This window comes from Achromobacter piechaudii NBRC 102461 (assembly GCF_001571245.1).
Classification (GTDB): Bacteria; Pseudomonadota; Gammaproteobacteria; order Burkholderiales; family Burkholderiaceae_B; genus Achromobacter; species Achromobacter piechaudii.
Map to the genome: position 1 here is coordinate 1 of NZ_BCTK01000008.1, position 57,671 is coordinate 57,671.

Annotated in this window: 41 protein-coding genes and 1 pseudogene (1 of these 42 running past the window's edge); 18 read left to right on the forward strand and 24 right to left on the reverse strand. The window is 66.7% G+C overall.

From position 1 onward, the window contains the following. From API01S_RS19840 to API01S_RS19905, 14 genes and pseudogenes are all read right to left on the reverse strand, one after another. The coding region (locus tag API01S_RS19840; RefSeq protein WP_255221305.1) for a hypothetical protein at positions 1 to 6,300 on the reverse strand (6,300 nt) is incomplete at its 3' end. 27 nt (positions 6,301 to 6,327) lie between these two features. Continuing rightward, positions 6,328 to 6,465: pseudogene (locus API01S_RS29660) on the reverse strand (ESPR domain-containing protein); the annotation flags it as partial. Between the two features lie 498 nt (positions 6,466 to 6,963). Beyond that, complete coding sequence (locus API01S_RS19850) at positions 6,964 to 7,629, reverse strand: response regulator (RefSeq protein ID WP_006219303.1); 666 nt, start codon at positions 7,627 to 7,629, stop codon at positions 6,964 to 6,966. Between the two features lie 11 nt (positions 7,630 to 7,640). Further along, positions 7,641 to 9,578: a type IV pili methyl-accepting chemotaxis transducer N-terminal domain-containing protein gene (locus API01S_RS19855; protein WP_061305893.1), complete on the reverse strand. Its 1,938-nt coding sequence runs from the start codon at positions 9,576 to 9,578 to the stop codon at positions 7,641 to 7,643. A gap of 46 nt (positions 9,579 to 9,624) precedes the next feature. Next, complete coding sequence (gene mobB, locus API01S_RS19860) at positions 9,625 to 10,122, reverse strand: molybdopterin-guanine dinucleotide biosynthesis protein B (protein WP_061305895.1); 498 nt, start codon at positions 10,120 to 10,122, stop codon at positions 9,625 to 9,627. After that, positions 10,119 to 10,778: a carbonic anhydrase gene (locus API01S_RS19865; protein WP_061305897.1), complete on the reverse strand. Its 660-nt coding sequence runs from the start codon at positions 10,776 to 10,778 to the stop codon at positions 10,119 to 10,121. Before API01S_RS19865 ends, mobB begins: the two co-directional genes overlap by 4 nt. A gap of 14 nt (positions 10,779 to 10,792) precedes the next feature. Continuing rightward, complete coding sequence (moaA, locus tag API01S_RS19870; RefSeq protein ID WP_061305899.1) at positions 10,793 to 11,827, reverse strand: GTP 3',8-cyclase MoaA; 1,035 nt, start codon at positions 11,825 to 11,827, stop codon at positions 10,793 to 10,795. Continuing rightward, positions 11,827 to 12,627 carry a peptidylprolyl isomerase gene (locus API01S_RS19875; protein ID WP_061305901.1) on the reverse strand — a complete coding sequence of 267 codons (801 nt, stop codon included), beginning with the start codon at positions 12,625 to 12,627 and terminating at the stop codon, positions 11,827 to 11,829. The genes moaA and API01S_RS19875 overlap by 1 nt, the downstream gene beginning before the upstream one ends. A 24-nt stretch (positions 12,628 to 12,651) precedes the next feature. After that, positions 12,652 to 13,335, reverse strand: coding sequence for a respiratory nitrate reductase subunit gamma (gene narI / locus API01S_RS19880; RefSeq protein ID WP_061305903.1), 684 nt, complete (start codon positions 13,333 to 13,335; stop codon positions 12,652 to 12,654). 18 nt (positions 13,336 to 13,353) lie between these two features. After that, complete coding sequence (narJ, locus tag API01S_RS19885; RefSeq protein WP_061305905.1) at positions 13,354 to 14,013, reverse strand: nitrate reductase molybdenum cofactor assembly chaperone; 660 nt, start codon at positions 14,011 to 14,013, stop codon at positions 13,354 to 13,356. Between the two features lie 16 nt (positions 14,014 to 14,029). After that, on the reverse strand, positions 14,030 to 15,598 hold the full coding sequence (gene narH, locus API01S_RS19890) for a nitrate reductase subunit beta (protein ID WP_061305907.1): 1,569 nt from the start codon (positions 15,596 to 15,598) through the stop codon (positions 14,030 to 14,032). Continuing rightward, a complete protein-coding gene (locus tag API01S_RS19895; protein WP_061305909.1) occupies positions 15,595 to 19,341 on the reverse strand; it encodes a nitrate reductase subunit alpha in 3,747 nt (1,248 codons plus the stop codon). Before API01S_RS19895 ends, narH begins: the two co-directional genes overlap by 4 nt. 149 nt (positions 19,342 to 19,490) lie before the next feature. Further along, positions 19,491 to 20,876: a NarK family nitrate/nitrite MFS transporter gene (locus tag API01S_RS19900; protein ID WP_061305911.1), complete on the reverse strand. Its 1,386-nt coding sequence runs from the start codon at positions 20,874 to 20,876 to the stop codon at positions 19,491 to 19,493. A gap of 37 nt (positions 20,877 to 20,913) precedes the next feature. After that, positions 20,914 to 22,161, reverse strand: a complete 1,248-nt coding sequence (locus tag API01S_RS19905; protein WP_061305913.1) for an MFS transporter — start codon at positions 22,159 to 22,161, stop codon at positions 20,914 to 20,916. Positions 22,162 to 22,411: 250 nt separating this feature from the next. On the opposite strand from API01S_RS19905, the gene API01S_RS19910 reads away from it, so the two are divergent. Beyond that, positions 22,412 to 23,659, forward strand: coding sequence for an NnrS family protein (locus API01S_RS19910; RefSeq protein ID WP_061305915.1), 1,248 nt, complete (start codon positions 22,412 to 22,414; stop codon positions 23,657 to 23,659). A 41-nt stretch (positions 23,660 to 23,700) separates the two neighbouring features. Here API01S_RS19910 and API01S_RS19915 read toward each other — a convergent pair whose 3' ends face one another. Then, positions 23,701 to 24,642, reverse strand: a complete 942-nt coding sequence (locus API01S_RS19915) for a hypothetical protein (protein ID WP_061305916.1) — start codon at positions 24,640 to 24,642, stop codon at positions 23,701 to 23,703. 151 nt (positions 24,643 to 24,793) lie between these two features. Here API01S_RS19915 and API01S_RS19920 point away from each other — a divergent pair, with 151 nt between their 5' ends. The 3 genes from API01S_RS19920 to API01S_RS19930 are packed head-to-tail and all read left to right on the forward strand — an operon-like array spanning position 24,794 to position 32,142. Next, a complete protein-coding gene (locus tag API01S_RS19920) occupies positions 24,794 to 25,963 on the forward strand; it encodes an efflux RND transporter periplasmic adaptor subunit (RefSeq protein ID WP_050728908.1) in 1,170 nt (389 codons plus the stop codon). Positions 25,964 to 25,984: 21 nt separating this feature from the next. Further along, positions 25,985 to 29,065, forward strand: a complete 3,081-nt coding sequence (locus API01S_RS19925) for a multidrug efflux RND transporter permease subunit (protein WP_061305918.1) — start codon at positions 25,985 to 25,987, stop codon at positions 29,063 to 29,065. Beyond that, positions 29,062 to 32,142, forward strand: a complete 3,081-nt coding sequence (locus API01S_RS19930; protein ID WP_061305921.1) for an efflux RND transporter permease subunit — start codon at positions 29,062 to 29,064, stop codon at positions 32,140 to 32,142. The genes API01S_RS19925 and API01S_RS19930 overlap by 4 nt, the downstream gene beginning before the upstream one ends. A gap of 55 nt (positions 32,143 to 32,197) precedes the next feature. Here the strand turns inward: API01S_RS19930 and API01S_RS19935 are convergent, their stop codons facing one another. Continuing rightward, a complete protein-coding gene (locus API01S_RS19935; RefSeq protein ID WP_006219286.1) occupies positions 32,198 to 33,109 on the reverse strand; it encodes a LysR family transcriptional regulator in 912 nt (303 codons plus the stop codon). Between the two features lie 111 nt (positions 33,110 to 33,220). Between API01S_RS19935 and API01S_RS19940 the strand changes: the two genes are divergently transcribed. After that, positions 33,221 to 34,603 (forward strand): M20 family metallopeptidase, encoded by a 1,383-nt coding sequence (locus tag API01S_RS19940; RefSeq protein WP_061305923.1) that lies wholly within the window; start codon positions 33,221 to 33,223, stop codon positions 34,601 to 34,603. 34 nt (positions 34,604 to 34,637) lie between these two features. Then, a complete protein-coding gene (locus API01S_RS19945; RefSeq protein ID WP_061305924.1) occupies positions 34,638 to 35,618 on the forward strand; it encodes a Bug family tripartite tricarboxylate transporter substrate binding protein in 981 nt (326 codons plus the stop codon). A gap of 77 nt (positions 35,619 to 35,695) precedes the next feature. Here the strand turns inward: API01S_RS19945 and API01S_RS19950 are convergent, their stop codons facing one another. Continuing rightward, complete coding sequence (locus API01S_RS19950) at positions 35,696 to 38,083, reverse strand: catalase (protein ID WP_061305927.1); 2,388 nt, start codon at positions 38,081 to 38,083, stop codon at positions 35,696 to 35,698. A gap of 10 nt (positions 38,084 to 38,093) precedes the next feature. Further along, on the reverse strand, positions 38,094 to 38,708 hold the full coding sequence (locus API01S_RS19955; RefSeq protein ID WP_039883197.1) for a hypothetical protein: 615 nt from the start codon (positions 38,706 to 38,708) through the stop codon (positions 38,094 to 38,096). Between the two features lie 245 nt (positions 38,709 to 38,953). Here API01S_RS19955 and API01S_RS19960 point away from each other — a divergent pair, with 245 nt between their 5' ends. The 5 genes from API01S_RS19960 to API01S_RS19980 all read left to right on the forward strand — a co-directional run bounded on the left by API01S_RS19960 (position 38,954) and on the right by API01S_RS19980 (position 43,831). Beyond that, positions 38,954 to 40,564, forward strand: coding sequence for a PepSY-associated TM helix domain-containing protein (locus API01S_RS19960; RefSeq protein WP_061305929.1), 1,611 nt, complete (start codon positions 38,954 to 38,956; stop codon positions 40,562 to 40,564). Continuing rightward, positions 40,561 to 40,911: a DUF3325 domain-containing protein gene (locus tag API01S_RS19965; RefSeq protein ID WP_006219280.1), complete on the forward strand. Its 351-nt coding sequence runs from the start codon at positions 40,561 to 40,563 to the stop codon at positions 40,909 to 40,911. The genes API01S_RS19960 and API01S_RS19965 overlap by 4 nt, the downstream gene beginning before the upstream one ends. A 145-nt stretch (positions 40,912 to 41,056) precedes the next feature. Continuing rightward, positions 41,057 to 42,817, forward strand: a complete 1,761-nt coding sequence (locus API01S_RS19970) for a ribonucleoside triphosphate reductase (RefSeq protein WP_254598571.1) — start codon at positions 41,057 to 41,059, stop codon at positions 42,815 to 42,817. Positions 42,818 to 42,888: 71 nt separating this feature from the next. After that, positions 42,889 to 43,071: an anaerobic ribonucleoside-triphosphate reductase gene (gene nrdD, locus API01S_RS19975; protein WP_050728916.1), complete on the forward strand. Its 183-nt coding sequence runs from the start codon at positions 42,889 to 42,891 to the stop codon at positions 43,069 to 43,071. Then, on the forward strand, positions 43,037 to 43,831 hold the full coding sequence (locus API01S_RS19980) for an anaerobic ribonucleoside-triphosphate reductase activating protein (RefSeq protein ID WP_174544685.1): 795 nt from the start codon (positions 43,037 to 43,039) through the stop codon (positions 43,829 to 43,831). The genes nrdD and API01S_RS19980 overlap by 35 nt, the downstream gene beginning before the upstream one ends. A gap of 8 nt (positions 43,832 to 43,839) precedes the next feature. Here API01S_RS19980 and API01S_RS19985 read toward each other — a convergent pair whose 3' ends face one another. Continuing rightward, entirely contained in the window at positions 43,840 to 45,261 is a 1,422-nt protein-coding gene (locus API01S_RS19985) for an aminotransferase-like domain-containing protein (protein ID WP_061306090.1), read from the reverse strand. 132 nt (positions 45,262 to 45,393) lie between these two features. Here API01S_RS19985 and API01S_RS19990 point away from each other — a divergent pair, with 132 nt between their 5' ends. From API01S_RS19990 to API01S_RS20000, 3 genes are all read left to right on the forward strand, one after another. After that, entirely contained in the window at positions 45,394 to 46,680 is a 1,287-nt protein-coding gene (locus API01S_RS19990; RefSeq protein WP_039884115.1) for a hydroxymethylglutaryl-CoA reductase, degradative, read from the forward strand. Between the two features lie 84 nt (positions 46,681 to 46,764). After that, positions 46,765 to 47,253, forward strand: coding sequence for a hypothetical protein (locus API01S_RS19995; protein WP_061305933.1), 489 nt, complete (start codon positions 46,765 to 46,767; stop codon positions 47,251 to 47,253). Continuing rightward, positions 47,250 to 48,638 carry a tripartite tricarboxylate transporter permease gene (locus API01S_RS20000; protein WP_006219273.1) on the forward strand — a complete coding sequence of 463 codons (1,389 nt, stop codon included), beginning with the start codon at positions 47,250 to 47,252 and terminating at the stop codon, positions 48,636 to 48,638. The genes API01S_RS19995 and API01S_RS20000 overlap by 4 nt, the downstream gene beginning before the upstream one ends. Positions 48,639 to 48,781: 143 nt before the next feature. Here the strand turns inward: API01S_RS20000 and API01S_RS20005 are convergent, their stop codons facing one another. From API01S_RS20005 to API01S_RS20015, 3 genes are read right to left on the reverse strand one after another with little or no spacing between them, the layout of a single operon-like run. Then, positions 48,782 to 49,768, reverse strand: coding sequence for a Bug family tripartite tricarboxylate transporter substrate binding protein (locus API01S_RS20005; RefSeq protein WP_061305935.1), 987 nt, complete (start codon positions 49,766 to 49,768; stop codon positions 48,782 to 48,784). Beyond that, on the reverse strand, positions 49,765 to 50,970 hold the full coding sequence (locus API01S_RS20010) for a CaiB/BaiF CoA transferase family protein (protein WP_061305937.1): 1,206 nt from the start codon (positions 50,968 to 50,970) through the stop codon (positions 49,765 to 49,767). Before API01S_RS20010 ends, API01S_RS20005 begins: the two co-directional genes overlap by 4 nt. Positions 50,971 to 51,011: 41 nt before the next feature. Further along, positions 51,012 to 51,950, reverse strand: a complete 939-nt coding sequence (locus API01S_RS20015; protein WP_050728920.1) for a hydroxymethylglutaryl-CoA lyase — start codon at positions 51,948 to 51,950, stop codon at positions 51,012 to 51,014. A gap of 170 nt (positions 51,951 to 52,120) precedes the next feature. Here API01S_RS20015 and API01S_RS20020 point away from each other — a divergent pair, with 170 nt between their 5' ends. Together API01S_RS20020 and API01S_RS20025 are read left to right on the forward strand one after the other, a co-directional pair. Then, positions 52,121 to 52,849 carry an IclR family transcriptional regulator gene (locus API01S_RS20020; RefSeq protein WP_061305939.1) on the forward strand — a complete coding sequence of 243 codons (729 nt, stop codon included), beginning with the start codon at positions 52,121 to 52,123 and terminating at the stop codon, positions 52,847 to 52,849. Positions 52,850 to 52,964: 115 nt separating this feature from the next. Then, positions 52,965 to 54,122 carry an NAD(P)H-dependent flavin oxidoreductase gene (locus API01S_RS20025; protein WP_061305940.1) on the forward strand — a complete coding sequence of 386 codons (1,158 nt, stop codon included), beginning with the start codon at positions 52,965 to 52,967 and terminating at the stop codon, positions 54,120 to 54,122. 30 nt (positions 54,123 to 54,152) lie between these two features. On the opposite strand, the gene API01S_RS20030 is transcribed toward API01S_RS20025, so the two are convergent. Both API01S_RS20030 and API01S_RS20035 read right to left on the reverse strand, forming a co-directional pair. Then, the gene (locus tag API01S_RS20030; protein ID WP_061305943.1) at positions 54,153 to 55,625 is read right to left on the reverse strand and encodes a sensor histidine kinase; all 1,473 of its coding nucleotides are present in this window, start codon (positions 55,623 to 55,625) and stop codon (positions 54,153 to 54,155) included. After that, positions 55,622 to 56,350: a response regulator transcription factor gene (locus API01S_RS20035; RefSeq protein WP_039884114.1), complete on the reverse strand. Its 729-nt coding sequence runs from the start codon at positions 56,348 to 56,350 to the stop codon at positions 55,622 to 55,624. The genes API01S_RS20030 and API01S_RS20035 overlap by 4 nt, the downstream gene beginning before the upstream one ends. 149 nt (positions 56,351 to 56,499) lie before the next feature. Between API01S_RS20035 and API01S_RS20040 the strand changes: the two genes are divergently transcribed. Beyond that, entirely contained in the window at positions 56,500 to 57,132 is a 633-nt protein-coding gene (locus API01S_RS20040; protein ID WP_006219264.1) for a cytochrome b/b6 domain-containing protein, read from the forward strand. A 10-nt stretch (positions 57,133 to 57,142) separates the two neighbouring features. Further along, positions 57,143 to 57,671, forward strand: partial view of a molybdopterin-binding protein gene (locus tag API01S_RS20045; RefSeq protein ID WP_006219263.1) — the 5' portion only. It continues 263 nt past the right edge of the window; only the first 529 of its 792 coding nucleotides appear in the window; its start codon is at positions 57,143 to 57,145; the stop codon falls past the right edge of the window.

A 57,671-nucleotide genomic window follows, 5' to 3' on the forward strand; every position in this document is an offset into this window, starting at 1 on the left:
CTTGCCGCTGGCAAGGCCGGTCACTGCCGAGTCCAGACCGCCGATGGCGCTGCCCACGTTCGCGTAGGAACTTCCTTGCACGCCGAAGCTGGGCGCAGTGACTGTGCCCGTCACCGGATCGAAGGCCGATCCGCCGCCCAGGTTCGTCGCCACGCTCGCGCCCAATGTGCCCACGCTTGCAGTGGCGGCATTGGATACGCCGGTCAGTTGCGCGACGTTCACCGCATCAGTGGCCGCGCTGCCTGCGGCAAGATTGGTGAGCTTGCGTTCCGCACCCGATGCGCCAATCGACACTTCGCCGCTGGAGTCCTGCGCGGCGCTCAGGCCAATCGCCGAGTAACCCGTCTGCGCGCCGACCGTCGCCACCGAACCTTGGCCCAACGCCACGTTCGAACCCGTCAGGCCCGCCGTGATCGTTGCGCCCTGGCCGACCAACGTCGAGTTATCGACCCCGTTGTCGCTGGCCTGGTTACCCAGCGCCGTGGACGCCGCGCCAGTCGCCGATGCACCGAAGCCGCCCGCCGATGCATTCGCGCCCGAGGCAACGGCTTGCGTCGTAACAACGCTGCTGTCCGCGACGTACGCGCCGGACTTGCCGCTGGCAAGACTGGTCACTGCCGAGTCGAGGCCGTCAATGGCGCTGCCCAGGTTCGAGTACGTGCTGCCTTGCACGCCGTAGGCCGGCGCGGTGACGGTGCCGGTTGCTGGATCAAACGCCGATCCCCCTCCCAGATTGCTCGCCACGCTTGCGCCCAACGCACCGACGCTTGCCGTCGCCGCATTCGACACCCCCGTCAGTTGCGCAACGTTGACCGCGTCGGTCGCCGCGCTACCTGCCGCAAGGTTGGTGATCTTGCGTTCCGCGCCCGTTGCGCCCACAGACACTTCGCCGCTGGAATCCTGGGTCGCCGCCAAGCCGATCGCGGAGTAACCCGTCTGCGCGCCGACCGTCGCCACCGAGCCCTGGCCCAGCGCGACGTTCGCGCCGCTCAGGCCCGCCGTGATCGTGGCGCCCTGGCCGATAGCGGTCGAATGATCAACGCCACTGTCCGACGCGCCATTGCCGACCACGGTCGAACCGTCTCCGCTCGCCACCGCGCCAAAGCCACCCGCCGACGCATCGGCGCCGGAGGCAACCGCCTGGGCCGTCCTCACGCTGTCATCCGATACGAAAGCGCCCGTCTTGCCGCTGGCGAGGCTGGCCACGGCCGAGTCCAGGCCGCCGATGGCGCCGCCCAGATTCGAAAAACTGGTTCCCTGCACATCGTAAGTCGGCGTGGTGACCGTGCCGGTCGCCATGTCGAAGCCCGCTCCCCCGCCCAGGTTCGCCGCGATGCTGGAACCCAGGCTGGACAGGCCCGCCGACGCGGCGTTGGACACGCCCGTCAGCTGGCTCACGTTGACCGCATCGGTCGCCGCGCTGCCCGGCGCCAGGTGCGTGATCTTGCGTTCCGCGCCCGAGGTGCCCAGCGACACTTCGCCGATTGAGCTTTGCGCGCCGCTCACGCCGATCGCCGCATAGCCCGCCTGCGCACCCACGTCCGCGACCGAGCCCTGGCCCAGCGCGACGTTGGCGCCAGTCAGGCCGGCTGTGATCGACGCGCCCTGGCCAAGCACCGTCGACTCATGAACGCCATTGTCCGAGGCTTCGTTGCCCACGACCGTCGATGCATCTCCCGTCGCCGACGCGCCAAAGCCGCCCGCGCTGGCGTTGGCGCCCGAGGCCACCGACTGCACCGAACTGACGCTGTTGTCCGACGTGAACGGACCGATATCACCCTGCACCAGTCCGGTGATCGCGGTATCGGCGCCTCCCAGCGCTGCGCCCACGTTCGAATAGGTCGTGCCCTGGATCGTGTAGGCCGGCGCACTGACCGTGCCCGCCCCCACGCTGTATGCCGCGCCGCCGCCCAGGCGGGTGGCGATGGTCGTACCCAGGTTGGAGGCGGCGCCGCTCAGTTGCGCCACGTTCACGGCGTCGGACAGCGCGCTGCCGGCGGCCAGGTTGGTGATCTTGCGGCGGCTGCCCGGCGTGCCCACCGACACCTCGCCCGCCGAGGACTGCGCAGGCGTGATGCCAAAGGAAAGGTAGCCCGACTGCGAGCCGATGGATGCCGTCGAGCCCTGGCCCAGGACCACGTTGGAGCCGGCAAGCCCCGTGTCCACCGACGCGTTCTGGCCCAGCACGGTCGAGCTGGCGACCGCATTGTCCGTGGCCAGGTTGCCGATGACCGTGGACGTGGCTCCCAGCGCCGACGCCCCGAAACCGCCCGCGATGCTGTTGACGCCGGAGGCGACCGACTGCGTGGTGTTGACGCTGTTGTCGGAGGTGAACGGTCCGATGTCGCCCGAGATCAGGCTTGAAAGGGTGCTGTTGGCGCCGCCCAGCGCCGCGCCGACGTTGGAATAGGTGGTGCCCTGGATCGAATAGGCCGGCGCGCTGACGGTGCCCAGGCCGGGGCTGTACGCCGCCCCGCCTCCCAGGCCGCTGGCGAGGCTGCTGCCCACGTTGGACGCCGCCCCGCGCAACTGCGCGACGTTCACGGCGTCGGTGAGCGCGCTGCCCGCCGCCAGGTTGGTGATCTTGCGGCGCGCGCCGCCCGAGCCCACGGACACTTCGCCCGTCGAAGTCTGGGACGCTGCGATGCCGAACGCGATATAGCCCGATTGCGAGCCGATGGAGGCGGAAGATCCTTGGCCCAGGACCACGTTCGAGCCGGCCAGCCCGGTGTCCACCGACGCCCCCTGCCCCAGCACGGTTGAGTCGGCGACCGCGTTGTCAGTGGCCTGGTTGCCGATGACCGTGGACGCCGCGCCCGTGGCCGACGCGCCGAAGCCGCCCGCGCTGGCGTCCGCGCCGGAGGCTACGGACTGCGTCGTAACGATGCTGCTGTTGGAGGTGAACGGACCGATGCGGCCGGCCACCAGATTGGTGATGGCGGTATCGGCGCCACCGAGCGCCGCGCCGACGTTCGAATAGCTCGCGCCCTGCACGCTGTAGCTGGGTGCGCTGACTGTGCCAGTGCCGCCGCTGTAGGCCGCCCCGCCGCCCAGGTAGGACGCCATGCCCGTGCCAAGGTTGGACGCCGCGCCCGTCAACTGCGCCATGGCGACGGCATCGCTGGGCGCGCTGCCCGCCGCCAGGTTGGTGATCTTGCGGCGGTTGGACGAGGTGCCCACCGAGACTTCGCCCGTCGAGTTCTGCGGCGCCGCCAGGCCAAAGCCGGTGTAGCCTGCCTGCGACCCCAGCACCGCGCTGGAGCCCGTTCCCAGCGCGACGTTGCTGCCCGCCAGCCCGGCGCTGATCGATGCGCCCTGACCTAGGACCGTGGAGTTGGCCACCGCGTTGTCGGTGGACTGGTTGCCCACGATGGTGGATGCCGTGCCCGTGGCCGACGCGCCGAAGCCGCCCGCCGTCGCGCTGGCTCCCGAGGCGACCGCCTGCACGGTTGTCACGCTGTTGTCCGACACGAAGGGACCGATCTTGCCCGTCACCAGCTTGGTCACGGCGGTATTCAAACCGCCCAGGGCCGTGCCCACGTTGGTGTAGGACGTGCCTTGCACGCTGTAGGTGGGCGTGGTGATGGTGCCCGAGCCGGCCGTGTACGCCGCGCCGCCTCCCAGGTTGCTGGCCACGCTGGTGCCCAGGTTGTTCATGCCCGTGTTCGCGGCGCTGGCCACCGCCGACATCTGCTGCACGGTGACCGCATCGTTCGAGTCCGAACCGTCGGCCACGTTCTTGATCTGGCGCTTGCCGGTCGGCGTACCCACCGAGACCGCGCCTGCCGCCATGTTGGCGGTGTTGTTGAAGCCGATACCGGCAATCGGCCCCGCCGTACTGGGCGAGACGATCCCGCTGGTCACGACGTTGGCCGTGCCCTGTGCGCCGGCCCCCAGCGCAATCGCGCCCGCCACGCCAGAGGTCGCGCCGGTGCCCAGCGCAATCGCGTTGGCCGCGCTGGCCTGCGTGGTCGCGCCCAATGCCATGGAACCGCCGCCCGAGGCCTGCGCCGTCTTGCCGAGCGCCGTATCGTTGGCGGCCGATGCCGAGGCGCTGCCGCCGATAGCGATGGCGTCGGTGCCGGTGGCGCCAGAGTTGGCGCGGGTGTTGCTGCCCACGCCCGTCGTGGACGAGTTGGCGTTGAAATAGTTGGTCGGCGCGGGCGCCGACGAGGACACTTGTTGCGCCACCGCGTATAGCTGGGCCCCGTTGACGGCGTCGGTGCTGGTCGCACTGAGCATGCCGGTGGCCACGTTCTGGATGCGTCGGGTGACGTTGCCGTCCACGCCCACGCTCACCACGCCCACGGGCATCAACTGTCCGCCCAGGAACAGATACGTGTTGCCGGCAATCGTGGTGGTGGCGTAAGGATTCATACCGGCGGTGAACGCGGTAGCCGAGGCCGTGGTCAGCGTGTTGCTGCCCAGCGCAACCGAGTTGATGACGGTCGGGGTGGCCAGGTAGCCCAACGCCACGGTTCCGCTCGTGCTGACGTTGTTGCCTGCCTGCAACCCGAGCGCCGTGTTCAGGTTGCCGCTGACGACCTGCCCGGCGCTCGCCCCGACCGCGGTGTTGAACTGCCCCGAGGGCACCGTGCCGGCCTGCGCGCCGATCGCGGTGTTGCTGCCCCCGCTCGTGTTCGTGCCGGCCCCCGCGAAATACCCGATGAACGTGTCTTGCGCGTTCTTGGCCACGGACTGGTTGCCGATCGCTACCGCCGAGTTGCCCGCCGCGCTCGATTGCGGGCCTATCGACACCGCGCTCGGTCCGGCCGCGTTACTCAGATAACCCATGGCCACGGCGTTGCCGCCCGCCGTGTTGCTTTGGTAGCCGATCGCGATGGCTTGCCCGTTCGTTGCAGACGCCTGATAACCCAGCGCGATCGTGCTGCCCGCCGTCGCCTTCGAGCCGGAACCCATCGCAATGGACGCTACGCCGGCGCCCGTGTTCTGGTCGCCGATGGCGACCGCGCCCTGCCCGTTTGCCGAGTTGGCGTTGCCCACCGCCACCGCGCCCTGGCCGGCCGCCACGGAAGTCTGGCCTGCGCCAAACGCCCCCACGCCGCCGCCCGCCTGCGACGATGCGCCCAGAGCGACCGCGCCGTTGGTGGACGCCGTATTGGTCGTCCCGATCGCCAGCGCGCCCGAGCCGCCCGCGTTGTTGGCCGCGCCGATGGCGACAGCACCCGTGCCGGACGCCGCGTTGGGATCGCCGATTGCCACTGCGCCGTCGCCGGCCGCCACCTGCTGGCGTCCGATGGCCACCGCGCCGCCTGCCGCCGTGGCGCTATTGGCCACGGTGCCGCCCGAACCGATCGCGACGTTCTGGCCGGTACTGTTCGACGCCGTGCTGTCGCCAATCGCGATGCCGAACACGCCCGACACCTGGGCGTTGCGGCCTATCGCGATGGAAGAGGTCGCCGAGCCGCCGACTGCGGCCTGCCCGCCGATGGCAATCGAGTTGACGCCGGCCGCGTTCGCGCCGCCTGACGCGTTGCCACCCAGCGCGACCGCACCCGCCGCCGAGGCCCGCGTACCCGTGCCGACAGCCAGCGAACTGCCCCCCGTCGCCTGCGAGTTATTACCCAAGGCGGTGTCGTTCATGAGCACCCCTGACGCCACGCCCGCCACCGCACCCGTCCCCACCGCCAACGCGTTCATGCCCAGCGCCTGCGCGTTGACGCCACCCGCAAAGGCGGACACGCTCAACGCGTCCGCCGACGCGCCCAAAGCCACGGCCCCCGCTGCCGAGGCGACGGTTTGCACGCCTATGGCCACGGCATTTCCGGCGGAAGAATTGGCCGTTTGGCCAACGGCGACTGAGCTATTGCCGGCGGATGAAGCGCCCTGCCCCACCGCCACGGAACTGTTGCCCGCCGCCGTGGCGCTCAACCCGACCGCCAAAGAGTTGCTACCGGAGGCCGACGATCCCTGGCCCACCGCCGTGGCGCCGCTGTTGGTCGCCATCGCGGACCCCCCCACGGCCAGGGTCGAGGCAGCGCTCGCCGTTGCTCCGCCCCCCAGGGCGGTCGCGGCCGCGCCGCTGGCCGTGGCCCCCGTGCCGACCCCAGTCGCGTTGGTGCCCGTGACATTTGCCGCACGCCCCACCGCCACGGAGTTCGAGCCCGTGGCAATAGAAGCGTCGCCGACCGCGACGCTGATGTTGGTGGCGGTCGCGCCCGAGCCGCCGCCTATCGCAATCGAGTTGGCGTCCACGGTGGCCGGGGTGGCCCCGCCCGTGGTCGCCGTACTGATTACCGAGCCCTGTATGGCCGTGCCCGCCCACGCGGTGCTCGCCATCGTCGCCGCAAGAATCAATGGAGCCGCCAGGCCACCGGCCCGGCGCAACGCTTGGCGCCGCGCGCCTCGATTGGATTTTCCGCGGGCTTTGGCCAACTCAGAAACGACCACCCACGCACCGGCACTCTGGCTCCACACGAGGCTATATATCTTATTCACGGCCACTCTCCATTGACGGACTTGGAAATCCGCAATCAGTCATACAACGCTGATTTCCAATCAGAGAAATCAGAAGGATTTTTCCTAGCAAATTGAGACATTTCTGTCAGGAATCCTAGTGACAGTGATTATTCGCACTTGTGTTTTGTAGCAATCGCATGAAACCACTTCTGAATATCGTTTTATTAATCAGATAACGGTTGTGAATCGACGCGACAAAACCGCAGGCGCAGGCAGCCGTATGCGGGCTGCGGCCCGCAGCGCGAAAACAGATAACCAAATGGAAAGGGTGTTGTGGCCGCTGGCGATGCGCGGACCCGGCGAGCGGCCTAGATGAATATCTGGCCGCGAATAACGACTAATACCAAAAAGAATTCGGTATGCCGATTTACGAAAATAGGATTTATAAGAAAATGCAAGAACCGAGCGATTCTTGTCGTACTAATATTGAAAACAGTCAGGAATCCGAGATGTCAGCGGCGTCAGGGAATCATGACCCCGCCGTCATTCTTCGTCAGAATGCAGGCCGTGTTCCACCGCATATACCGCCACCTGCACGCGGCTTGTCAGATTCAACTTCTTCAAGACGTTCTGGACGTGGATCTTGACGGTGCTTTCGCTGACATCCAGCTCACGAGCAATCACCTTGTTGCTAGCGCCACGAGCCAGGCATTGGACGATCTGTGTTTCGCGCGCCGTCAGGCGATGGCGTTCGGCGGGACTCTTGCCCTGCGCCGCCAGCGACGCCTGCCCCCGGAATTGGTCGACCAGCTTGGCGGTCATGCTTTCGGCAATGACGGATTCGCCTGCGGCCGCGCGGCGGATGGCCGAGGTCAGCACCTCGGCGTCGATATTCTTCACCAGATAACCGCGCGCGCCGTCGCGCAGCGCCTGGCCCAGCTCGTCGGCCTCTTCGGACACGGTCAGGATGATGACGGCGCAGGATGGCAAATCCTGCGTCAGCAATTGCAGCGTTTCCAGGCCCGACAGGCCGGGCAGGTTCAAGTCCAGCAGCACCACATCGGGGCGCAGCTCCTTGGCGCGCTTGACGGCTTCCACGCCGTCGCCCGCTTCAGCCACGATCTCGAAATCGGCTTGGCGTTGCAGCAGCAGGCGCACGCCCGAACGGAACAGGGTGTGGTCGTCAACGAGCAGGATACGGATAGGCATGGTCGATAAGGTCAGGCGGCCTGGCGTTCGCTGCCAGGCAAGGTCAAAGCGACGCGCGTGCCGGCGCCCGGCCGCGAGTCGAGTTTTATTACAGCGCGCATGCGGGCCGCGCGCTCTTGCATGATGTGCAGGCCCACGTGCGCCTCGCCGCGCGCGGCGACGTCGGCCGGGTCGTAACCCTGGCCGTTGTCGGCGATCAGCAAGGTGAAATCGCGGTCATTGCCCACCGCGACTTCGACGCGGCTGGCTTCCGAATGCTTGCGCACGTTGGACAGCGCTTCTTGCAGGATGAACAGCACCTGCAATTGCTGGTCGGGCGGCAGCGGCGCGCCCTCGCCCGCCTCCATGCGCAGCGCGATGTCGATACCCGTCTGCCGGCGGAAGCGCTCGACGGTGCTTTCGATGGCGGCTTGCAGGTCGCCCTGCCCCAGCTTGCTGCGAAAATTGTTCAGCAGCTCGCGCACGTCCTGATAGCTTTCGTCCACGCCTGTGCGCAGCAGCGGCAGTATTTCGGCGACCTCGTCCTCATCGCCGCGCTTCACGGCGGCATCGAGCATCTGCAATTGCAGATTCAGGAAGTTCAGGCCCTGCGCCAGGCTGTCATGCAGCCCTTGCGCGACCAGCCCGCGTTCCTGCACCACGGCCAGCTGTCGCGCCTGCGCGCTCAGGCGGCGGTTGTCCAGCGCCACGCCCAGATGCTGGCCCAGCGTTTCCAGAAGCTGCGAATCGGACGGGGCCAGCCGGCGCTGCTGGCGAAAGTGCAGCGAATATGAACCCAGCACTTCGTCGCGCGTCACGATGCGAAACACCGCCACGCTGGCGAACCCGTCGCGCACACAGTTCAAATCCATGTCGGGCGGCGAATGGCGGAAGTCCTGGATGACGACCACGCCGGCCTGGCGCGTTGCCACGCCGCAATAGCAATCGTCCACTTTCATGCAGTGCTCGGATTCGACCAGCGCGTCGGACAGGCCGACCGACACCACCAGATTGAGCTTTTCGTTTTGCGGATCCAGCGCGCGGATGCTGCCGCCGTCCGCGTCGAACTGCAACATGACCCGGCGCAGAAAGCCATCGCACATCGCTTCGATTTCGTTGGGCTGGTTCAGGAACGCGGCCATGTCGTAGAGCGCGCCAATCTCGCGGTTCTGCGCGGCCAGCTGTGCGGTTTTCTGTTCGACGCGCGTTTCCAGTCCGGTATACAGATCCTGCAATTCATCGGCCATGCGGTTGTAGCCCCGTGCCAGCGCGCCGAATTCATCTTCGCTTTCCACCGGCAGGCGCGTGCTGAAATCGCGGTCGGCCATGCGTTGCAGGCCGTCACGCAGGCGCAGCACGGGCGCGATGATCCACAGATAAAGCAGGTAGATCATCGCCAGCGTGCCGGCGCAGGCAATCGCAGCCAGCACGCCTTGCGACAGCCGCAGCGCCGTGGTCTTGCCGGCGTTGTCCTGTTCGATCATCCGCACCAGCGTGTCCGCGCGCGCGACGAATTCCGGCAGTGTCTGCAAATACGTGGCGGCATCGGGCTGCGCCAGCGCCGCCTGCGCGGCCGGCTTCATGATGTCCTGCCAGTAGTTAGCCACGTCGTGCCATTGCGCGCGGATCGCTTCGTCATTGGGGATGAACAGCGGACGCGCCGGGTTGCCGCGCGCCAGCCGCGAGATGGTCTCGTCCATCTCGGCAATCTGTTCGTTGCTGCGCACCTCGCGGCCCGACTGCGGCCGCATCAGTTCCACCGCGACGCGGTTGGCCCGCATGCGCAGGCTGCCGGTGTCGTTGATGGCCGCGCCCGCGCCTTCCAGTTGCCAAGACAGCCACAGCGTCCAGCTGATCATGGACAGCACCACCACCAGCGCCGCCAACGAACTGGCGATGATGCGCGTGGACAGCCGATGCCGGGGCGGCGGCAGGCCGTCGGGGGGGTCGAGGGGGGAAGCTGGCGTCATGGGGGTCGGTGCGGGCAAGGCGTTGCGGCAATCAGTGTATTCGCCTTCAGCTCAGGCCCAGCCGCGCGCAGATGAAATCGACCACCCGCGCCGGCTCGTTCAGGGGCAGGCAGGGTAATTCGGTATCCAGCGCGGTGTCGGTGACGACGGCCAAGAAGCTGCCGTCTTCGGCATGCAGCGGCGGCTTGCCCACTGCGGGCCGATAGACTTCGATCCGCGCAATCGCGGCCTGCTTGAAGCCTTCCACCAGCACCAGGTCAGCGGGCGACAGCCGCGCCAGTTGCTCATCCAGCGTCGGCTCCGGCGCGTCGCGCAGCTCATGCACGATGGCATAGCGGTACGGCGAGGCCACCATCACTTCCTGCGCGCCCGCCAGCCGAAAACGCGCGCTGTCCTTGCCGGGAGGCTCCATCTGGAAATCGTGATGGCTGTGCTTGATGACATTCACCCGCAGGCCGCGCGCAGCGAACAAGGGCAACATCGCCTCGATCAAGGTCGTCTTGCCGCTGCCGGACCGGCCGGTGATACCGAAAACTGGGCTCATGCATGCTCCGTAAACAAGGGACAGACTATGGGTAGAAACGCGTCCGCCCGCGGCGAGTATGCCAGCAAAGCCCCCGCCACCAGATCGAAATACCAGCCATGCAGCGTCAGCGCGCCCGCCGCCACGGCGCGCCGCACGAAAGGCAGGTCGTCAAGATTGCGCAGCGAGATCAGGATGGACGCCTGCTCGCAGGCGCGCCGCCGTTCGGCGTCGCTGGCGGCGGGCATCTGCCGCCGCACGCGGTCGCGCGCCGGTTCGGCAATGTCCATCCAGCGTTCCAGGTAATCGGTTTCGCCATCGCTGCGGGTGCGCCGTTCCATCAGCGCGCGGATGCCGCCGCAATGCGCATGGCCCAGCACGATGATGCGGCTGACGCGCAATTGTTCGACCGCAAATTGAATGGCGGCCAGCACGCCTTGCAGGCCGCGATCGGCGCTGGCCGGAGGCACCAGATTGGCCACGTTGCGCACCGCGAAGATATCGCCGGGGTCGCAACCGAGCAGCATGGCCGGGTCCACCCGCGAATCGCAACAACCGATCAGCAAGGTGCTGGGATGCTGGCCATCGCGCAGGTGGCGGTACAGCGCGGGCGCGTCTTCGTAGTACTGCTGTTGAAAGCGTTGGAAGCCGTCGATGAAACGTTCGATGTCACGCATGTCGGCTGGGCTCCCTATCCGCCTGTCTGCGCCATGAAGCGCACGATGCGTTCAGGCTGGCCCAGGAAGTCGTGCCGTTCGGGCTTGGCGGCGATGCCGTCCAGGATGGCGCGAGTCAGGTCTACGTCGGTGGCGCCGGCGCGCAGCATCCGGCCCAGCGGCACCTGGTCTTCCTGCCCCAGGCACAGGTACAGCGTGCCGTCCACGCCCAGGCGGACCCGGTTGCAGCTGGCGCAGAAGTGGCGCGACATGGGGGTGATGACGCCCAGCACCGGCGCGCCGTGTCCCAGGGTCCAGTAGCGCGCCGGACCCGCGCCGGGCGACGTCCCCGCACCCGGCATGGCCGGCACCAGCCCCGCTTCGGCGGCCAGCACCGCCCCCAGCGCGTTCAGGTCCGCGTGGCGCATGCCCTGGCCGCACGCGCCCATGGGCATCGGCTCTATCAGCCGCAAGACAAAGCCCTGCGCCACGGCGTAATCCAGCAAGCGCCGCACGTCCGCGTGTGGGGTCGCGGCGTGCACGACGCTATTGAGCTTGATGGGTGCAAAGCCCGCTTCGCGCGCGGCTTGCAGGCCGGCAAGCACATCGGCCAGGCAATCGCGCCCGGTGATCTGGCTGAACGCGTTGGCGTCCAGCGTGTCCAGGCTGATGTTCAAGCGCGTCACGCCGGCAGCGCGCAGTGCGAGCGCATGCCGCGCCAGCCGCGTGCCATTGGTGGAAACGGACAGGTCCGTCACGCCCGCCATCGCGCTGACCGCGCCGGCCAGGTCCGTCAGACTCCGGCGCAGCAGCGGTTCGCCACCGGTCAAGCGCAGCTTGGCGACGCCTAGCCCCACGAACAGGCCGATGACGCGCGCCATTTCGGCATGCGTGAGCCAGTTGGCGGGCGTTTCGAAACCCTTGAAGTCTTTGGGCAGGCAGTAGCTGCAACGCAGGTCGCAGCGGTCGGTGACGGAAACTCGCAGATAGTCGATGCGGCGGCCGAATCCGTCGACCAAGGCGCGTGCGGCCGGATCCCGCCCATGCGAGCTTGCAGCGGGCGAGTCCATCACACGGTCCTCCCGGCCACCACGCGATCCGCCTCGCTGCTCTCCAGATCGATGCCCTGCACGTCCGCCTGCTCGACCAGCAGCTTGGTGTATTGCCGCCACGCGGTGTCCTGGCTCATGCTCGATAAGGCCGCCGCGATCTGCTGGGCCACGTGTTCGTAAGGCAGCATGCGCCCTTCTATCCGGCGCGTGACGCGCACGATGTGCAGGCCGTGCCGCGTTTGCAGCAGTTGCGGCAGCAGTCCGCCCGAGGGCAGCGCGAACACGGCGCGTTCGAATTCCGGCACGGTGTCGCCCCGGCCCAGCTGCCCCAGGTTGCCGCCCACCGCCGCCGACGGGCAGTTCGATTGCGCGCGCGCCACCTCGGCAAAGCGCGAGGGGTCGGCCAGCAGATCCTGCAATACCGTATTGGCGTGGGCGCGCAGCATGTCCAGGTTGACGTCGGGCGTCACCTGGAAAAGGATGTGGTCCGCTTCGATCAGCTCGCCCACCATGAAGCGCTGCGGGTTGGCGTGGTAGAAGCGGCGGCAGGCGGCGTCGTCCGCCACGGGCGCGGCGGCCTGCCGGGCAAGCAAGGCGGTGATGATGGCGTCTTCGCTGTCGCCCTCCTCTTGCGCCTTGCCCGGCTCGGTGGCGGTGGGCGGCGGCACGCCCAGCCGGCGCGCCTCGTCCAGCAGCACCCGGCGCAGCACCAGCGCGGTGATGGCGTGACGCATGGGGTTGCTGGCGTCGGCATGTAGCGGCAGTTCACGTTCCAGATCGGCGTCGCTCAGTTCGACGCCATTGACGATGACAGGCATGTTGGGCTCCTGATGTGCGCGGTTTCAGCGTGGGCGGACAAGCTGCCAGGCGCGGCCCAGGTAGCCCAGCGAGGCAAAGCCGCTCCAGACGTGAACCAGCCGGGTGAACGGAAAGATCACGAACAGGGTCAGCCCCATGAACAGGTGCGCCTTGAACAGCAGCGGCACGCCGGCGATATGGCTGGCGGCGTCGCCCTGGAAGGTCACGATGTGCTGCGCCCAGGTCATCAGGCGCACCATCATTTCACCGTCCATGTGGCCGGCCGACAGTACGATGGTGGACAGGCCCAGCAGCAGGGTCACAAGAATCCACAGCAAGAGCAGCTTGTCGCCCGGGCGCGTGGTGCGCGCGATGCGCGGGTCGGTCAGGCGGCGGTGGATCAGGATCAAAAGGCCGATCAGGCACAGCCCGCCCATCACGCCGCCAGCCACCATGGCCACCGTCTGCTTGAGCGTGTGCGTCACGCCCAGCGTGTCCCATACCACCACCGGCGTCAGCAGGCCGGCCAGATGGCCGAAGAACAGCCCCAGGATGCCGACGTGGAAAAGAATGTTGCCCAGCCGCAGCTGGCCGCGATGCAGCAGCTGCGAGCTATCGGTCTTCCAGGTGTATTGCTCGCGCTCGAAGCGCGCTAGGCTACCCAACAGGAAGATGGTCAGCGCGATATAGGGATAGATGCCGAACAGAAATTGATTCAGGGAGTTCATGATGCGTCGTCCTGAGCATTAATGGGTGGCAGGCGGGGTGGCCTGCGCACGCGGGTAGAAGCGCACGGCTTGCGCGCCATCGCCCGCGAACGGCCGCAACAGCGGCTCCACGCCGTCCGCGCTGACGCCGAAAGTCTCCATCGCCTCGTCCATGTCGCGCACAGGCGCGTCCGTCTGTTCGCGCGGCGTCACGCGCGACTGCGCGCGCAGCACGGCGAAGATGCCGGCATAGGGGCTCTCGCCACGCGCCAGGCGCGCGCCGATGGCGGCCAGCACGTGGATGGCTTCGTCCAGCAGGTCCTGCGCTTCGGCCGGATCGATCACGCCGAGGAATTCCAGGAACAGCGGCACGTGATCGGGCAGCTCGGCCGCGACCGGCTCGAAGCCGTGCTGGCGATAGGTCTCCAGCAGGTCGACCATCGCCTGGCCGCGATCGCGGCTTTCGCCATGCACGTGTTCGAACAGGTGCAGCGAGTGCGAGCGATTACGATCGAAGGTGGCCACGTAGTTTTCCTGCACGGCGATCAGATCGTTGGTGGCCAGGTAGGCGATCAGCGGTTGCAAGGCTTCTTCGGCGTCCGGGTAAACGGCCAGCGCGGCCTCGACGTCGCCCAGGGCGTCAAGCAATTCGGGCTCGGGGTAACTGAGCAAGGCTGAAAGCAAGCGGTACTGCGTCATGGTGTTCTCTCCTGTCCTAGCGCGCCTGGGCGGCCTTCTTGCGGGATTTGGGCATCTCGATGAAGATCTCGCTGCCCTGCGGCTTGCGGCCGAACAAGGTCGTCTCGGACACGCCGCCCGAGCAACCGTTGCCGAAGGTGAAGCCGCAACTGCCTTTTTCGTTGAAGCTGTCTTCGACGATTTCCTTGTGGCTGCTGGGCACGACAAAGCGGTCTTCGTAGTTGGCGATGGCCATGATCTGGTACATGTCCTGCACCATGGCTTCGGTCAGTCCCACCTGTTCCAGCAAGGCGGTGTCGCGTTCGCCGTGCACCGTTTCCGAGCGCTTGTAGGCGCGCATCGCCAGCATGCGTTCCAGCGCTTGCAGCACGGGCGCTTCTTCGCCGGCCGTCAGCAGGTTGGCCAGGTAGCGCACGGGAATGCGCAGGCTGGACACGTCGGGAATCATCGCGCTCTTGCCCAGCGTGCGCTGCGGCATCTGGCCGGCCTCGGCAGCCGTCTGGATGGGCGAGAGCGGCGGGATGTACCAGACCATCGGCAAGGTGCGGTATTCCGGGTGCAGCGGGAAGGCCACGCGCCATTGCACGGCCATCTTGTAGACGGGCGATTGGCGGGCCGCTTCCAGCCACGATTCCGGGATGCCCTGCTCGCGCGCGGCGGCGATCACCTCGGGCGAATGCGGATCCAGGAACAGCCTCAGCTGCGATTCGTACAGGTCCTGCTCGTTGGCGGTGGCGGCGGCGTTCTCGATCTGGTCGGCGTCATACAGCAGCACGCCCAGGTAACGGATGCGCCCCACGCAGGTTTCCGAACACACGGTGGGCTGGCCGGCCTCGATGCGCGGATAGCAGAACGTGCACTTCTCGGCCTTGCCGCTGCTCCAGTTGTAGTAGATCTTCTTGTACGGGCAGCCCGAGATGCACATGCGCCAGCCCCGGCACTTGTCCTGGTCCACCAGCACGATGCCGTCGTCTTCACGCTTGTAGATCGAACCGGACGGGCAGCTGGCGACACAGGCCGGGTTCAGGCAGTGTTCGCACAGGCGCGGCAGGTACATCATGAAGGTGTTCTCGAAGGTCGAGTACATCTCTTTCTGCACGCCTTCGAACAAGGCGTCACGGCTGCGCGCGCTGAATTCGCCGCCCAGGTCGTCTTCCCAGTTCGGGCCCCAATGGATCTTGTCCATCTTCTTGCCGGTCAACACCGATACCGGGCGCGCGGTGGGCGGCGTCTGCAACAGCGGCGCGTTCTGCAGATGCTCGTAGTCGAAGGTGAACGGTTCGTAGTAGTCGTCGATGGCGGGCAGGTTCGGGTTGGCGAACAGGTTGGCCAGGATGCGCAGCTTGCCGCCCTGGCGCGGTTCCAGCTTGCCAGCGGCGGTGCGCTTCCAGCCGCCCTTCCACTTGTCCTGGTTCTCCCATTCCTTGGGGTAACCGATGCCGGGCTTGGTTTCCACGTTGTTGAACCAGGCGTACTCCACGCCATCGCGGCTGGTCCAGACGTTCTTGCAGGTGACCGAACACGTGTGGCAGCCGATGCACTTGTCCAGGTTCAGCACCATGCCGATTTGGGCGCGTATCCTCATGATTGCTTCTCTTCTTGTTGCGGTTCTTCAACGAGCGGGCCTTCCAGCCAGTCCACCTTCTTCATCTTGCGCAGCACCACGAACTCGTCGCGATTGGCGCCAACCGTGCCGTAGTAGTTGAAGCCGTAGGCCTGCTGCGCGTAGCCGCCGATCATGTGCGTGGGCTTGAGCACCGTGCGCGTGACCGAGTTATGTATGCCGCCGCGCTTGCCGCTGGTTTCCGCGCCGGGCACGTTCACGATCTTTTCCTGCGCGTGGTACATCAGGCACATGCCCACCGGCACGCGCTGGCTGACGACGACGCGCGCGGTCAGGGTGCCGTTGACGTTGAACACTTCCACCCAGTCGTTATCGACCAGCCCGGCCTGTTTGGCTTCCGTTTCCGACACCCACACGTGCGGGCCGCCACGGCTCAGGGTCAGCATGCGCAGGTTGTCGGAATAGGTGCTGTGGATGCCCCACTTCTGGTGCGGAGTCAGCCAATTGAGCACCAGTTCCTTCTCGCCGTTGGGGTACTTGCCCAGCATCGGCGCGACGGTCTTGGTGTCGATGGCGGGCTTGTACACGCACGAGCCCTCGCCGAAGTCCAGCATCCAGCGATGGTCCTGATAGAACTGCTGGCGACCGGTCAGCGTGCGCCATGGAATCAGCTCGTGCACGTTGGTGTAGCCGGCGTTGTAGCTGACCTCTTCGCTTTCCAGGCCCGACCAGGTCGGAGCGGAAATGATCTTGCGCGGTTGCGCCTGGATGTCGCGAAAGCGGATCTTGTCGTGCTCGCGGCCCACGGCCAGATGCGTGTGGTCGCGCCCGGTGATCTTGCCCAGCGCTTCCCAGGCCTTGACCGACACGTGGCCGTTGGTTTCGGGCGCGAAGGTCAGGATCATCTCGGCGGCGTCAATCGCGGTGTCCAGGCGCGGGCGGCCTTGGCTGACGCCTTCGTCGCGCACGCTTTCATTGATGCCGGCCAGCTCGTGCACCTCGTGCTCGGTGTTCCAGTTGATGCCCTTGCCGCCGTTGCCCAGCTTGTCCAGCAAGGGCCCCACCGACGTGAACTTGCGATAGATGTCGTTGTAGTCGCGCTCGACCACCGTCATCGACGGCGCGGTCTTGCCGGGCACCAGATCGCATTCGCCCAGCTTCCAGTCGCGCGGCTCGAAGGCCTGGCCCAGCTCTCCGGGCGTGTCGTGCATCAGCGGCGTCAGCACCAGGTCGCGGCGCTTGCCCAGGTAGGGGCCGCCGATCTCACTGAACTTCTTGGCCAGCAGCTTGTAGATTTCCCAATCCGTCTTGCTTTCCCACAGCGGCTGCACGGCTTCACTCAGGGGATGGATGAAGGGGTGCATGTCGGACGTGTTCAGGTCGTCCTTCTCGTACCAGGTGGCCGTGGGCAACACGATGTCGCCGTACAGGCAGGTGGTGCTCATGCGGAAGTCCAGCACCGTCAACAGGTCCAGCTTGCCTTCGGCGGCATCTTCCTCGAACGTGACTTCCGTGGGCTTGATGGCGGCGTCTTCATCACCGAACACCGCGTTCTGCGTGCCCAGCAGATACTTCAGGAAGTACTCGTGACCCTTGCCGCTGGAGCCCAGGATGTTGGAGCGCCAGACGAACATGTTGCGCGGGAAGTTGGCGGGGTCGTCCGGGTTCTCGCACGACATTTTCAGCGCGCCCGACTTCAGTTGTTCGACGGCGTGGGCGATGGGGTCCTTGCCTGCGGCGTCGGCCTCGGCCACCAGGTCCAGCGGGTTGGTGCGCAGTTGCGGCGCGGAGGGCAGCCAGCCCATGCGTTCGGCGCGCGCGTTCAGGTCGATCATGGACAAGTCGCCGTACTTGGCGCGGTCGGCCGTGGGGCCAAGCACTTCCTGCACGTTCAGCTTTTCATGGCGCCATTGGCTCGTGTGCGCGTAGAAGAAGGACGTGCCGTTCATCTGGCGCGGCGGGCGCACCCAGTCGGAGGCGAACGCCAGCGGAGCCCAGCCGAATTGCGGGCGCAGCTTTTCCTGCCCCACGTAGTGCGCCCAGCCGCCGCCGCTCTTGCCCACGCAACCGCACATCATCAGCATGTTGATGATGCCGCGGTAGATCATGTCCATGTGGTACCAGTGGTTCAGCCCCGCGCCCACGATCACCATCGACTTGCCTTCGGTGTCGTGCGCGTTCTGCGCGAATTCGCGCGCCACCTGGATCACCTGCGCGCGCGGCACGCCGGTGTGCTTTTCCTGCCAGGCCGGTGTGTAGGCCACGTCATCGTCGTAGGATGTGGCGACGTTGCCGCCGCCCAGGCCACGATCCAGGCCGTAGTTGGCCATTTGCAGGTCGTGCACGGTGGCGACCAGCGCGTCGCTGCCATCGGCCAGGCGGATGCGGCGGGCCGGCACGTTGCGCACCAACACGTCGTCGTGTTCGCCGCCAAAGTAAGGAAAGCCGACGCTGACGGTTTCGGCGTTCTCGCCCAAGAGGCTCAAGGTCGGTTCGATGTCCGCGCCGTTGCCGCCGTTGCGCGATTCCAGGTTCCAGCGGCCCACTTTTTCGCCGTTGTTGACCGCGCCTTCGCCCCAGCGAAAGCCGATGCTGCCGTTAGGCGCGACCAGATCGCCGCTGTGTGCGTCCAGCACCAGCGTCTTCCAGTCCGGGTTGTTCTGTTCGCCCAGCGCGCCGTCCAGATGCGAGGCGCGCAGGAAATGGTCGGGTGCGTAAAAGCCGTCGCGTGGCTTCAACAACACCAGCATGGGCATGTCGGTGTAGCGGCGCACGTAGTCGCGGAAATACGGCGAGGGGGTGGCCGACAGATGGAATTCTTTCAGGATGACGTGGCCCATGGCCATGGCCAGCGCGGCGTCGGTGCCCTGCTTGGGCGCGAGCCAGATGTCGCCGAACTTGACCATTTCACCGAAGTCGCTGGACACGGCGACGGTCTTGGTGCCCTTGTAGCGGACTTCCGTGTAGAAGTGCGCGTCCGGTGTGCGGGTCTGCGGCACGTTCGAGCCCCACACCATCAGGTAGGTGGAGTTGTACCAGTCAGCCGATTCCGGCACGTCGGTCTGCTCGCCCCAGATCTGCGGGCTGGCGGGCGGCAGGTCGCAATACCAGTCGTAGAAGCTCAGGCAGGCGCCGCCCAGCAGGCTCAGGTAGCGCGCGCCGGCCGCGTAGCTGACCATCGACATCGCGGGAATCGGCGAAAAGCCGATGACGCGGTCGGGGCCGAACTTCTTGATGGTCAGCGCGTTGGCGGCGGCGATGATCTCCGTGGCCGTGTCCCAATCGGCGCGCACGAAGCCGCCCAGCCCACGCACCGACTTGTAGCGCTTGGCGCGCTCGGGATTCTGGCTGATCCATTCCCAGGCGGCGATGGGGTCCATCGTCTTGCGGGCCTCGCGCCACATCTGCATCAGGCGGCCACGGATCATCGGGTACTTCACGCGCTGCGCCGAATACACGTACCAGCTGTACGACGCGCCACGCGGACAGCCACGCGGTTCGTGGTTGGGCAGGTCGGGCCGGGTGCGGGGGTAGTCGGTCTGCTGCGTTTCCCAGGTGATCAGGCCGTTCTTGACGTAGACCTTCCACGAGCACGAGCCCGTGCAGTTCACGCCGTGGGTGGAGCGCACCACCTTGTCGTGCTGCCAGCGGCCGCGATAGGCGTTTTCCCACCTGCGGTCTTCATTGACCGTTTCGCCGTGACCATCGGCAAAGGTGGATTTGACCCGGGACATGAACTTCAACCGGTCCAGGAAGTGACTCATCGTGTTTCTCCAAAAGCGCCGCCGGGGCGGCGCGTACTGCGATCGTTGCTGTTGGATTGACTGTAGGGCGGGACCCGTCCCCCGACCATTCGCCGGAGGGCCAGGCGGGGCGCGGCAGAGTGACTAGTCACCGGGCCGCGCGCGCGCGTTCAGCACGGCACCGGCGCATTGCGGCGCGCATAGAACCACCACGTAATCACCATGCAGGTGGCGTAAAAGCCGATGAAGCAGAGCAGCGCCGCCTGCACGCCGCCCGTCATTTCCAGCGAGGTGCCGAAGCTGCGCGGAATGAAGAAGCCGCCATACGCGCCGATGGCTCCCGAAAAGCCCAGCACGGCAGCGGACTCCTTGGCGGCCTCGGCCAGCGCGCGCTTCTGCCCGGCCGGACCCTGGCCGGCCGCGGCCTGCGTGCGTTCGCGCAGGAAGATCACGGGGATCATTCGGAACGTCGAGCCATTGCCCACGCCGGTCAGCGCGAACAGCACGATGAACATTGCAAGAAAGCCGTTGAAGTTGCCGCCCTGCCCCGCCACGGGCAGGAAGACCATCACGCCCAGCACCGCCGCGATCATGCCGGCGAAGGTGGCCAGCGTGACGCGCGCGCCGCCCAGCTTGTCCGACACCCAGCCGCCCACGGGCCGCGTCAGCGAACCCACCAGCGGTCCCAAAAAGGCATACGCCATGGGGTTGACCTGCGGGAACAGCGTCTTGGTCAGCATGGCGAAGCCCGCCGAGAACCCGATGAACGAGCCGAACGTGCCCACATACAGCCAGCACATCAGCCAGTTGTGCTTGCGCTTGAAGATGACCGCCTGGTCCGCGAAGGACGCGCGCGCGTCGGCGATGTCGTTCATGCCGAACCAGGCCGCAACCGCCGCGATGGCGATCGGCACCACCCAGATGAAGCCGGCGTTTTGCAGCCACAGGTTCTGCTGCGCGCCATTGACGGTGATCTCCTGCGGCGCGCCGCCAGCTACGCCGAAGACGCCCACCGAGATCACCACCGGCACGACGAACTGCACCAGCGACACGCCCAGGTTGCCGATGCCGGCGTTCAGCCCGGTCGCCAGGCCCTTCTTTTCCTTGGGGAAGAAGAAGCTGATGTTGGCCATGCTGGAACTGAAATTGCCGCCGCCCAGGCCGCACAGCAGCGCCAGGATCAGCAGGGTCGGAAACGAGGTGGTCGGGTCGCGCAGCGCAAAACCCATGCCCAGCGCGGGCACCAGCAAGGACGCCGTCGAGATCGCCGTCCACTTGCGCCCGCCGAACACCGGCACCAGGAACGAATAGAAAATGCGCAGCGTGGCGCCCGACAACGCAGGCAGCGCCGTCAACCAGAACAGCTGGTTCTTGGACAGCATGAAGCCGGCGCGGTCCAGGTTGACGACCACCACGCTCCACAGCATCCAGATGCTGAACGCCAGCATCAACGCGGGGATGGAGATCCAGAGATTGCGATTGGCGACGCGGGCGCCGGTCTGCTTCCAGAAGCCGGGGTTCTCCGGCTCCCAACGCGTCAGGACTTGAGTGGACATAGAAGGCTCTGCAAGGTAGGGGCTGGGGAATGGGGACTTACGCGGCTTGCTTGCCCGCGGTGGCGGCCTGGGCCTGGCCCAGTGCCGTGCTTTCGGGTCGGAAACTGAAGTGCATGAAGATCAGCGACACGCAGACCGTGCCGTACAGCAGCATGAACGCGCTGGAACGCACGCCGGTCAGGTCCAGCAGCACGCCGAACAGGATGGGCAAGATGAAGCCGCCCATGCCGCCCGCCAGGCCGACGATGCCGGACACCGCGCCGATGTTTTCGCCGAACTCATCCGAGATGAACTTGAAGACGGAGGCCTTGCCGATGGCCATCGCGATGCCGACGATGAACAGCAGCACGGTGAAGGTGACCGGGCCCAGCGCGATGCCGAATTGCCGCGCGCCGTTGGCCGTCATCACGGTGAACTGGGTTTGCGGATAACTGAGCAGGAAGAACGCGACCCAGCACACCCACATCACCCACCACGTGGTCTTGTAGGCGCCGTAGCGGTCCGAGATCCAGCCGCCTAGCGCGCGCAAGACGCCGCCCGGCAAGGAAAAGCAGGCGGCCAGCAGTGCGGCCAGCTTCATGTCGAAACCGTATTCGCCGATGTAGTACTTGGTCATCCACAACGCCAGCGCCACATAGCCGCCGAACACGACCGAGTAGTACTGGCAGTAGCGCCAGACGCGCGGGTCGCGCAGCATGGCGAACTGTGCCGACAGGCTGGCGCCGCGCGTGACGCGGTGCGCCGGGTCCGACGCCGAGAACATCCAGAACAGCACCGCCGTCACCAGCAGCGCCACCGCGTAGACCTGCGGCACGATCACCCACGCGCCGCCCGCCGCCGCGATCAACGCGGGCGCGACGAACTTGGTGATGGCCGAACCGGAGTTGCCCGCGCCGAACACGCCCATCGCCAGGCCCTGCTTGTTGCGCGGAAACCAGCGCGCCACATAGGGCGTGCCGACCGAGAACGAACCGCCGGTCAGGCCGACGAACAGGGCCAGCACCAGAAACTGCCAATACTCGGTGGCGTAGGACAGCAGCCAGATCGGCACCACCGCCAGCAGCATGAGGATGAAGAAAACGGGGCGGCCGCCGTAACGGTCGGTCCAGATGCCCAGCGGTACGCGCACCAGGGACCCGGTCAGCACCGGCATGGCGGCCAGCAGGCCGAACTGGGTTTCCGACAGGCCCAGTTGCGCCTTGATCGGAATGCCCAGCACCGCGAAGATCATCCATACCGCAAAGCAGATGGTGAAGGCGAACGTACTTGAAATCAGGACCCGCATCGGCCTGCCGGACGGGGTTGTTGCTGCTGTCATGGTTACTCTCGCTTAGGCTCACGAACACATGTCGTCAGCCTAGGCACGCGCCGCCCCCCCGACCATTCGCCGGCCGACCATTTGCCCCATGCCGATGTGCCTAGTCACTCGGGTTCGTGCCCCGCGTTTGCGCTGGATCAAGCCCGCCCCTTTTGGCCAGCGCGCACTCAGGCTTAATATGTATTCACAATACACCTTAAAAAACCGAGCGACCGCCATGCCCCCCTTGCTGACCATTGATGAACCGGCCGCAGCCCCTGCCCGCCCTCGCCCGCAATGGCGCGCGTTTACTGAAATGGGCTTTCGGCCGCTGTACCTGGCGGGCTGCTTCTGGGCACTGGTGTCCGTCTGGCTATGGGTCCACGCGCCGGCCCGCATCACCGGCTTGCTGGGCGGCGTGTTCTGGCACGCCCATGAAATGCTGTGGGGCTTTGTCGCCACCATCGCGGTGGGTTTCCTGCTGACGGCGGGGGCTAACTGGACCGGCAAGAATCCCTTGCGCGGCAATGCCTTGGCGGTGCTATGCGGCTTGTGGATCGTGGCGCGCATCGGGTATCTGATGCCCGGACGGCCCGCGTTCGTCGTCGCCATCGTGGCGGATCTGACGTTCTTCGTGTGGGGCGCGGCAGCCTTGGGCCGCGCCGTCTGGGTCACGCGCAACCAGCGCAACGCGGGCGTGCCGTTCCTGATGCTGGGGCTGGCCGCGACCAACGCGCTGTACTTGTGGGCGGCGGCGCAAGGCGACTATCCGGCGCTGATGCGCTACTTCAATGCCGGCCTGCTGTGCATGGCGGTGCTGACCCTGCTGATCGCGCGCCGAGTCATTCCGTTCTTCGCCAAGCGCGCGGTGACGGGCCTGGACATCCCGGCGCAGACCCGCAGCGGCCATTGGCAGTTGGCGACGGGCGTAGTCGCCATCGCGTGCCTGCTGGCCGGACAGCCAAACGCAGCGGCGCTGGCGCTGGCCGCCACCGGCCTGATCGCGCTATGGCAATGGCTGACCTGGAAACCCTGGGCGGTGCGGCGCGTGCCGCTGTTGTGGATTCTTTACGCCGGATACCTGGGGCTGGGCGCGGGCCTGGTGGTGGGCGCGGCGCAATTGGCCGGCATCGTCATCCGGCCCGCCTGGCCCGCGCACGTCATCGGCGTGGCGGGGTTTTCCGTATTGATCGTGGGCATGGTGACCCGCACCGCGCTGGGTCACCTGGGCCGGCCCTTGCAGACCGACCGGAGCATGGTCGCCAGTTTCGTGCTGATGATCGTGGCGGCGCTGCTGCGGCTGGCGGCCTTGTGGCCCAGCGTGGCCAGCATGGGCCTGCTGCATGCCGCCACCAGCGCCTGGGTGCTGGCGATGGGCCTGTATTTGTGGCGCTTTGTTCCGCTGATGGTCCGCCCGCGCGCCGACGCCGCCAAGCCGGCGGCGCCGATGATGCGGATGATGCCGGTTGCGCGTCCGCGCGGCTAGGGGCTGCGGCCGGGGTTTTGGCCCCGGCGCTGCCTAACGGATCAGTCGCGTCCTTCGCGGCGCTCGATGGCCGCCACTTCGCGGCGCATCGCCTTGAGCCACGCCTTCAACTGGCCCTCGTCCGAGAATTGCATGACCTCGTGTTCCAGTTCGCTGATGTACTCCTGGATGTCGACGATGTCGGCGTCCAGTTCTTCCAGCACCGTCTCCGGGTCGAACGAGGCGAAGGGGTCCAGGTCATAGCGCAGCTTGAAGCCCTCTTCCGCGTAGCTGGCCAGATGCAGCACTTCGTCCAGCTGCGCCTGTAGCGTGGCGTTCGCTTGCGGCAGGCCGGCATCCGGCACGTCCGCCAGCGGCGTCAGGTCCGGCGTGCCTTGCTTGCGCCGCGCCGCTTCCTCGTCCTGCATCGCCTGCCAGGCCACCGCATTGGGCGTGGTGTTGCGCAGGGCCGCGCGCGCCATGGCGAGCAGGTCTTCGGCTTCCTCGTCCTCGAATTGGTCCTGGATGATGCGAAGCAACTGCGTCGGCGTGAAGGTCGACAGATCGGTGTCCGGGTCCAGCTCCAGCGCCTCGATCAGTTCGGCCTTGGCGTCTTCGCTTTCATCGGCGGAGGCCTCGTCGTAGTCCAAACCGCTGTGCTTCTTGTAAAGCGTCTTGAGCCGCGCCGCGTCGCAGCCAGCCGGCAGCTCGCCCTTGGCGTCCAGCAACAGCAATTCGGCGGAAAACTCGGTCACCAGCTCGGACACGAATTCGCGTTCGGCCTTGGACAGGCCCATGTTCTTGTACGCGTGGTCAAAGCACAGCACGAGCTTCATGCGCAGCTCGTGCAGCTTGGTCTCAAGCGGCGCCAGCCCTTCGGTGTACTTGCGCTGGTACTCGGCCTCGATCGCTTGCCATTGATCCAGGCGGCCGCGTTCCGTTTCCAGCCTTGCCTGTAGACGTTCGAATAACTGACGCGGGGTTTCTAGTGAATGCTCGCCCATGACCTGCTCCTTGCAAACCGGCTGATGAAATTAGCCGCCACTCTAAACGATTCGCGCGCCGCGTTCCTGTCTTATTCAATCAATAACGCTAATCATTATTATTAATATAGAATCTCGGCTGTCCGCAACACCCCCAAGATTGGCAGCCCCGATGTCCCTGCCCCCTTCCACGGGCCCTGCCCCCCGCCGCCCCCGCCTGATCCTATGCGCCGCCGCCTTGCTGCTGGCCGTGCTGGTGGCCATCGCGTGGTGGATGACAGGCAGTCAGGGCCCGCCCGCCCCGCGCCCTCCCGACTACGGCCAGATTCCCGTTGCCGTCAGCGTCGCCGCCGCCCGCGTCGGCCCCTTGCAGCGCGAGCTGCATGCGCTGGGCACGATCACTTCGCTGAACCAGGTGGTGCTGCGCAGCCAGGTGGAAGGTGAACTGATGCGCCTCTATTACACCGAGGGTCAGCGCGTTGTGCGCGGCCAGTTGCTGGCCGAGATCGACCCGCGCCCCTACCAGACCGCGCTGGCGGCCGCCGAAGGCGAGCTGGCGCGTACCCAGGCCCTGCTCGACAACGCGCAGGCCGATCTGCAACGTTATCGCAAGCTGGCTCGTCAGGAATCGGTGGCCGGGCAGCAGCTGGACACGGCCCAGGCGCAGGTGCGCGCGTACAGCGCGCAGCGCGAACTGAACCGCGCCCAGGTGGCCGACGCGCAGCGGCTGCTGGACCTGACCCGCATCGTCGCGCCGCACGATGGCCGCATCGGGCTGCGCCGCGTCGACGCCGGCAACCATGTGCGCGCCAACGATGCCGACGGGCTGACCACGCTGGTGCAGACCGCGCCTATTTCAGCGCTGTTCAGCATTTCCGAAACGCGGCTGGACCTGCTGCGCCAGGCGCAGGCCGGCACGGCCGTGCTGCGCGTGCAGGCCTGGGATGCCGATGACCGCCGCCTGCTGGCCGAAGGCACGCTCGAAGCGCTGGACAACCGCATCCAGGCCACCAGCGGCACCGTGCGGCTGCGCGCCCGTTTCGAGAACGCCGACGAATCGTTGTTTCCCAACCAGTTCGTGAACATCCGGCTGGCCGTCGTCCAGCAGGACAGCGCGGTCACGATCCCGTCGGCCGCCGTGCAGTATGGCTCGGAAGGCGCGTTCGTCTTCGTGATCGGTGATGATGCCCGCGCCACGCGCCGCGTGTTGCAGCTGGGCGCGGCCAATGCGGGCCACGTCGTCGTGCAGGCCGGGCTGGCGCCCGCCGAGCGCGTCGTGGTCGAAGGCGTGGACCGCCTGCACGACGGCCGCAACGTCCAGATCGTCGAACCCCTGAGTTGAATCCCCTGACTTGAATCCTGCATGAGCCTGTCACGCCCCTTCATCCTGCGTCCGGTCGCCTCGTCCTTCCTGATGATCGCCCTGCTGCTCTCGGGCATCCTCGCCTGGCGCATGCTGCCCGTGGCCGCGCTGCCGCAGGTGGACTACCCCATCATCCAGGTCAGCACGCAGTATCCGGGGGCCAGCCCCAACGTGACGGCGCGCGCCGTGACCGCGCCGCTGGAGCGGCGCTTCGGGCAGATCCCGGGCGTCAAGCAGATGTCGTCCACCAGCGGCAGCGGCATCTCGGTGATCACCTTGCAGTTCTCGCTGGACGTGTCGCTGGGCGTGGCCGAACAGGAGGTGCAGGCGGCCATCAGCGCCAGCGCCTCGCTGCTGCCCAATGACCTGCCCACGCCGCCCGTGTACCGCAAGGTCAACCCGGCCGACGTGCCCATCCTGACGCTGGCCATCACCTCCGATTCCCTGCCCCTGCCCACCGTGTACGACCTGGTCGACACGCGCATGACGCAGCGCCTGTCGCAGTTGTCGGGCGTGGGCATGGTGAGCCTTGCCGGCGGCCAGCGGCCGGCCGTGCGCGTGCAGGTCAATCCGATGGCGCTGGCCGCGCGCGGCTTGCAGCTGTCCGACGTGCAAGAGGCCATCGCCAAGGCCAACTCGAACCAGCCCAAGGGCAGTTTCGACGGCCCCGTGCGTTCGGTCATCATGGACGCGAACGACCAGCTGCACAGCGCCGACGAATACCGCGAACTGATCGTCGCCTGGAAAAACGGCGCGCCGGTGCGGCTGGGCCAGGTCGCCACCATCGAGGACGGCGCCGAAGACCGCTACCTGGCAGCCTGGGTCGACCAGCAGCCCGCCGTGCTGGTCAATATCCAACGCCAGCCGGGCGCCAACGTGATCGCCGTGGCCGACCAGGTCAAGGCGCTGCTGCCGCAGCTGACCGCCAGCCTGCCCGCCGCCGCGCAGGTCCGCATCCTGACCGACCGCACCGAGAGCATTCGCGCGTCGGTGCGCGGCGTGCAATGGGAATTGGTGTTCGCCGTGGGGCTCGTGGTGCTGGTGACCTTCCTGTTCCTGCGCAACCTGCCCGCCACGCTGATCCCCAGCCTGGCCGTGCCCTTGTCCCTGATCGGCACCTTCGGCTTCATGCATCTGGCGGGCTTTTCCACCAACAACCTGACGTTGATGGCGCTGACCATCGGCGCGGGCTTCGTGGTGGATGACGCCATCGTGATGCTGGAGAACATCGCGCGTTACCGGGAACAGGGGCACAGCCCCATGTCGGCCGCGCTCAAGGGCGCGGGCCAGATCGGCTTCACGCTGGTATCGCTGACCCTGTCGCTGATCGCCGTGCTGATCCCGCTGCTGTTCATGGAAGACGTGGTAGGCCGGCTCTTCCGCGAATTCGCCATCACGCTGGCGGTCGCCATCCTGATCTCGCTGGCGGTCTCGCTGACCCTGACGCCGATGATGTGCGCGCGCCTGCTGCCCGCGCACGTGCAGTCGCGGCCCGGCCTGATGGACCGTATCCAGGCGCGCTACGCGGGCTGGCTGGACGTGACGCTGCGCCACCAGCGCCTGACGCTGCTGGTCATGGTCGGCACGGTGGCACTGACCGGGCTGCTGTACCTGCTGGTGCCCAAGGGCTTCTTTCCGGTGCAGGACGGCGGCGTGCTGCAAGGCGTGACGCAGTCCGCGCAAAACACGTCGTTCGACGCCATGGCGCGCCGCCAGCAGGCGGTGGCGCAGGCGCTGCTGGCCGATCCGGACGTGCAGAGCCTGTCATCCTTCATCGGCATCGACGGCATGAACACCACGCTGAACACGGGCCGGCTGCTGATCAACCTGAAACCCTGGGCCGAGCGCGGCGCGCCGCTGACCGACATCATGGCGCGGCTGGACGCGCGGGTCGGGCAGGTGCAAGGCATCTCGCTCACGCTGCAACCGGTGCAGGAATTGAATATCGAAGACCGCGTCAGCCGGGGCCAATACCTGTTCAGCCTGACCTCGCCCGACAACGCGCTGTTGACGCAGTGGAGCCAGGCGCTCATGCAGCGGCTGGCGCAATCGCCCGCGCTGGCTGAACTGTCGTCCGACCTGCAAGGCAATGGCCGTCAGGCCTATCTTGAAGTGTCGCGCGATACGGCGGCGCGCCTGGGCGTGACGATGGATGACGTGGTGCAGGCGCTGTACAACGCCTTTGGCCAGCGCCAGGTAGCCACGCTGTTCACGCAGTCGAACCAGTACCGCGTGGTGCTGGAGATGGACCGCAGCCTGGCGCTGGGGCCCGATGCGCTGGAACGCATCCATCTGCAAACCGAGGACGGGCAGGCGATTCCGCTGTCGGCACTGGCCACGGTCAGCGAACGCGCCGTGCCGCTGGCCATCAACCACCTGTCGCAGTTTCCCGCCGTGAACCTGTCGTTCAACCTGCCGCGCGGCGGCTCGCTGGGCGACGCCATTGCCGCCATCGAAGCCGCACGCGACGACATCGCCATGCCGCCCGCCGTGGAATTGCGGTTGCAAGGCGCGGCGGCGGCGTTCAAGGCGTCTCTGTCCAATACGCTGTGGCTCATGCTGGCGGCGGTCATCACGATGTATCTGGTGCTGGGCATGCTGTATGAAAGCGCCATCCATCCCGTCACGATCCTGTCGACGCTGCCCTCGGCCGCCGTCGGCGCGTTGCTGGCGCTGCTGCTGACCGGCCGGCCGCTGGACCTGATCGCCGTCATCGGCATCATCCTGCTGATCGGGCTGGTGAAAAAGAACGGCATCATGATGGTGGACTTCGCGCTGGAAGCCGAGCGCACACGCGGGCTGTCGCCGCAAGAGGCCATCCGCGAAGCGGCGCTGCTGCGGCTGCGGCCAATTCTGATGACGACGCTGGCCGCGCTGTTCGGCGCGTTGCCGCTGATGCTTGCCACGGGTTCCGGCGCGGAGCTGCGCCAGCCGCTGGGCTGGGTCATGGTGGGCGGCTTGCTGGTCAGCCAGGTGCTGACGCTGTTCACCACGCCCGCCGTCTACCTGTTCTTTCATCGCTTGGGCCAGCGGCGCGGCGTCACCGGCAAGGCGGCCGGGGCTGACGGGTCCCAGGCATGATCCGCGCATTGCTGCATCGCCCTGTCGCCTGCCTGTTCCTGGCGGTGGCGCTGACCCTGCTGGGCGCGGTGGCGTGGCGCCTGTTGCCCGTGGCGCCGTTGCCCCAGGTGGATTTCCCCACCATCGAAGTGCGCGCCGAACTGCCGGGCGCCAGCCCCGAAAGCATGGCCAGCACCGTGGCCGCCCCGCTGGAGCGCGCGCTGGGCAGCATCGCGGGCGTCAGCGCCATGACCTCGTCCAGCAACCAGGGCGCCACCCGCGTGCAGTTGCAGTTTGAGCTGGACCGCGACATCAACGAAGCGGCCCGCGACGTGCAGGCCGCGCTGAACGCCGCGCGCGGCGAGCTGCCTTCCGGCATGCCGCAAAGCCCCAGCTACCGCAAGGTCAACCCCTCGCAAGCGCCCATCATGGCGCTGGCGCTCAGTTCGGCCACGCGTCCTGCCGGGCAGTTGTACGACCTGGGCTCGACCGTGCTGGCGCAGAAGCTGTCGCAGATCAATGGCGTGGGCGAAGTGACCATGGGCGGCAGTTCGCTGCCGGCCGTGCGCGTGCAGGTCAACCCCAATGCGCTGGCCCATTACGGCGTGGCGCTGGACGAAGTGCGCCGCGCCATCGCCGACGCCGCGCCGCTGCGCCCGCTGGGTCAACTGGATTCTGCCGGCCAGCGCTGGGAAGTGGGCACGCCCGAACAGCCGCGCGGCGCGGATGAATATGGCCGCCTGATCGTGCGCCACGACGATGGCGCGGTGATCCGGCTGGCGCAGGTGGCGCGAGTCAGCGATTCCGTCGAAAACCGCTACAGCAGCGGCTTTCACAATCGCAACCCGGCCGTCGTGCTGACCATCAGCCGCCAGACCGGCGCGAACATCATCGAGACCATCGACGCCATCAACGCCGCCCTGCCCGGCCTGCGCGCGCTGCTGCCGGCCGACGTGGACCTGACGGTGGCGCTGGACCGCTCGCCCGGCATCAAGGCCACCTTGCGCGAAGCGCACATCACGCTGGTGCTGGCCACCGCGCTGGTCATCCTGGTGGTGTGGTCGTTCCTGGGCAGCGCGCGCGCGGCGGCCATTCCCAGCGTGGCGATCCCGGTGTGCCTGATCGCCACCTTTGCCGTCATGCACGCGTGGGGGTTTTCGCTGAACAACCTGTCGTTGATGGCGCTGATCGTGGCGGCCGGGCTGGTCGTGGACGACGCCATCGTCGTGCTGGAGAACATCTCGCGCCATCTTGAACGTGGCCTGTCGCCACGTAAGGCCGCGCTGCGCGGCGTGCGCGAAGTGGGCTTCACGCTGGTCGCCATGACCGTCGCGTTGAGCGTCGTGTTCGTATCCATCCTGTTCATGGGCGGGCTGGTCGAACGGCTGTTCCGCGAATTTTCGATCACGCTGGTGGCGGCCACCGTCATCTCGCTGGTGGTGTCGGTCGCCATCATCCCGGCCTTGTGCGCGCGCTGGCTGCCGTCAGGCGAGGCGCAGCGCAACGCACCGCCTCGCCCTTCGCGCCTGCAAGCCGTGTTCGCGCGCATGCACGACGCCTATGGCCGATCGCTGTCCCGCGTGCTGGGCCATGCGCGCCTGACGCTGTTGCTGCTGGCCGCCGTGATCGGCCTGAACGTCTATCTGTATGTGGAGGCGCCCAAGGGCTTCCTGCCCGTGCAGGACACCGGCCAGCTGGTGGGTTTCGTGCGCGGCGACGACGGTTTTTCGTTTCAGGTCATGCAACCCAAGATCGATCAGTACCGCCAACTGGTCCTCAGGCATCCGGCCGTGCAGGACGTCATCGGCTACAACGGCGGCAGCCTGGGCATCAGCAATTCGCTGTTCCTGATCCGGCTCAAGCCCGCGACCGAGCGCGGCGTATCGTCCACCGAGGTCATCAACTGGCTGCGCACCCACGCGCCCGCCGTGCCGGGCGGCATGTTCTTTCTGAACGTCGACCAGGACCTGCGCATGCCCGGCGGCTTCGGCAATTCGGGCGACCATGAATTGGCGATCATGGCCAGCGACGTGCCGGCGCTGCGGCAGTGGGCGCGCAAGATCTCCCAGGCCATGCAGAACATTCCAGAGCTGCGCGACGTTGACGCGCAAGGCGATGGCGCGACGCAGCAGGTCGTCATCAACATCGACCGCGCCGCCGCGCAGCGCCTGGGCGTGGACATGCAGACAGTCAGCAGCGTATTGAGCAATTCGTTCAGCCAGCGCCAGGTCGCCACGATGTACGACGCCATGAACCAGTACCGCGTAGTGCTGGAGCTGGACCCGCGCTACACCGAAGACCCCGAGGTGCTGGAGCAGGTGCAGGTGGTGGCGGCCGATGGCGCGCGCGTTCCGCTGACGGCCTTCGCCAGCTACGAGAACGGCTTGGTCAACGACCGCGTCTACCACGACGGCCTGTTCGCGGCAGTGGGCGTGGGCTTCTCGCTGGCGCCGGGCGTGTCGCTGGAACAGGGGCTGGCGGCCATCGACGCGGCGCTGGCCACGCTGATGGTGCCGTCCACCATCCAGACGCGGCTGGGCGGCGACGCCCGCAATTTTCAGCAAAGCCTGCAAGACCAGCCCTGGCTGATCCTGGCAGTGCTCCTGGCGATCTATCTGGTGCTGGGCATCCTGTACGAAAGCCCGCTGCATCCGCTGACCATCCTGTCGACGCTGCCCTCGGCCGGCGTGGGCGCATTGCTGGCCCTGCGCATCGCCAACATCGAATTCACGCTGATCGCGTTGCTGGGCCTGTTCCTCTTGGTGGGCATCGTCATGAAGAACGCCATCTTGATGATCGACTTCGCCCTCAGCCTGGAACGCCGCGAAGGGCTGACCCCCAGCCAGGCGATCCACCGCGCCGCCATGCTGCGGCTGCGTCCCATCGTCATGACGAACATGGCCGGATTGCTGGGCGCGCTGCCGCTGGTGCTGGGCATGGGCGAAGGCGCGGAATTGCGTCGTCCGCTGGGCATCGCCATCGTGGGCGGTTTGATGATCAGCCAGTTCCTTACCCTCTACACCACGCCGATCGTGTATCTGGCGCTGGAACGCCTGCGGCTGAAATGGACGGGAGCGGCGCGCCGGCGCAGCGCCTGAGCCGGCAGGCGCACGCTACTGCCTGCGCCAGCGCCGCGTCACCCATGGCGCGGCCTTACTCGGGCCAGCGGGGCGCGGCCGTCAGGTTGTCCGCCATGAACGACAGGAACTCGCGCGCAAGCAGCGGCAAGGTCCTGCCTTGCAATGTCAGCACCTGGATGCTGCGCTGGCGCATTTCCGGATTGCTGAAGGGCACGGCGACCAGCGCGCCGCCGCTGCCGAGCTGGCCCATCAACGTCAGGTAACCAGACAGGGCCACGATCTGGCTGCCCGGCAGCATTGGCAGGAATGCCGCCGAGTGGTTCGACACGTAGGCCGGCTCGATATGCAGGCCCGCGTTGGCGCAAGCCGCGTCGAACAGCTGGCGCACGGTGGTGCCGTGATCGCCCAGCGACAGCGGATAGTGGACAAGGTCGCGCATGCCGATGCTGCGCCGCCCCGCCAGCGGATGCTTGCGGCACATCACCGCGTAGACGGGTGCGCGAGTCAGCAGCTCGGTCTTCAGGCGGTCATCTTGCGCGGTGGTGTAGCGCAGCGCGATCTGCGCCAGGCCTTCCAGGACATGACGGCTGACTTCTTCCGGCCGTTCCACATGCAGATGAAAGCGCGCCTCGGGCCGCGAGCGCTTGAACTGCGCCATGCTCATGGGCAGGAATTGGTGCGCGAAGCCCTCGGTACAGGCCAGCCGGATGGTGACGTCGCCCACGTGGCTGCGTTGGCGCAGTTCGGCGGTGACCCGCTCGGCCTCCAGCGCGGCGGCATTGGCGTAGGCGGCAAGCTGACGCCCCGCCTCGCTCAATTCCATGCCGCGCGCCTGGCGCTCGAACAGCGCGATGCCCAGGCCGTCCTCCAGCTTGGCGATCTGCCGGCTCACCGCCGAAGCAGCCACGTGCTGCGAGGCCGCAGCGCCCGCAATCGAGCCGCTGCGCGCGACCTCAAGAAAATAGCGTAGACCCAGCGAAATCATCCCGCCTCCCTTTAAAGCATGCCAAAAAGGCAACGCAAAGATGCTAATTATCTAATTGTGGCATGTACAGATGCGTAATAACTTTGTGCCTCCCTCGTCCGGAGACCCGTTTTGAGCCGCGAACAAGCCGTCCTGCAAGCCATTGAAGCCTTCGACAATGGCACTCTTGAAGCCGCCCTGGCGCGCCGCGTTGCCTACGCGACGGAAAGCGAAGTGCCGGATCAGGCCCCCATGCAGCATGCCTATCTGAACCAGGATCTGATTCCCGTTCTGAACCGTATGGGCTTCACCTGCGAGGTGCATCCCAACCCGGCCGGCGTGGACCTGCCCATCCTGGTCGCGCGCCGCATCGAACAAGCCGGCCTGCCGACCGTGCTGATGTACGGGCATGGCGACGTGGTGCGCGGCAACGCCGCCAAGTGGGAAGCCGGCCGCGATCCGTGGCAGTTGCAAGTGGACGGCGACCGCTGGTACGGCCGGGGCACGGCCGACAACAAAGGCCAGCACAGCATCAATCTGGAAGCACTGCGGCAAGTGCTCGACGCGCGCGGCGGCAAGCTGGGCTTTAACGCCGTCTGGCTGATCGAGACCGGCGAAGAAGCCGGCTCGCCGGGGTTGGCCGAATTCTGCGACGCGCAGCGCGAAGCGCTGGCCGCCGACGTGTTCATCGCCAGCGACGGCCCGCGCCTGCATGCGTCCCGCCCCACGTTGTTCATGGGGTCGCGCGGCGCGGTCAATTTCGAATTGCGGCTGCGCGCGCGCGAACGTGGCTACCATTCCGGCAACTGGGGCGGCCTGCTGGCCAACCCCGCCATCGTGCTGATGCACGCCATCGGCACGCTGGTGGACGCGCGGGGCCGCATCACCGTGCCCGCGTTGCGCCCGCCCCCAATCCCCGCCGCCGTGCGGGAAGCGCTGGCGGATCTGGACGTGGGCGGCGGCGAGGACGATCCCGACATCAATGACTGGTGGGGCGAACCCGGCCTGTCCGCGCCGGAAAAAGTATTTGGCTGGAACAGCCTGGACGTGCTGACCTTCGGCGCGGGCGATCCCGCCAAGCCGGTCAACGCAATTCCGCCCGAAGCCGTGGCCTGGTGCCAACTGCGCTTTGTCGTCGGCACCGACTGGCGCGCGCTGGAAACGCACGTGCGCGACCACCTGCGCCAAGGCGGTTTTGAAGACGTACAGGTGCGCGTCGGCATGCAAGGCGGCGCCACGCGTCTGTCGCCCGACAACGCCTGGGTGCGCTGGGCGGCCGCGTCGCTGGAACGCACGACCGGCAAGCGGCCCGCGCTGCTGCCCAACCTGGGCGGTTCGCTGCCCAACGAGATCTTCGCCGACCTGCTGGGCCTGCCCACGCTGTGGGTGCCGCATTCCTATCCCGCCTGCGCGCAGCACGCGCCCAACGAACACCTGCTGGGCAGTGTCGCGCGCGAAGGGCTGGCCATCATGGCCGGCCTGTACTGGGACCTGGGCGATTCCGTTCCCCGCTGATTGACTGATCCACTGACTGACCGAGAGCGTTGCCATGACCGCTAGATTTTGTGCCGCCGTATTGGCGTTCAACCTTGCCGTCGCCGCCTATGCGGGCGAGGCCCAAGCCGCCTACCCCGAACAGCCGATCAAGATCGTCGTGCCGTTCACACCCGGCGGCGCGACCGACGCCGTGGCAAGGCTGCTGGCCAACAAGCTGTCGGGCAGCCTGGGCCAGTCGGTGATCGTGGAAAACCGCCCCGGCGCATCCACCGTCATCGGCGCCGACGCCGTGGCCCGCGCACAGCCCGATGGCTACACGCTGCTGCTGTCGGGCAGCACCACCTACACCGTGCTGCCGGCCTTGAAGCCGTCCCTGCCCTACGACCCGATCCGCAGCTTCGAACACATCGGCATCGTGGCCATGGCGCCCGTGGTGCTGCTGGCGCAGAACGGGCTGGCCGCCACCACCGTGCAGCAGGCGGCGACGCTGGCCAAGCAGCAAAGCACCAAGGGCGGATTGATGTACGGCACCTTCGGGCCGGGCTCGGCGCCGCATCTGGCGGGCGAGATGTTTGCCGAAGCCGCTGGCGCGAAGATGATGCCGGTGCCCTACAAGGGCAGCGCGCAACTGATCACCGCAATGATCGGCGGCGAAGTGTCGCTGGGCGTGGACACGGTTTCCTCCGCCGCGCCGCAGGTGCGCGCCGGCAAGGTCCGCGCGCTGGCCGTCACGGGCGAGCATCGCGTGCCGCAGATGCCGGACGTGCCGACCTTCGCCGAGGCCGGCATACCCGAAGTGTCGTTCGTGGGCTGGTACGCCTTGGCCGCGCCCGCGCGCACGCCCGCTCCCGTGATCGACACGTTGAACCGCGCGGTCGCGCAGATCATGCAAGACCCGCAGGTCAAAAAGGCTGTGTCCGACCTGGCGCTTGAACCCGTGTTCCTGCCGGGGCAGGCGTTCAAGGACCAGATCGAAAAAGAAGTGCGCACGTTCAGCGCCGTGGCCAAGCGCGCGGACATCAAGCTGGAATAGCGCGCAGTAAAAAGCGCCTGACCGCGCACGTTTGCTAGCGTGCACGGCCAGGCGCCGGTCTGTCTTGCCTGTCGGCCTCAGACCATCGGCGGCATCGTTTCGCGTTCCGGGTGGCGATGCTTGGCCAAGGCCTTGATGAAGGCCGCCGCGCTCTTGGCCGGTGCGCCGCCGCCCATCAACAGGCCTTCATCGGCCTCGTCGGGCGCAATGCCCGCCGACCCGAACAACTGGCCTCCCCGACCCAGCCCCAGCAGCGTCTTGCCGTGCCGGTAGGCATCGCGCAGGAATTCCAGCGCGCGCCCATCCGCCTGCAATCGCGCCACGGCGGCTTCGCCCCCGGGCACCACCGCGCCGTCGAACAACGTTGACGGGTGGTTGTCCAGCGACGCGTCGGCATCCAGCATGCCGCCGCCTTCGGTCTGTACCGGGCCGATGCGCTGGCCCACCAGCCGCACCACCGCGCCAGCCTGCATCAGCGCGTCGGCCACGGCCGACACCGCGCCCTCGTCCACGCCTTCGGCCACCAGGATGGCGACCTTGCGCGTGGCCACGCCGCCATCGCCCGGGCGGGCGGTCAGCGACAACGTGGGCGACACTTCCACTTCGGGCTTGGGCGGCTGCGCGATTGCGCGCGGCAGCGGTTCCGGCAAGGCCATGCCCAATTGGTCGGCGACTTGCTGGGCCAGCTCGTCCGACACGTTGCGCAGCGAGGCCACCATGCGTTGGCGGATGGCGGGCACCGTCACCTTGCTCAGTTCAAACGAGAAAGCGTGCACGATGTGCTGCTTTTCCCAATCGGTCTGGCTGTTGTAGAACAGCGTGGCCTGGTTGTAGTGTTCCGCGAACTTCTCGGGATGGCCGCGCAATTCGTCGCCCGCGATCGGCTCGGGAAACGGCACGAAGCCGTCCATGCCGGCCTGGAACGGACACCCGCCCGCCAGGGAATTGGGCTCGTAGGCCACGCGGCCACGATGAATCGTCTGACGATGCATGCCGTCGCGCTGGTTGTTGTGCACCGGTGCAATCGGCGCATTGATGGGCAGCTCGTGGAAGTTCGGGCCGCCCAGCCGCGAGATCTGCGTATCCACATAGGAATGGATGCGTCCGGCCAGCAGCGGGTCGTTGGTGAAGTCCACGCCCGGCACCACGTGCGCCGTGCAGAAAGCCACCTGCTCGGTTTCCGCGAAGAAGTTGTCGGGGTTGCGGTCCAGCACCATGCGGCCGATGGGCACGATGGGCACCAGCTCTTCGGGCACGATCTTGGTCGCGTCCAGCACGTCGAAGCTGAAGCCCTCGGCCTCTTCCTCGGTGAAGATCTGCACGCCCAATTCCCATTCCGGCCCCTTGCCCGCATCGATGGCTTCCCACAGGTCGCGACGATGGAAGTCGGGATCCGCGCCCGACACCTTCACCGCTTCGTCCCACACCTGGGAATGCGTGCCCAGGATCGGGGTCCAGTGGAACTTCACCAGGCGCGATTCGCCGCTTGCATTGACGAAGCGGAACGTGTGCACGCCGAAGCCCTGCATCATGCGGTAGCTGCGCGGAATGGCACGGTCGGACATCACCCACAACAGCATGTGGGTCGATTCGGGCATCAGCGACACGAAATCCCAGAACGTGTCGTGCGCCGAGGCCGCCTGCGGCATGCCGTGATGCGGCTCGGGCTTGACCGCGTGAACCAGGTCCGGGAACTTCATCGCGTCCTGAATGAAGAAGACCGGCATGTTGTTGCCCACCAGGTCCCAGTTGCCTTCATCGGTATAGAACTTGACGGCAAAGCCGCGCACGTCGCGCGCTGTGTCCTTGGAGCCGCGCTCGCCGGCCACCGTGGAAAAGCGCACGAACACCGGCGTGCGCTTGCCTTTTTCGGCGAACAGCGAGGCCGCCGTCAGGTCGGTCAACGGGCGATAGCACTCGAAGAAACCGTGAGCGGCCGAACCGCGCGCGTGCACGATGCGTTCGGGGATGCGTTCGTGATCGAAGTGCGTGATTTTTTCACGCAGGATGAAATCTTTCAGCAGGGCCGGGCCGCGCAGGCCGGCCTTGAGCGAATGCTGGTTGTCGGCGACCGGCACGCCTTGATTCGTCGTAAGCACCTGGCCGCTGCCATCGGCGCGCACACGGCCCAGCCGGCCATCCAGCGCGTTGACGCCGGGCGCGGCGGGGCCACCTGTCTTCTCGTTGGCCTCGGATTCCGACAACGAGCTGGCGCCCACGGACGGATCCGGCGGCGTCGACTGCGCGCCGGTATAGGGGCAGCGCGCGCCTTCCTCGCCATACTCCGCCGCCTTGTTGGCGTTGTGCGGCATGGCGGCGGCGGTGGCGCCCGTGGCGGCGGCGCGCTTGAGCGCCGGGTGCGAGGGCTTGCCGGCCGGACCCGCGGCGGGGCCGCTGTCCGTATTCATATAGGCGGTATCGACGGCGCCAGCGGCGCCTTTGCTTGCGGGTTTCTTGGTTGCCATCAAGGCTCTCCTAGTGTTTGAGCATTTCGCCACGGGCCTGCTCGGCGCGCGACGCGCCGATGGCGGATTTCACTTTCTTGACTTCTTCGGGCGGGGGCAGCACGGCGGGCAATCCCAGCGATTCCACCCACAGCTCGCGCGACCAACCCTGCGTGTGATACAGGTGATGGTCTTCGTCCAGCGCCACTGCGTCGTGAGCCTGCTTCAGGATTGCGGCTTCCTTGCCGGAATGCTGCTCGGCGATCAGCCCGATCAGGGACCAATTGGCGTGGTCCTTGGTTTCTGCCAGCACCACGCACTCGGTCGCCACCAGCTGGGCGGCGTCGGCGTCGCCTGCGCTGATGGCCAGCTTCATGGCCTTGACCAGCGACTCGCCAAGGTGACGCACCACTTCGCGCCCCGGCGTCTGACGGGCGGGATCGAGTCCCAGTTGTTCAAACACGGTCAAAAGCACGCGGTGATGCGTGCGTGTTTCTTCCAGGTATTCCTTCCACTCTTTCTTCAGGTCTTCATTGACGGCACAGGACACGGCGGTCTCGTACACCGACAAGCCGCCGATTTCAGTCTCCAGCGCCTGGTAAAGCAATTCATTGATTTGTTTGGCGTTTGCCGTTTTGCGTTTCATCAGGGGCTCCTTGTCCACGGATCAGTCGCCGGCCGCGCCCTGCATCTGCGAACCCGGCGGCATGAGGCGCACCTTCAGCAAGCGCCGTTCCTGCATCGACCGCTGCGCCGGCCTGACCACATCGACTACGTCGTCCCCATTTCGCTTAGAATCGCAACCATTCTCAATACAACATTCTTGCCCACCCGTTTGCGGCGGCAATTCACAACAAGAGGCTCGCTCTGAAATCCGGTTTTCGCCTGTCCATGGCCTGGTTGCACACCTGGGTCGGCCTGTGGTTTTCGTGGCTGCTCTACGCGGTGTTCCTGACCGGCTCGCTCGCCCTCTTTGGCGAGCCCATCACCCACTGGATGACGCCCGAGCACCACGCTGCCGAAGCGGCGTCGGCAGAGCAAGCGAGCGCCCCCGTGGATCGCGCCCGCCGCCTTGAACTGGCGGCCGATTACATGGCGCGCCATCACCCAGGCGCGGACATGTGGGAAATCTGGCCCGTGGACCGGGGCCACGACAATGGCCTGTCGCTCTATTGGTTTGACGACCACGGCATGTATGCCGGCGTCGAACTGGACCCGGACACGGGCGCGCCGCTGGCCGAACACCACGACGAGGCCGCTCGCGCCACGCTGGGCGGCGAGCACTTCGTGAGCTTTCACTACATGCTGCACGAAAGCCGTTTCGGCTTGTGGATCGTGGCGTTTGCGACGATGGCGATGCTGGTCGCGCTGGTGTCGGGCGTAGTCACGCACAAACGCATCTTCAAGGACTTCTTCACCTTCCGCGCCCGCAAAGGGCAGCGCTCCTGGCTGGACGCGCACAACGCGGTCGCCGTGCTGACCCTGCCCTTCCAGTTCATGATTGCCTACACCGGCATCGTGATATCCAGCGCGGAGCTGATGCCCGCACCCGTCGTCGCGCACTATGGACCGGGCGTCGAAGCGATGCGCCTGTACCTGTCTGAAATGCAGGGCGAGGAAAAACCGCAGCGCACGGCTCAGGCCTTGGCGATGCCGCCGCTGGAACCGCTGGTCGCGCGCGCCGAATCCATGATCGGCCAGAGCGCGCGCGCCGTCGTCATCTTGAACCCCGAAGACGCGTCCATGCGCGTCGCGGTCTACGGCTGGAACGAAGCCAGCGACGCGCAGCGCAACATCAGCGCGACGACCGGCATGGTCGAATTCCAGGCAAGCACCGGGCAGGTGCTGCGCGTGCGCCAGCCAGGCGACGTCAACGGCGGCGCGCTTGCAACGGTGCGCCAGGTGATGGCCGACCTGCACATGGCGCCCTTCGGCGGGCTGGCCGTGAAGTGGCTGTACTTTCTTTGCGGCCTGGCGGGCGCCGCGATGATGGGCACGGGCGCGGTGCTGTTCATGGTGAAGCGGCGCGCCAAGCTGGGGCATGAATTCGGCGCGGCCACCGCGCGCATGTACCGCTTGATCGAAGGCTTGAACGTGGCCGCGCTGGCGGGTCTGGCGGTGGCGTGCATCGGATTCTTCTGGGCCAACCGGCTGCTGCCCGTCGCACTGGAAAACCGCGCCTTGTGGGAACTGCGCTGCTTTTTCGGCGTGTGGGCGCTGATGCTGGCACATGCCTGGATGACACGCCCGCGCCGCGCGTGGATCACGCAGCTAGGCCTCTTGTCCGCCTTGTGCCTATTGCTGCCACTGTTGTCGTGGGCAACGTTGGGCGACCACACCTGGGCGCAGATCGGCCGTGGCGACTGGGAAAGCCTGGGCGTTGAACTGGTCGCCGTCGCCATTGGCGTACTATCCGCGTGGGCGGCCATCCGATTGTGGAAGACGCCACAATCCGCGCCCGCCCAGCGCACCCCCCGCGCGAACCAAAAGGCAGCGGCATGAACATGAATGATCTCTACGCCATCGCAATGGCTTTGCTGCTGACCTATTCCGGCATGGCCTGCCTGAGCCTGGCCATGCCGCGTCATTACGATCAGGTGTGGGGCCGCGACCCGTCGGCGGGGCATACCCGCGTGCTGCGCGGCGCGGGCGTACTGTTGCTGGCGCTGGCCTTGCTGCCTTGCGTGGGCTTGTGGGGCAATACGGTGGGCGTGGTGGCGTGGCTGGGCTGGCTGTCGGCAGGCGCGCTGCTGTGGGTCGGCATGCTTTCCTGGTCGCCCCGGCCCGCTGCCCGCACCGCCGCGCTGGCGGTGGCGATCTCGTTGGCAGGCGTCGGCATCGGTTTTTGATGGCCCGCCTGGAGCGGCTGGCGGCATTGCGATTTACCCGTCTCCGCCACGCTGTTTGACCCGCATCAAGCCCGGCTGAGTTCGCCCCCATCACCACCATATGTGGTGATACAGTTTCGACACCCTACTACATATGGTGTCAGTGATGCGACTTCAGCCCTCTCTTTCCCCCGCCGTCCCGACCACCGCCATTGACCCCGCGCCGCGCGTCGATGTGGAAAGCGCCATGGAGGAATACCTGGACCAGCGCGACTGGCGCGTCAACGCCAACGCCAACCAGGGGTACAGCCTGGGCGGTCTGATCCTGAACGTGGCCGGCAAGGTCACGGCCAACTATTGGCTGTCGCATGTCTTCACGCCCGAGGCCGGACGCGCGCACCGCGAGGGCGACATCCACATCCATGACCTGGACATGCTCAGTGGCTATTGCGCCGGCTGGTCGTTGCGCCAACTGCTGACCGAGGGCTTCAACGGCGTGCCCGGCAAGGTGGAATCCACCCCGCCCCGGCATATGTCGGCCGCCATCGGGCAGATCGTCAACTTCCTGGGTACGCTGCAAAACGAATGGGCCGGCGCGCAGGCGTTCAGCTCGTTCGACACCTACATGGCCCCCTTCATCCGCCGCGACGCGATGACCTATGCGCAGGTCAAGCAGGCCATGCAGGAACTGATCTTCAACTTGAACGTGCCCAGCCGCTGGGGCACGCAAACCCCCTTCACCAACCTGACGTTCGACTGGACCTGCCCGGCCGATCTGAAGGAACAGGTGCCCTACGTGGGCGGCGAAGAAATGCCGTTCACCTATGGCGAGCTGCAAGAAGAGATGGACATGATCAACCGCGCCTACATCGAAGTGATGATGGCCGGCGACGCCAAGGGGCGCGTGTTCACCTTCCCGATACCCACCTACAACATCACGCCGGATTTCGATTGGGGCCATCCCAACACCGACCGCCTGTTCGAGATGACGGCGCGCTACGGGCTGCCCTACTTCCAGAACTTCCTGAATTCCGATCTGGAACCGCACATGGTTCGGTCGATGTGCTGCCGCCTGCAACTGGACTTGCGCGAATTGCTCAAGCGCGGCAACGGCCTGTTCGGTTCGGCCGAGCAAACCGGATCCGTCGGTGTCGTGACCGTGAACTGCGCCCGGCTGGGCTACACCTGCCAAGGCGATGAAGCGCGCCTGATGCAGCGCCTGGATCACCTGCTGGCGCTGGGCCGCGACGTGCTGGAAACCAAGCGCGCCGTGGTGCAGCGCTACATCGACCAGGGGCTGTACCCGTACACTCGCCGCTACCTGGGCACGCTGCGCAACCACTTCAGCACGCTTGGGGTCAACGGCATCAACGAAATGATCCGCAACTTCACCAATGACGCGGACGATGTCACCACGCCGGCCGGCCACGCGCTGGCGGTGCGTTTGCTGGATCGCGTGCGCGCCCGCATGACCGAATTCCAGGAGCAGACCGGTCACCTTTACAACCTGGAGGCCACGCCGGCCGAAGGCACCACGTATCGCTTCGCCCGCGAAGACCGCAAGCGCTATCCCGGCATCCTGCAAGCCGGCAGCGACGCGCAGCCGTACTACACCAATTCGAGCCAACTGCCCGTGGGCTACACGGACGACCCGTTCCATGCGCTGCAATTGCAGGAAACGCTGCAAGGCAAATACACGGGCGGCACCGTGCTGCACCTGTACATGAACGAGGCCGTGTCCTCGGCCGAGGCATGCAAGCAGCTGGTGCGCCGCGCGCTGTCGAATTTCCGGCTGCCCTACATCACCGTCACGCCCACGTTTTCGATATGCCCGAACCACGGCTACCTGGCCGGGCACCACGAGTTCTGCCCCAAATGCGATGCCGAATTGCTGGCCCGTCAGGCCGCCTGCTGCGAGCAGGCCTGACGCCTGCCCACATCGATATCGACGTCTTGGTTCCTCATGCCCACTTTTCCCACCCCTTCAAGGAGTCCCTGATGCAAACCCTGACCCTGCCCATCGCCGCCCACGCGCCCGCCCCGTCCCTGGACGACAGCCAGCGCGTGCGCTGCGAAGTCTGGACCCGCGTGATGGGGTATCACCGCCCCGTTGCTTCCTTCAACACCGGCAAACAAGGCGAATTCAATGAACGCCGCTTCTTCGTCGAGCAACGCGCCTGAGGGCGCGCCTCGCGCCACCGAGCCCGGCACGCGCCGGCTGGCCGCAAGGCCGGCCTACTGCGCGCCGCCGCAGCCGGTGGCGCAAGCCCTGCCCCGCCATGCCCCCGCCATCGGCGGCGTGGTGCCCTTTTCAACGGTGGACTGGCCCGGCCAGTTGGCGGCGGTCGTCTTCATTTCCGGTTGCCCGTGGCGCTGCCATTACTGCCACAACACCGAGCTGCAAACGCGCGCCGCGCGGTATGACTGGCGCGACGCGCGGGCGTTTCTTGAGAGCCGCGCGGGCTTGCTGGACGCCGTGGTCTTCTCGGGCGGCGAACCGCTATCCGAACCGCGACTGCCCTCATTGATCCGCGACGTGCGGCGCATGGGCTATCGCGTGGGCCTGCACACGGCGGGCATCTATCCGCTGCGGCTGGCCGATGTGATGCGTCATCTGGATTGGATCGGCCTGGACATCAAGGCCGATGCGCAAGGCTACGACGACATCACCGGCCGCCGCGATTCGCAGCGCCCGGCGATGGCGTGCCTGACGCAGTTGCTGTCGGCGGGCAAGGACTTCGAATGCCGCATCACCTGGCATCCCGACTGGCTGGACGAAGCGCGGCTACTGGCGCTGGCCGACACGCTGGCGCACCGAGGCGTGCGGCGCTTTGCCGTGCAGGCCGCGCGCGCATCGCCCGGCACACCGCCCGCGCGCGCCTTGAGCGCGCAGGCCCTGGCCCGCATGAAGCCGCTGTTCGACGACTTCGTGTACCGCTGATCGCTGCATCAACCCCTGCGCTTGAACGCCGCCGTCAACACCGCATGAAAGCGCGGCGAGCCGATGGCGCCCACGTTGCAGCGCGACCAGGGCGAGACGGCGGTGGGATCCACGCTGAAAACGCGGCCCGGCGCCATGATGACTTTTTCGGGCATCAGGTCGGCGGCGAGCGTCAGCGAATCCTCCACGCCGGGAAACGCCGCCCATAGATACATCGAACTGGAAGGCCGCGCGAACACGCGCGCGCCCAGCGAGTCCAGCACCTGCAAGGCATGGCCGGTGGCCGCTTCCAGACGCTGGCGCAGCCTGGCCAGATGGCGCTCGTAATGGCCGTCGCGCAGCATCACGTCGACCATGCGTTCGCAGTACTCCGAACTGCTGACGTGCACCAGCGCCTTCAGGTCGGCCAGATCGCTGGCCAGCGCCGCGTTGCAGGCGATGAAGCCTACGCGCAGCGCCGCCGAAAACGATTTGGAAAAACTGCCGATGTAGATGGTGCGTTCCAACTGGTCCAGCGCCGACAGCCGCACGGCGGACGTGGGCTTGAAGTCGGCCAGCGCATCGTTCTCGACAATCATCAGGTTGTAGCGTTCGGCCAGTTGCAGCACCTTGTACGCCTTGCCCAGCGAAATATCGGAACCCGTCGGATTGTGCGCCAGCGACTGCGTGAAAAACAGGCGCGGCTTCTCGCGCTGCAACAAGGCTTCCAGCGCGACCACGTCGGGGCCATCCGGCAGTCGCGGCACGCCCAGCATGCGCACGCCGGCCAGCTTGAGCTTGCCGAACAGCGGGTAGTAGCCGGGGTTGTCGACCAGCACCGTCGCGCCCGGCGGCACGAAGTAGCGGATCACCAGATCCATCGCCTCGTTTGCGCCATGCGTCAGCACCAGCTGCGACGGCGCAACGTTGACGCCCACGTCGCCCAGCTTGCGCACCAGGCTTTCGCGCAACGGGCCATAACCGAAACGGCTGCCGTACCGGAACAAGGCACCCTGACCCGTGCGCACCACCTTCTGGTGATAGCGATCCATACGCATGTCGGCCAGCCAGTCCACGGGCGGAAAGCCATCGCCCGCCTGCACCGCGTCCGGCTGCGTTTTCAGCTGTTCGCGCATCAGCCAGACGATGTCCATCGCACGGCTCAACTGGCCCGGTTCTTCGTCGGCCGCCTTGCGCGCGTAATCGCCGTCCAGCACGAAAAAGCCCGAGCCCCGGCGCGGTTCGACCAGCCCTTGCGCGACCAGCATTTCAAAGGCGACCACCACCGTGTTCTTGGCGTAGCGATGCAGTTGCGACAGTTCGCGCAGCGATGGCAGCTTGTCGCCCGGGCGATAGACGCCATCGGCGATCTGCTGGCCGATCAGCTTGGCCAGGCTCTCGGCAATCGGCGCGCCGCGCGGTCGCCGGCCGGTCTTGAAGGAGTCATCCATGAGGGGGTTCACGCGCGCGGCGCTCATCAAAATTGGTGCAGTGCGATGGTACTGTTTGGCAAAACTGTACCTCTCAATAGCGGTACAGTTTACCTAGAATCTGGCCACTCGATATCTATACGGAGACCTGCCATCGTGGCCGATTCACGCCTGCCCAACTTCCGCGCGCTGACCCCCGCCGAGCGCCTTGCCGCCATTGCCAAGGCCGCCAACCTGACTGACGACGAACAACAGATGCTGGCCCGGCCCGGCGCGCTGGGCCTGGACCGCGCCGACGGCATGATCGAAAACGTCATCGGCGCATTCGAGCTGCCGCTCGGTGTGGCCGGCAACTTCCAGGTCAACGGCCGCGACGTGCTGGTGCCGATGGCGGTGGAAGAACCGTCGGTGGTGGCGGCGGCTTCCTACATGGCCAAGCTGGCCCGCGAATGCGGCGGCTTTGAAACGTCCAGCACCCGCCCGCTGATGCGTGCGCAGGTGCAGGTGCTGGGCCTGACCGACCCGCACGGCGCGCGGCTGGCGCTGCTGCGCGAACGCGATCGCATCCTGACGCTGGCCAACAGCCGCGACAAGGTGCTGATCGAGCTGGGCGGCGGCTGCCAGGACATCGACGTGCACGTGTTCGCGGACACGCCGCGCGGCCCGATGATCGTGCTGCACCTGATCGTCGACGTGCGCGACGCCATGGGCGCGAACACCGTCAACACCATGGCCGAAGCCGTCGCGCCGCTGGTCGAGCAGATCACCGGCGGCTCCGTGCGCCTGCGCATCCTGTCGAATCTGGCCGACCTGCGGCTGGCGCGCGCCCGCGTGCGCCTGACGCCGCAGGTGCTGGACACCAAAGAGCGCAGCGGGGCCGAGATCATCGAAGGCGTGCTGGACGCGTACACGTTCGCCGCTGTCGACCCTTACCGCGCGGCCACGCACAACAAGGGCATCATGAACGGCATCGACCCCGTCATCGTCGCCACCGGCAACGACTGGCGCGCGGTGGAAGCCGGCGCGCATGCCTATGCTGCCCGCTCGGGCCGCTACACGTCGCTGACGCAATGGGAAAAAGACACGTCCGGAGCCTTGGTGGGCACCATCGAAATGCCCATGCCCGTGGGGCTGGTGGGCGGCGCCACCAAGACGCATCCGCTGGCGCGGCTGGCGTTGAAGATCATGGACGTGCGCTCGGCGGACGAGCTGGGTCAGGTGGCCGTGGCCGTCGGACTGGCGCAGAATCTGGGCGCGCTGCGCGCCCTGGCGACCGAAGGCATCCAGCGCGGCCACATGGCCCTGCATGCGCGCAACATCGCGCTGGTGGCGGGCGCGGTGGGGGCCGAGATCGATGCGGTCGCCAAGCGCATGGCCGAAGAAAAGGACGTGCGCACCGACCGCGCGCTGGCCTTGCTGGAGGAACTGCGCAAGCGATAGGCCCCGCCCCATGCGGCCAGGGGAAACAAGAACAGAGGCGATGCGCGGCACGGACCGCGCCGCCCGACCACAACGGAGAGAGACATGGAACCAAAATCGCCCGCGCCGTCCTGGCGCCTGGCAGAAGTCTGGAACGACACCGTGGACCTGCGCCAATTGGCGTGGGCCATCGGCATAGGCATCGCCATCAGCGTGACGGGCTTTTTCGCCGCCAGCCGCTGGCTGCGCGGCATGGTGGCCTCGCCCGAGCTGGCGCACGCCTACGCCATGCTGGCCGGCCTGGCCGGCTGCGTGACCGCCGGCGTGATCTGCGCGCGCCTGTTCCCGCCCAAGCGTGAAGTCATCGAACACACCTCCGCGCACGACCCCGCCTGGCGCGCCGAAGTGCTGGCCGAACTGGCCGAACAGCCGGGCGGCCTGGGTGCGTTGTCGGACCTGCCCGAACCGGTGGTGCGCGAACTGAAAGAGCTGGGCCTGTACGAACTGTTCACCGAACCTCCGCCTGCCCAGCATGCGCCCTCGCCTTCATTGACGACCCCGCCGCAAGGCGCCACCAAGGAGGCGCTGGCATGAGCGACCCGATCCTGCTTGAACAGATCATGGTGGCGGCCGCCATGGGCCTGCTGGGCGCGGTGGTCTTCGCGGCCATCGGCCTGGTGTCCGGCACCGACGAAACCACCACGCTGGCGCCGCTGACCCTGCTGGTGGTGCTGCTGGGCGTGCCGCCTGCGGGCGTGTTCACCTTCTTTCTGGCGGGCGCCGTGGCCAAGCACATGACGCACGCGGTGCCCACGGCGCTGCTCGGCATACCAGGCGATACGCTGGCCACGCCGCTACTGCAAGACGCGAACATGTTGCGCAAGCTGGGCGTGCCGCACATTGCCTTGCGCAAGATGGTGTCCGGCGCCATCGTGGCCGCCTTTGTCGCGGTGCCGCTCGCCGTCTTGTTCGCGGTGTTGCTCGCGCCGTTCGGCGCGGCCATCACCAAGTCGGCGCCGTGGATCTTCCTGGCGGCGGCGGTGCTGATCGCCTACTTCTCGGCCGGCCGCTGGGCCGCGGTGGCGCTGTTGGTGCCGTTCGTGGTAGTCATCATCGCGCTGCAAAGCCTGACGGCCAAGTACGGCGTCAAACTGAGCATCAGCTATTTCCTGGGCATCGCCATCGGTCCGCTGATCGCCGACCTGTTCACGGTGATCTCACCGATGGGCCGCACGAAGATGATGCGCGAGAAGGTCCGCACTTTTTCGCTGGCGCCTGACGTGAAGGGATGGTCGGGGTATTTTCCCAACCCGCTCAAGGTCATGGACCGCACGCAGACGCGCTGGACCCTGGCGACTGCCGCCATCTCCAGCGCCACCTTCGTGTTCAGCCCCGTTGCCATGACGGTCGTGCTGGGCGAACTGGTCGGGTCGCGCATCAAGCATGCGTACCACCGGCTGACGACGGTGCTGTCCGCGCGCAATGGCGTCACCGAGGCCACCTACATTGCCGAAGCGCTGATTCCGCTGATCGCATTCGGCCTGCCCTTGAGTCCCGTCGCCGCAGGGCCGGCCGCGCCGCTGTTCAACGCTCCGCCCCGCTTCACCGTGGACGCGGCCACCGGCCAGACGCACAACCTGCACAACCTGCTGAACCACTGGGAATTTTTGGGCTACGGCATGCTGGCCGTGCTGCTGGCGGCGCTGGTGTCGTATCCGTTCGCGATGAACTTCGCGCGCCGCGCCGCGCTGTTCGTGTCGCGTCGGGTCAGTCACGAAGCCATCATCGCCACGTTCGTCGGCCTGATCATCGTGATCAGCATCTGGGAAGGCCAATTCCTGGGGCTGCTGGTGATCCTGACGATGGGCCTGTTCGGCGGCCTGCTGTCGAGGCTGTTCGGCTTCAATACCGGCGTGCAGTTCATGGGCTATTACACGGCGGTGCTGTCGGTGCCGGCGATCGTCAAGCTGATGACCTGATCGCCGCCGCGCAGTGCGCCCCGGTGGGGTGCCGTCGGTATGACGGCATCCCACCGGGGCTTATCCAGGCGCTTGAACGAGCCGTTTGAACAAAGCGGCTGAACCAGCCGCCCGCATCAAACCCCAACATCAATCCGACGACATCAAGCCGCCGTCTGGATGTTCGCCTCGCGGATCAGACGCGCCCACTTCTTCTGCTCGTCCAGGATGTACTGCTGCGCCGACTGCGCCGATCCGCCCATGGCCTTGCTGCCTTCCGCTGTGAACATGGCGATAGTGGCCGGGTCCGTCAGCACCTTCTGCACCACGCTGTTGACCTCGGCGATGACCTCGGGCGGCGTGCCGGCCGGAGCCACCAGCGCCTTCCAGTCCAGCGCCTCGAAACCTTCGAAGCCGGATTCCGCCACGGTCGGCACGTCGGGCAAGATAGACAGGCGCTCGCGGGCGGTAACCGCCAGCGGCCGCAGCACATTGCCCTTGAGCATCTCTTGCGCCGCCTGCGGGGTGGCGAACATATAGTCGGTGTTCTCGCCCAGCAGGTCGTTCAGCGCGGGCGCCGCGCCCCGGTACGGCACATTCAATACTTCAAACTTGGCCTGGTACGCCAACAGCTCGCCCGCCAGATGGCCAACCGTGCCCGACCCGGCAAGCGCCTGCTTGATCGCGCCGGGATTGGCGCGCGCTTCCTTGACCAGATCGGCCAGCGTCTGCCAGCGCGCATTGGCCTTGACGACCAGCACCACGGGCAACGACGCAATCATGGCGACGGCCGAAAAATCCTTGCTGGCGTCAAACGGCATCTTGGGCATCAAGGCCGGGTTGATGGCCAGGTTGGCGGTCTGGCCCAGGCCCAGCATGAAGCCATCGGGCTTGGTCTTGGCCACGTAGTCCATGCCGATATTGCCGCCCGCGCCGGGGCGGTTTTCCACCACCACGGACCAGCCCACCGACCCCGTGATCTTGGCCGCGATGGCGCGCGCCACCGAGTCGGTGCCGCCGCCCGGCGTGTACGGAACGATCAGCCGGATCGGCCGGCCATCGGGAAAAGCGGACGCGGCGCGCAGCCGCAGCGGCAACGCGGCCGCGCAAAGCGTGGCGCCCAGGAACGAGCGTCGGGTCAAAGCGATCATGATGGTTGGTCTCCTTCTGTTATGCGTTTTGCCTTCAAGGCCGCGATCTCGTCGTCGCGATAACCGACCGAACGCAAGAGCGCGTCGGTGTGTTCGCCCACAGCCGGAGGCTGCAAGCGGATGGGGGGCTGCCGCCCGTCCAGCGTCAGGGGGGCCAGCGGCACGAAACTTTCGCGCCCGTCGGGCAACGTGATTGGCGCCAAGCCGCCCGTGGCATTCAGATGCGGATCGGCGAACAGTTGTTCGGGGCGGGTGATGGGCGCGAACGGCAAGCCTTCTTCTTCGAAGCGCGCCGCCAGCGCCGCTGCGTCATGGCCCGCAAAGTGCGCGCGCAACATCGGCATGAGCCATTCGCGTGCGCGCACCCGGTCGTTGTTGGTGGCAAGGCGCGGGTCGGACAGCCATTCTTCCAGGCCGAAGGCGCGGCAGAAGATGTCCCACTGCTTGTCGCTGACCACGGCCAGGAAAATCTGCTCGCCATCCTTGACGGTGAACACGTCGTACACCGCCCACGCGGAAATGCGGGTGGGCATCGGCGCGGGCGCGCGGCCCGTCATGGCGTACTGCATCATGTGCTGGCCGACCAGGAACACGTTGTTCTCGAACAGCGAAGCCTGCACCTCGGTGCCCAGGCCCGTGTGTTCGCGCTGGGCCAGCGCGGCCATGGCGCCCATCGCGCCGAACATGCCGCCCATGATGTCGTTGACGCTGGAGCCCGCGCGCAGCGGATCGCCGGCGCGGCCGGTCATGTAGGCCAGCCCGCCCATCATCTGCACCACCTCGTCCAGCGCGGTGCGATTGTCGTAGGGGCCAGGCAGAAAGCCTTTGTGGCTGACGTAGATCAGCCGGGGGTTGCGCGCTTTGAGCGTGGCGTAGTCCAGGCCCAGCTTCTGCATCACACCCGCCTTGAAGTTCTCGCTGACCACGTCGGCGGTGTCGATCAGGCGCAACGCGGCCTGCACGCCTTCGGGCTGCTTCAGGTCCAGCGCAATGCTTTTCTTGTTGCGGTTGAACATCGGAAAAAAGCCCGCCCCCGAACCCAGCAGGCGGCGCGTGCTGTCGCCGCCTATCGGTTCGACCTTGATCACTTCCGCGCCCAGATCCGCGAGCAGCATGCCGCAGGTCGGCCCCATCACCATGTGGGTGAACTCGACGACGCGGATGCCTTCATACGGAAGGCGGGACGTTGCACGGCTAGTCATGAAAAATGCACCTTGATTGCTAGGGGGATAAGCGAATGCCGTCAGCGCGCCTGGGTGAAACCCAGAGGCAGGCCGGCGTCGGGCGTCATGCCGTACAGCGGTTCGCCGGGCAGGCCGGCGGCCAGCGGCTGGCGCGCCGCGATGATCTTGGCCAAGTCGATACCGGTGCTGATGCCCATGGCCTCGAACATGAAGACAAGGTCTTCGGTGACCACGTTGCCCGAGGCCCCCGGCGCGTAGGGGCAGCCGCCCAGCCCGCCCAGCGAACTGTCGAAGGTGCGCACGCCTTCGTCCCAGGCGGCCAGGCAATTGGCCAGACCCAGGCCGCGCGTGTTGTGCATATGGGCAGCGCCGGCCTGGACGCCCAGCTCGGCACGCAGGCGGCGGAACAGCCGTCGTACCTGCGCGGGGTTGGCATGGCCGACGGTGTCCGACAAGCCGGATTCGTCCGCGCCCGCCGCCACGCACATCGTCGCCAGGCGTATCACGTCGTCTTCCGGCACCAGGCCTTGCAGCGTGCAGCCGAACGCGGTGGAAATGCCGGCCTCAAGCTTTACGCCGGGCGCAAGTTCGTCGCGCAACGCGGCAATGGCGCGCACCTGATCGACCATTTCCAGCGGGGTCTTGCGCACGTTGGCCAGGGAATGCGCGTGGCTGGCCGAGACTGGCATCGTCAGCTTGTGTACGCCGGCCCGCAACGCGGCTTCGGCGCCGCGCAGATTGGGCACCAGCGCCATCACCGTCAAACCCGGAATGCGAGCGGCGTAAGCGACCACCTCGGCGGCGTCCGCCATCTGCGGCAACAGGCGCGCCGGCACGAACGAGGCCACTTCGATTTCGCGCACGCCGGCTGCGACCAGCGCATCGATCCAGCGCAGCTTGTCCTCGGTCGGCATGGTGGCCGCCACGGACTGCAAACCGTCTCGCGGACCGACTTCGCTGATCAGGACCTGCGGGGCGCGGGCGGAATTCTCCGTCATGGCCTTGTCTCCTTTATATTCTATCTATTAGAACAATGTTCTTTCTAGTAGAATTAAATGCGAACCGAAAAGCGCTGTCAAGCGCGGGCGCTGTGCCTACAATGGCGGCGCCTATCGTTCTAAAGGATGGAATATGCCGCTCGCCCCTGCCCTCGCTTTCTCTGGCCGCCATGCCGCGTAAAGCCGCCACCGAATCCGTAGCCGACGCCGACGCCGCCGCGGGTGGCGTGGCCGCCGTCGACCGCGCGTTGAGCCTCATGGCCGTCTTCACGCCCCAAGACCGCACGCTGTCGCTGGGCGAACTGGCCGAACGCACACGCCTGTACAAAAGCACGGTGCTGCGCCTGCTGGCCTCGCTGGAACACGCGCAATGGATACAGCGGCTGGAAGATGGCCGCTACGCGCTGGGCCCCGAAGTCGCCCGCCTGCACGGCATCTATTCCGCGTCGTTTTCGCTTGAACACGTCGTCGTACCGGTACTGCGCGATCTGGTCGCCGCCACGGGCGAGAGCGCGGCCTATCACGTGCGCCAGGGCGACGCGCGCCTGTGCCTGTACCGCGTAGACTCGCCGCACCCGGTGCGCGACCACATCCGCGCCGGCGATCTGCTGCCGCTGGAACGCGGCAGCGGCGGACGCGTGCTGACGGCGTTCGACGACATCCTGGGCAAAGCGCCCGGCCCCGAACAGGCGCTGTATGCGCGCATCCGCCAGGACGGCTACTTCGCCGCCACCGGCGACCGCCTGAGCGAAGTGGCCGGCATCTCCGCGCCCGTGTTCCTGCTGTCGGGTGGCATCGCGGCCGCCGTCACGCTGACCGCGCCCGCGCACCGCTACAACCCTGACCACCTTGCCCACGTGCTGAACGCCGCGCGGCGTCTGAGCGGCCGCGTGGGCTGAGACGGGGGCTGAAACACGCGCCCCCCGTCATTGCCCCGCCGCTTGATCCTGCGCAAGGCGACGCGCCATGCCTTGCTCTAGCCTCTGTCCACTTGACCAGAGGAAAGACTTCAACATGACGTGGTTCAAATCACTAAAACTTGCCGGCCGCGAATTGCTGCCCATCGTGCAGGGCGGCATGGGCGTCGGCGTATCCGCGCATCGGCTGGCGGGCGCTGTCGCCAGCCAGAACGCGGTGGGCACCATCGCCAGCATCGATTTGCGCCATCACCACCCCGACCTGCTCGAACAGACAGAAAAGTGCAATGACCGCGACTTGATCGACCGCGTCAACCTGCTTGCGCTGGACCGCGAAATCCGCGCCGCGCTGGATACGGCGCAAGGCCGCGGCCTGGTGGCGGTCAACGTCATGAAGGCCGTGCGCGGCCACCCCGCGCTGGTGCGGCAGGCTTGCGAAAGCGGCGCACAGGCCATCGTGATGGGTGCGGGCCTGCCCATGGACCTGCCGGAAATGACGGCGGATTTTCCCAAAGTGGCGCTGGTGCCGATTCTGTCCGAGGCGCGCGGCGTGGCCGTCGTGCTGAAAAAATGGATGAAAAAAGGCCGGATGGCCGACGCCGTCGTAATCGAACATCCCGGCTATGCGGGCGGCCATCTGGGCGCGGCGCGCCTGGACGACATCCACCACGAACGCTTTGATTTCCAGCGCGTGCTGGCCGAATGCCACACCCTGTTCGACGAACTGCAACTGGGCCAGGACGCGCCCAAGCTGATCGTCGCCGGCGGCGTGGGCAGCCACGACCAGGTGCGGCATTGGCTCGCGCACGGCGCCGATGGCGTGCAGGTAGGCACGGCTTTCGCCGTCACCCACGAGGGCGATGCCCACGAGAATTTCAAGCGGGTGCTGATCGATGCCGACCCGGCCGAGCTTGCCGAATTCACCAGCGTTGCCGGCCTGCCCGCGCGCGCCGTCGCCACACCGTGGCTGACGCGTTATCTGCGCCAGGAAAAAACCCTGCAAGCGGGCACGCGTTGCGATCCGCGCCGTTGCAGCCAGCGCATGGACTGCCTGACGCAGTGCGGACTGCGCGATGGCCTGTCACGCTTCGGGCAGTTCTGCATCGACCTGAAGCTGGCCGCCGCGCTGCGCGGCGAAGTCAGCCGTGGCCTGTTCTTCCGGGGCGCATCCAAGCTGCCCTTCGGCAGCGCCATGCGATCCGTGCGCGAACTGATGGATTACCTGCTGCACGGGCAGATGCCGGTAACGGCATAAGCATCCCGGCCCGCCGTCGGCGGGCCGCGTCTAGCGCACCGCCGACAGATCGAACTGGAACACCGCGCCCGGCTCCGGGCGCTCGACCAGCCGGATCTCGCTTTGATGCAGTTGCAGAATGCGCTGCACGATCACCAGCCCCAGCCCGCCGCCATCGCGCGGGCCCCGATTCAACGCGGATGCCCGCGTGAACAGGCCCGGCCGCAATTCGGGCGGAATGCCCTTGCCGGTATCGCTGACCTGCACCTGCACCCTGTTCTGCGCCACGCCCAGCTGCAAGTCGATACGGCTGCCGGGCGGGCTATGGCGGATGGCGTTGTCCAGCAGGTTGGTCAGCACGCGCTCGATCAGGCCCAGGTCGGCGCGCACCAGCGGCAGCGCCTGTGGAATGTCGGTCGTCAGGCTTTGCTGACGGGCCTCGGCGGCAAGCTCGAACTTCTGAATGACGTCCTGCACCAGCTCCGGCAAGGAAAAGGTTTCAGGCTCCAGCCGCACCAGCCCCGATTCCAGGCGTGCCAGTTCGAACAATTCCTGCGCCAGCCGCCCCACCTTGCGGCTCTGCCCCAACGCGATGTCCAGATAGCGGCGGCGCTCGCTGGCGTTCAACGTATCTTCTTTCAGGCGCAGCGTTTCCAGGTAACCATGCAGCGACGTCAACGGCGTGCGCAGGTCATGCGAGATATTGGCGACCAGGTCGCGGCGCTGCTGGTCCTGGCGCGTCAACTCGCGCCACTGGTCCGAGATACGGCGCGCCATCTGCGCAAAGCTGCGGCGCAACACCGCGATCTCGTCCAGGCTGGTGTCGGTAGCGTCCCCCGGCCGGCCCAACGCGGCCAGCGCCTTGCCGTCATCGCCGTCAAAGGCGCGTACGGCGCGCGTCAACTCGCGCAGCGGACGAGTGATCAGCGCAAAGGCCGCCAGCCCCGCCACCAGGCCTAGCAAGGCCACCAGCGCGATCGACCAGAGCGTCGTGCGCAGCACGGAGCTGCGCGATACCGCCATCGCCAGCGCGTCGTGCGCCTGCCCCTGCAACACCACGTACACATAGCCCTTGTCCTGCCCGGCCACGCGCACCGGCGCGGCGCTGAAGACCTTTTGGCCGTCGCGGCTGCGCGGGTCGTCGCCCACGATGGGCAAGGTGCCGCCGGCCAACAGCCGCTGGACCGGGCCCAGGTCCACGTGCTCGCGCTTGATCTGGCCCGCAGGCGCGGCATCGCCCACGATGCGCCCGTCGTTGGACAACAGATAGACCTCGACGGCCGGGTTCACCACCATCAGCATGTCGAACAACGAGCGCACGGCCTCGGGCTTCCAGCCGTTGGCGTCCATCAGTTCGGTGGTGCCGGCAATGTGCTGCGCCAGCCCGCTGGACAGGCGCTGCACCACCTCTTGTTCGTAGCGCGAATTGGCGGCGATCTGCAACCACGCCGACGCGCCGCAGCACGCCAGCAGCAGCAAGGCAAAGACGGCGGACAAGCGCTGGGTCAAAGTCAATCGCTTCATGCCGGGCCTCCCAATGCGCCCGGAGCGGCGGCGAATTTATAGCCCCTGCCCCAGACCGTCAGGATGCGTTGGGGGTCGGAAGGGTCGGCCTCGATCTTCGTGCGCAGCCGGTTGATATGCGTATTGACGGTGTGCTCATAGCCTTCGTGCTGATAGCCCCAGACATGGTTCAGCAGATCCATCCGCGAAAACACCTTGTCGGGATGGCGGGCAAAAAAATGCAGCAGATCGAATTCGCGCGGGGTCAGGTCCAGCCGGCGATCGTCCACGTCCACCGTGCGCGCGATCGGGTCGATGGACACGCCATGCACCGCCAGGCTGCCGGCGTCGATGCGCGCATTGCGTTCGATGGCGCTGCTTCGGCGCAGCAAGGCCCGCACGCGCGCCACCAGCTCCAACATCGAAAACGGCTTGGCCAGGTAGTCATCCGCCCCCAGCTCCAGGCCCAGGATGCGGTGCACCTCGGACGAACGGGCGCTGGTGATGATGATGGGGGTATAGCGCGCCATGGCCCGCGCGCGCTTGCAGATTTCCAGGCCGTCGATGCCGGGCAGCATCAGGTCCAGCACCAGCGCATCCCAATCGCCCTCTTCCAGCCGCCGCATGCCTTCGTTGCCGTCAGCGGCGTGTTCCACCTCGTAGCCCTCGTCGCGCAGGTGCAAGCGCAACAAATCGGCGATGTGGGCGTCGTCTTCGACAATCAAAACACGGCGGGGGGTATCCATGAGGGGCTCGGGCAAAGGGAACACCGCCATTGTCGCCAATCCAAGGGCAGCCAGTTATCACAATTTTTTTAAGTTTGCGTGAGGACTTCGATATCGGCCAGGGACAAGAATGGCTCCATCGAACAGCACCCCGCCCCCGGAGACCCGCCATGATGGCCAGCCCCGCCCCGCACGATCCCCCCTCCGCCGCCCCGGCGCCCGGGACTATCCATCCTGGTTGGCTGCGCGTCATGCACTGGCTGAACGCCCTGGCGGTCATCATCATGGTGATGAGCGGCTGGCGCATTTATAACGCCTCGCCGCTCTTTGACTTTGCCTTCCCCAAGGGCGCGACCCTGGGCGGCTGGCTGGGCGGCGCGCTGCAATGGCACTTCGCCGGCATGTGGCTGCTGTTCCTGAACGGCCTGCTGTACCTGGCGCTGAATCTGGGCACCGGGCGGCTGTCGCGCAAATTCTTCCCGGTCAGCCCACGCGGCGTCGCCACCGATCTGAATGCGGCCCTGCACGGCAAGCTGTCGCACAACGACCTGCGCCACTACAACCAGGTGCAAAAGCTGGCTTACCTGTTCGTCATCGTCGACATCGTCGTGCTGGTGCTGTCGGGGCTGGTGCTCTGGAAGTCCGTGCAATTCGATCTGTTGCGTGAGCTGATGGGCGGCTATGAGTCCGCACGCCGGGTCCACTTCTTCGCCATGGCGCTGCTGGTGGCTTTCGTAGCGGTGCATCTGGTGATGGTGGCCCTGGTGCCGCGCAGCCTGATCGCCATGATCCGCGGCAAATAAGGAGCCCAACGTGAGCCAGAAAAAACGTTTGTCGCTGCTGGGCCTGGACGGCGCAGCCATCCTGAAAGAAGCCAAGAACCTGCTGGCCAAACGGGTCGAACAACCCTCGCGCCGCGCGTTCCTGCGCAACAGCCTGACGCTGGGCGGCGTGGCGATGCTGTCGGGCTGCTCGCTGTCCGACGATGACAACGTAGAAAAAGCGCTGTCCTCCGTGTCGCGCTTCAACGACCGCGTGCAGGGCTGGCTGTTCGATCCCAACAAGCTTGCGCCCACCTATCCGGAATCCATGATCACCCGGCCCTTCCCCTTCAACGCGTACTACGGCATCGACGAAGTGCGCCACGTGGACGAAGCGTCGTACCGGCTGGAAGTGACCGGCATGGTGGCCGACAAGCGCCAATGGCGGCTTGAAGAATTGCGCGCCATGGCCCAGGTGGACCAGGTCACGCGCCACATCTGCGTCGAAGGCTGGAGCGCCATCGGCAAATGGGGCGGCGTGCCCTTCTCGACCTTTCTCAAGCGCGTCGGCGCGGACCTGA

Excerpts from the sequence above, each read along its gene's own strand:
- API01S_RS19905 (WP_061305913.1), bottom strand. The coding sequence starts at position 22,161 with ATGCGGGTCCTGATTTCAAGTACGTTCGCCTTCACCATCTGCTTTGCG.
- API01S_RS19930 (WP_061305921.1), top strand. The coding sequence starts at position 29,062 with ATGATCCGCGCATTGCTGCATCGCCCTGTCGCCTGCCTGTTCCTGGCG.
- API01S_RS19850 (WP_006219303.1), bottom strand. The coding sequence starts at position 7,629 with ATGCCTATCCGTATCCTGCTCGTTGACGACCACACCCTGTTCCGTTCG.
- moaA (WP_061305899.1), bottom strand. The coding sequence starts at position 11,827 with ATGGACTCGCCCGCTGCAAGCTCGCATGGGCGGGATCCGGCCGCACGC.
- API01S_RS19865 (WP_061305897.1), bottom strand. The coding sequence starts at position 10,778 with ATGCGTGACATCGAACGTTTCATCGACGGCTTCCAACGCTTTCAACAG.
- API01S_RS20020 (WP_061305939.1), top strand. The coding sequence starts at position 52,121 with ATGCCGCGTAAAGCCGCCACCGAATCCGTAGCCGACGCCGACGCCGCC.
- API01S_RS19895 (WP_061305909.1), bottom strand. The coding sequence starts at position 19,341 with ATGAGTCACTTCCTGGACCGGTTGAAGTTCATGTCCCGGGTCAAATCC.
- API01S_RS20025 (WP_061305940.1), top strand. The coding sequence starts at position 52,965 with ATGACGTGGTTCAAATCACTAAAACTTGCCGGCCGCGAATTGCTGCCC.
- API01S_RS20000 (WP_006219273.1), top strand. The coding sequence starts at position 47,250 with ATGAGCGACCCGATCCTGCTTGAACAGATCATGGTGGCGGCCGCCATG.
- API01S_RS19955 (WP_039883197.1), bottom strand. The coding sequence starts at position 38,708 with ATGAAACGCAAAACGGCAAACGCCAAACAAATCAATGAATTGCTTTAC.
- API01S_RS20035 (WP_039884114.1), bottom strand. The coding sequence starts at position 56,350 with ATGGATACCCCCCGCCGTGTTTTGATTGTCGAAGACGACGCCCACATC.
- API01S_RS19900 (WP_061305911.1), bottom strand. The coding sequence starts at position 20,876 with ATGTCCACTCAAGTCCTGACGCGTTGGGAGCCGGAGAACCCCGGCTTC.
- API01S_RS19950 (WP_061305927.1), bottom strand. The coding sequence starts at position 38,083 with ATGGCAACCAAGAAACCCGCAAGCAAAGGCGCCGCTGGCGCCGTCGAT.
- API01S_RS19875 (WP_061305901.1), bottom strand. The coding sequence starts at position 12,627 with ATGCCTGTCATCGTCAATGGCGTCGAACTGAGCGACGCCGATCTGGAA.
- API01S_RS19925 (WP_061305918.1), top strand. The coding sequence starts at position 25,985 with ATGAGCCTGTCACGCCCCTTCATCCTGCGTCCGGTCGCCTCGTCCTTC.
- API01S_RS20015 (WP_050728920.1), bottom strand. The coding sequence starts at position 51,950 with ATGACGGAGAATTCCGCCCGCGCCCCGCAGGTCCTGATCAGCGAAGTC.
- API01S_RS19985 (WP_061306090.1), bottom strand. The coding sequence starts at position 45,261 with ATGGATGACTCCTTCAAGACCGGCCGGCGACCGCGCGGCGCGCCGATT.
- narI (WP_061305903.1), bottom strand. The coding sequence starts at position 13,335 with ATGAACTCCCTGAATCAATTTCTGTTCGGCATCTATCCCTATATCGCG.
- API01S_RS20040 (WP_006219264.1), top strand. The coding sequence starts at position 56,500 with ATGATGGCCAGCCCCGCCCCGCACGATCCCCCCTCCGCCGCCCCGGCG.
- API01S_RS19980 (WP_174544685.1), top strand. The coding sequence starts at position 43,037 with ATGAACGCCGCTTCTTCGTCGAGCAACGCGCCTGAGGGCGCGCCTCGC.
- API01S_RS19945 (WP_061305924.1), top strand. The coding sequence starts at position 34,638 with ATGACCGCTAGATTTTGTGCCGCCGTATTGGCGTTCAACCTTGCCGTC.
- API01S_RS19910 (WP_061305915.1), top strand. The coding sequence starts at position 22,412 with ATGCCCCCCTTGCTGACCATTGATGAACCGGCCGCAGCCCCTGCCCGC.
- API01S_RS19855 (WP_061305893.1), bottom strand. The coding sequence starts at position 9,578 with ATGACGCCAGCTTCCCCCCTCGACCCCCCCGACGGCCTGCCGCCGCCC.
- API01S_RS19970 (WP_254598571.1), top strand. The coding sequence starts at position 41,057 with ATGCGACTTCAGCCCTCTCTTTCCCCCGCCGTCCCGACCACCGCCATT.
- mobB (WP_061305895.1), bottom strand. The coding sequence starts at position 10,122 with ATGAGCCCAGTTTTCGGTATCACCGGCCGGTCCGGCAGCGGCAAGACG.
- API01S_RS19915 (WP_061305916.1), bottom strand. The coding sequence starts at position 24,642 with ATGGGCGAGCATTCACTAGAAACCCCGCGTCAGTTATTCGAACGTCTA.
- API01S_RS20005 (WP_061305935.1), bottom strand. The coding sequence starts at position 49,768 with ATGATCGCTTTGACCCGACGCTCGTTCCTGGGCGCCACGCTTTGCGCG.
- API01S_RS19920 (WP_050728908.1), top strand. The coding sequence starts at position 24,794 with ATGTCCCTGCCCCCTTCCACGGGCCCTGCCCCCCGCCGCCCCCGCCTG.
- API01S_RS19965 (WP_006219280.1), top strand. The coding sequence starts at position 40,561 with ATGAACATGAATGATCTCTACGCCATCGCAATGGCTTTGCTGCTGACC.
- API01S_RS20030 (WP_061305943.1), bottom strand. The coding sequence starts at position 55,625 with ATGAAGCGATTGACTTTGACCCAGCGCTTGTCCGCCGTCTTTGCCTTG.
- API01S_RS20010 (WP_061305937.1), bottom strand. The coding sequence starts at position 50,970 with ATGACTAGCCGTGCAACGTCCCGCCTTCCGTATGAAGGCATCCGCGTC.
- API01S_RS19995 (WP_061305933.1), top strand. The coding sequence starts at position 46,765 with ATGGAACCAAAATCGCCCGCGCCGTCCTGGCGCCTGGCAGAAGTCTGG.
- narJ (WP_061305905.1), bottom strand. The coding sequence starts at position 14,013 with ATGACGCAGTACCGCTTGCTTTCAGCCTTGCTCAGTTACCCCGAGCCC.
- nrdD (WP_050728916.1), top strand. The coding sequence starts at position 42,889 with ATGCAAACCCTGACCCTGCCCATCGCCGCCCACGCGCCCGCCCCGTCC.
- API01S_RS19935 (WP_006219286.1), bottom strand. The coding sequence starts at position 33,109 with ATGATTTCGCTGGGTCTACGCTATTTTCTTGAGGTCGCGCGCAGCGGC.
- API01S_RS19960 (WP_061305929.1), top strand. The coding sequence starts at position 38,954 with ATGGCCTGGTTGCACACCTGGGTCGGCCTGTGGTTTTCGTGGCTGCTC.
- narH (WP_061305907.1), bottom strand. The coding sequence starts at position 15,598 with ATGAGGATACGCGCCCAAATCGGCATGGTGCTGAACCTGGACAAGTGC.